The sequence below is a fragment of the Nonlabens marinus S1-08 genome (assembly GCF_000831385.1).
Taxonomy (GTDB): domain Bacteria; phylum Bacteroidota; class Bacteroidia; order Flavobacteriales; family Flavobacteriaceae; genus Nonlabens; species Nonlabens marinus.
On record NZ_AP014548.1, the window covers coordinates 1,209,891 to 1,267,561 of the forward strand.

Here is a 57,671-nt window from a genome sequence, read left to right on the forward strand (position 1 = left end):
GGGTATGCTATCACTGTTTTGGATATCTCAGACCCAGATAACATGCGATATGCAGAGATGAATGAGAATAGTGGATTCCAACCAGGAAGTGTAGGAAAGCTAGCCGTAGCTACAGCATTTTTTACTCAATTAGGAGAACTTTGTCCAGATGATTTTGATGTTCGCATCAGGCTCATGAAAAATAAAGTTGTGAAATCAGGAGTTTGGGGTGTTGGCGATCATCATACGGTACCTATTTACACCCCAGAAACCGACAAGTATGTCAAGCGCCAAGTGATCGCAAGCGATGAGTTCAGTCTTTACGAGTGGGTGGATCATATGTTAAGCGTTAGTAATAATGGCGCAGCAAGTATTGTATGGAGAGAAGCTCTATTGATGAAAATATTTGGTGATGAATATTTTGATTTGACTCAAGAACAAGCAGATGAGTATTGGAAAACCGCAGATAAAAAAGAATTATCAGAGCTAGCTACTGAGGTAGTGAATCAACCATTGAGGGATCTAGGCATTACTCATGATGAGTGGAGACTTGGTAGTTTTTTTACCAATGGACCAGATAGAATTGCCCGAGCTACTGGTGGTAGTATTGGAACTCCCAAAGGCTTAATGAAATGGTTCATCAAGTTAGAGCAGGGGAAAATCGTCGACGAGAAGTCAAGTCTGGAATTGAAACGCTTAATGTATCTAACAGATCGACGTATACGTTACGCTTACAGCTCAAGACTAAATGATGCTGCGGTGTACTTCAAATCAGGGAGTTATTACAGTGGTGGTGGAGTGAAATATGCGGGAACAAATTTCAATTACATGAATAGTGTGATCCTCGTGGAACACCCAGATGGAACAAATTATATCGTTTGTTTGATGTCGAATATTCTAGGGAAAAACAGTGCTGGAGATCACATGTATCTAGCAAGTGCTATTGATAAAGCGATACGCAAAGAAGGTTAAGGCTTAAGCCGTCTTAGAAATATTGCGAACTTTCATATAGGCCTCAGAAGCTGCCGCGGCAACTTTGGGGTCTTTTTTTGTAGTAGCTCGAACCAGTAATGGGATTAAATCTGGATTAATAGAATCTGCAATGACTTCAATGACTAGCTTATTGATTTTGCGATCATCAATTTGAAGCAATTCATAGTAACATTGCTTTTCATTTGGCAATTGTATGCGGTCATGCATTTCAGAAAGTTCAGCGTCTTGACTGCTTATACCAGATTCAATGATAGGAAAAAGCTGGGACTTATAATTGCGAGTAATCAAGCCTTCTAAAAACTCCATAGTAGCAGCTCTAGTTTCTCGTTTTTCACTTTGAAGACCTCTATAGGCGATAAATACATCACGTGAGTTAAAATGCAGCGCTAGTATATTGAATATACGTTTCAAATTATCCTCCATAGCCGCGTTGAGAGCTTTAATTAGCTCTTGACGCTTTCCAGTTTCTTGAATGCTAATAACTCGTTCAGGGTGCAACTTAGAGCGTTCTACTATGCGCTGACTGTAATAACAGCCTTGCAATTGTTTGTAATTGTCGCACTCTTCTCTGATAAGCTTAAAATATATTTTTTGAGAAATCTCAAGATCGCCGTGTTCCTTCTTAAACTTCAACAGTTCATCCGTCATGCGAGTACGGTACTTTAAGGGTCCGCCTTGACTGATAACGAGCAAAGCTTTAATTGCTTTATTAGTCCCCAGCTCTAGTAAAATGTCAGGTAGATATTTTTTCAAACTTTTAGGCGCCATAGGATCGCTGTAACGTTTGCTCAAATAAGCAATAATGCTATTACCATAATCTGCAATGGCTTTAATTGCGCTTTCGCGGAAGCGTGGTTCATTCAGCTCATCTAACAATAAAGGAAGAAAACGTTCATGCGAGGTGTTTCCTGCAGCCACTAAGGCGGCTGTTTTCAATTCTGGATCAGGATCATTGAAGTACCGCAAAATAAAGCGATGGCGGTTTTCTCCTTTGGCAAATCCGATTGCCTTTACGAGCTCGATGATTTCTTGCTTCCTGAAATTACCTTCATTGCGATCTAGCTCATCAAGAAATAAGTTAATGCGTAGATCTAAGTTGTATTTAGAGGCTAATTTTGGATTGTCCTCTGTCTCTTGGGCAAGACATAAGAGGGCTGCGCTGGAAATATAGTCGCTTTCATGATCAAGATAATTCTCAAAGAATTGCTTTGGAAACTTAGTGTCTTGAGCCATCAAATACTGCATTGCTGCAAGTACAACATCATCGTCATGGGTGTGTATAAGATCTTGAACCTCGCCTATGGGTTGTCCTCGATCCACGTGTTTAAGCTGTCTTATGGCTTCCGCCTTGACTTTAGGATCCTTATGATTCAATAGTTTAATTATGGGGGCTTTCAGGGATCTATGAGCTAATTCAGGAACTCGATCTAGCATATACAAAATATCTTTTGTGCCTCCAGATTCAAAAATCACTCGCATATTGTTACGTATGAGTGAATTAGAACGCTTCTCAATTTTGATATGTTCTTTGCTGATGATTTGCTCCTTAAACGTACCGAAATATGCATCTCGTACTTGGTGAATCATCGCTACCCAAGCCACCACCAATAATAAAATCAGGATGGTGATGAAAATAGGGGAAAGGTCAAATGCTCTAACAATGAAAATCAGGATAAGCCCTGCGAGTCCAGTAGCGATACTGTCAACCACAACATCAATAAATGTTTTGGTTTTGTTCTTTACATCACTGGGGATAGGTAAAGCCAGAAGCTCCACGGCACTTTTATGAAGCGATTGCTTCAAACTACCGTCCAGACCTTTAAGTACAATAACGATCCATAGTTCTGGTATAAAAAGGAGTGCAATGCAACAAAAAACGATACCTACAGGAAGTGCTGCTAATCCGGTACTCACTCCTCGTTTTGCCAATATATGCCGAGTGATAAACAGCTGTATAATTAATGATACGATATTGAATGTCGAGAACCAAAACCCAAAAAATGAGGCTAATTCCTGTGAATCTGGAATATTCTTAGAACTGATATAGCTGAACTGGTAGTCGACCAACTTTGCTACTAAAACGCCGATTCCAATTACAGCAGCGAGCGAAGTAAGATGCCTTGATTTAAAAATTAGCTTGACGCTATTCTCACTAGATACCGTTGCGCGTTCCTTTCTTTTGAACGAGCTGAGTTTGTCCACACGACTGCGCCATATAGAATTCATCACAAAGATGCACCCCATAATCATGACACCAGCCAGGATCAACAAAAAACCATTGCCAGTATGTTCTGCTAATAAGGAAGTTAAGTATCCTCCAAAAATCCCTCCAGCAATTCCTCCTGCTCCTATAAAGCCAAATAAGCGCTTTGCTTCCCTAACATTAAAAACAACATTTGCCATGACCCAGAATTGGCTTGTCGCTAATAGAGCAAAAAGTGCGACAATGGTGTAAAAGGTATAAGCAAGAAACCAATTGAAATAACCCAATGATACGAGCACACCCATCATCACAAAAATGACGGTGAAAACGATTAATGTGTAACGAATTAGGAATTTGAGCTTAAAACGCTCCAGCGATTTGTTGTACAGCAAAGAACCTGCTATCGCAGCAATTGCGATAATAACAAAAGCCTCAGCCAGCGCGTCTGCGCCTAGCTCAGATAAAAAAAGTGCGTTAACCGTAGGTTTTACTACGAGCAACGCACTTATAATTAAAAATATGTATAATTGCATCAGTAGCGAGATGGATAACTCGCCACTTCTTATATCAAATATCTTACGTATCCTGTCGGACAACCACTTCATTCTCGTCTTCTAAATCTACAGGCAAGATAACTGATTTGCGTAAGGCTAGTTCCGCTGGTTGTACTAAATTTCTGATAATTTGTTCACCACTAGGATCCTCAATTAGAGCAACAAGGATATATTTACGGCCATCTTCTCCCCATACCAAAATAGAGTCTGAATGCCAGTTTTTCCAAGATCCACTTTTTCTAAACAACCTTGCATTAGGTGCAATACGATCTAGCGTATTCACAAACTTGTGGTGCAAAGATGGATTCTCCATGATATCTAACATTTCTTTACTACGTTGCTTATTGATCAATTGACCAGTAGCAAGTTGGTAGTAAAATTTAGCTACGGCATCAGTAGTAGCAGCATGACTCAATCCTTTGATAGGTTCTGGGTTTCTTTTTCCTTGTGCGGCATAACGTTTTCCTACCCACAAACCACCTACACCATCTTTATCATAAAATGGATTAGAGGGATCACACATTACATCTTCTATTTTTTGAAATCCTACACGGTCAATCATTCTAGTAGAGGCTGCGTTATTTGACTTTGAAATCATCAACCACATATCATCTCTTACTTTAGGAGTATCTTTCAATTCCCCTTTTTCAATAGCATCCATAGCAGCATAAAGTACGGCAATCTTAGGAAGACTTGCAGCGTACATCATATTGTTACCATTGATACTTGCGTATTTGATAGATTCTGCATCGTTTAAATCAACAAGACTAACGGACATGCGTTTTTGTTGAATTAGGTTTCTCCAGGTGGGATTTGCCATTAATTGCGCCCTAAGGTTCAATTGTAGGGTAGTGTTCTGGAAAGTTTTTACTTCTTTACTGTTGATGGCGAGGTTTACTAAAGCGTCATCGTCAGCTGCCGTTGCACTTAGGGTAGCGCTGGCAAAGAAGAACATCAATAAAATACGGTTTAACATAAAGTGAATTTAGTTATTTCTGATTCGTACTATAAATTGCACAGACCGTGCCGAAGCTATTTAATGATAAGGGATTAACGTCTTAAAAACCAACATTTAACACTTTTCCATTATAATAACATTAACGATCCAGTCTTTTAACGATTCAACCTTACTTTTGTTGCACATGAGTGGCATTTATATTCATATTCCTTTTTGCAAACAGGCCTGTCACTATTGTGATTTTCACTTTGTCACCTCTATGAAACACAAAAACAGGCTAGTAGCTGCGCTACAGCAAGAGTTGGTGTTGCGAAAAAAAGAATCTGAACAAAATAAAATAGAGACGATTTATTTTGGTGGGGGAACTCCCAGCGTCCTAGAAAGCACTGCTATCGATGCTATCCTCGACACGATCTACACCCATTATGAGGTAATTGATCTACCAGAAATCACATTAGAGGCAAATCCAGATGATTTGACACCTGAAAAGATTGAAGCTCTAGCTACAACTAAAATCAACAGACTCAGTATAGGTGTTCAATCGTTCTTTGAGGAAGATCTCAAATTGATGAACAGGGCTCACAATGCTGCAGAGGCGATGAAATGTATTTCGCTTTCGCGAAAGCGATTCCCAAACATTTCTATTGATCTGATCTATGGAATTCCTGGGCTAACTGACGATCGCTGGAGGGAAAACCTGCGCATCGCATTAGAATTGGAAGTGCCACACATTTCGAGCTACGCACTCACGGTGGAAGATGATACCGCGTTAAAGTCATTTATTGAGAAAGGAATCATTGATGAGGTAGATGATGAGCAAGCACAACGACAATTCAACATTTTACTGGATGTGATGCAGTTACACGCTTATGAAAATTATGAGTTTTCAAATTTTGGGAAAGCTGGATATTTTTCTAAAAACAATACCGCATACTGGACTGGTAAGTCATATATAGGCATCGGTCCCAGCGCCCATAGTTTTGACGGCGAGCGACGCGCTTGGAATATCAACAATAATATCCATTACATGAAAGCGATTGAAGCAAACACGCTACCGCAAGAAGTAGAGGAGTTGTCACTAGTAGATCGGTATAATGAGTACATTATGACTGGGTTACGTACCATTTATGGGGTGTCTTTAAATTTTGTGGAATCTAAGTTTGGTGAAAATTTTAAAGTCTATTTGCTCAAGCAATCCCAGTCTTACCTCAAGGATCATTTACTATATTTAGACGGCGATACCTTACTTGTAACGCGCAAAGGGAAATTCCTAAGTGACGGGATCGCCAGTGAACTATTCATGCTCAATTTAACTACATGAGAAAACACCTGAGTATTCTGGGGTTAGCGATTGCATTAATCGGTTGCCAGAATTCAACTGAAAAAGAAATAACACCCATGGTTTCAAATTCCACAATCGCTTTAAATGATGAATCCTATACAGTGGATCTATCGCAACCTATCGACATCAGTTTGGTGGTACAAAACAATGCAGGCGTGGGTGCATGGTACATTGACCAGCCTAAAATTACCCATGTTGAGGTGGATGGTTATGTAGGGAATGTGAAGTTAGGTGGCAGTACTAATTTCAACGATATTTTTTTCAACCCACACAGTCACGGGACTCATACCGAATGCATCGGTCATATTACTGAGGAGTTTCATAGCGTCAACGACGCCTTGAAAAAGAGTTTTTTTACCGCTCAATTAATTACGGTAGATCCTCAAGAACGCGACGGTGATCGCGTGATCACAGCCGCTATGTTTGATAATTTAAAAGACGTCGAGGCGCTTATTATCCGGACGTTGCCTAATACGGACGAGAAAAAATCCAAAAACTACAGCAACACCAACCCGCCGTATTTGCTGGAAGAAGCTATGGTTCGCTTTCGCGAAAGCGGAATAAAACACGTTCTCATCGACCTACCAAGTGTCGATAAAGAAAGAGATAATGGTGCACTGCTAGCACACAAAGCTTTTTGGGATTTTAACGGTAGACAACGGTTGAACGCTACCATTACAGAATTGATTTACGTTCCAACAGGAGTAGTAGATGGTACCTATATCCTTGACCTACAAGTTGCACCTATTGAAAACGACGCTGCGCCGTCACGCCCCATTCTTTATGGGATAAAATCCTAACTTTGTGACATGGAGTATTTATTCATAGGACTTGCGATAGGAGCAGTTGTTGCTTTTTTTCTATTTAGAGCTTTTGGAGGCAATTCAAAAGACAATCGCCAAGAACAAAGTGTCGTGTTGATGGAAAAAATACGCACTGTTTGCAAATTCATTACCGTTGAGGGCGACTTTGCTGAAATCTACCATTATCAAAATGTCAAGGATAAAATTGCCAACTTCCTTTTAGGGAAGAAAAAAGCCATTATTCTTATCAATGCTAAAGCGCACATAGGATTCGATTTGACGAAAATCCGCATGGAGAGTGATACTGCAAACAAGATCATCCGCTTGACAGAATTTCCCCAACCTCAATTGATGAGCATTGAGACAGATTTTAATTATTACGATAAAAGTGAGGGCTGGGCGAATTACTTTACTAGCGATGATTTAACTGAAGTCACTCGCAATGCTAAACAACACATTGTAGATAAAGTGCCAGAAAGTGGGCTTATGGAGCAAGCTCGCAAGGAAGCCTTAAACACCATTCAGCTCATGGAAGGCCTAGCGGAAACCATAGGATGGAAACTTGATTATACCGCACTGATTCTAGACAAGGCAATGGATACCAAAAAATTGCCCAGCGATGCAAGTTGATCAACTGCAAGCCTATTGCCTTTCTAAAAAAGGAACTACTGAAGAAATGCCGTTTGACAATGAAACCCTAGTCTTCAAAGTCATGGGCAAAATGTTTATGCTATTAGGGTTGGAACGCTGGGAACGAGGTGAGCCTAGCATTAATGTCAAATGCGACCCTCAAAAAGCAATAGAATTACGAGAAGAATACGACGGTACCGTTACTGGCGCCTGGCATATGAGTAAAACCCATTGGAATACCATCCATTTGCATCAGCAAATGTCTGATGCTGTTGTTTTAGAATGGATCGACCACAGCTATGATCTTGTGGTTTCTGGTTTGACTAAAAAAGTTCAAGCCCAATTAAAAGACCTACCCAATTGAAAGAAGTATTATCCATATATGAAGCGCGAATAGAGATGTTTTCGCTTTCGCGAAAGCGATACAACCACCAGTTACGCATCTCTGGAATTATTAGATTACTAGCATTTCTAGCAACTATCGCAGGAATTTATTTTTTCTGGAATTCTTGGCAAGCCGCGGTGGCAATTGCCATTGCGGGAATAGCCACATTTCTTATTCTAGTGGCCCGGCATGAGAATTTGAAACAAAAGCGCAACTATTATGAGGAGCTGCTGCGCATCAATGAACAAGAGATTGCCGTGGGCAATGGAGATTATGAAGACATGCCAGCAGGCAATGAGTTTGAGGAAGATGATCATGATTACAGTCGAGATATTGACCTTTTTGGGATCGGGTCTTTTTTTCAGTACTTAAATCGCACAGCACTCAAAGAAGGTAGACAGCAGTTGGCCAGCCATCTTACCGCTAATAAAATTATTGGAATTACAGCACGTCAAGAAGCCATAGCTGAACTAGGCAAGATGCTGGATTTTAGGCAAGAGTATGAAGCGACTGCCAGACTGCTAGAGAATAACACAAGACCTACAGTCATTGTAGATTGGATCAAATCGTATAAGCCGTTTGTTCCATATATCTATTCATGGCTGTGTTATTTGCAGTTTGCTTTTTCTTTAATTACTGCTGTGTTGTATGGTATGGATGTGATTGGTGGTTATTGGCTCGCAGGCGTCTTTTTCATTGGGTTACTGATTTCTGGGAGGTACGTTAAGCAATTGCTGATACTTCACAATTACATATCAGAATTAGAAGGGTTTTTTATCCAGTACGGTAAGCTTTTAGAGTTAATAGAAAAAACAGATTTTAAAGGAGTCGTTCTTCAAGGCTTGAAAGATCAAGTGATTACTACAGGAAGAACGGCCTCTGGCCGTTTGCAGGATCTGGGAAAAGCTATAGTAAGACTGGATCAAGGTAGCAACATGCTGATGGGAATATTCGTAAACGCATTCGGTTTGTGGAATTTGAAACAAACACATTCCATCGAAGTCTGGCTGAAAGAAAATAAGGAGTTCATCGCCCCATGGCTGGAAGCGGTTGCGCAAATTGATGCCATGAATTCGCTAGGTAATTTTGCTTATAATCACCCCAATTACAGTTACCCTGAAATTAAAGAGGGCGATTTTCAATTAAAGGCGGCTCAAGTCATACATCCACTATTAGATCCTGGAAAAGCCGTAGGGAATACTATAGATATTCATACAGGAGAATTTTTCATCATTACAGGAGCAAACATGGCGGGTAAGAGCACCTTCTTACGAACTATTTCTATGTCTATAGTGATGGCAAATGTAGGTTTGCCCATCTGGGCGGAATCTATGGACTATGCGCCCATCAAATTAATCACGAGTATGCGCACCAGTGATAGTTTAAAAGATGATGAATCCTATTTTTTCAGTGAACTCAAGCGACTTAAGTTTATCGTGGATAAAATGGAACGAGAAAAATACTTTATCGTGCTTGATGAAATTCTCAAAGGAACGAACAGCGTCGATAAAGCCAGCGGCTCTAGAAAGCTTATTGAAAAACTAACCCGGAAAAATGCTACCGGAATCATCGCCACTCACGACTTAAGCCTTACAGAGGTGGCTAATGAACATGAGCATATCTCTAACTACTATTTTGACGCACAAATCATCAATGATGAGTTGTTCTTTGACTACACTTTTAAGACAGGTGTGGCTACTAACATGAATGCGAGCTTCTTATTGAAGAAAATGGGGATTGTTTAAATCAATTTACCCAGTTTTTCAAAGTCTAACCCACCGTAATTACCGCTACTCATTAAAAGCAAAACAGAGTGTGCAAGTTTTTGCTTGTACAACCAGGTTTTAAATTCTGTAGGATCTGTCATCACGATAAGGTCATCATTTTTAAAAGCATCTTTGATTTGATCTTTAGACACTGGATCAAGGCCTTTTAATTCTACGGCGTCTGGGCTGTAAAATACCACGGCAACATCAGCTGCATCTAGGGTATTTGAATATTCCTTTAAAAATTCTGGATTAAGGCTGGAATAGGTGTGAAGCTCAAGGCAAGCGATGATTTTACGTTCGCTGTATTGATTACTAACGGCATTAGTGGTGGCTTCCACCTTGCTGGGAGAATGAGCAAAATCTTTATAGATTACGCTTTTGTGATTTTCAGCAATTTTTTCTAAGCGCTTAGAAGCTCCTTTAAAGGTGCCAATGGCCTCATAAAAATCGTCCTCATCAATACCCATGTGTTGGCAAATCCATTTGGCTCCAGCCATATTACTCAAATTATGCTTCCCGAATATCTCAATAGGCATATCGCCTTCAGGTGTTTCTAGGTAGGTTTTCCCATTATCTATAGTGTGCTCTGGAACGCTGTAGCCGTGTTTACGCGTTGGTTTTGTGCTCGCCTCTGCAATGCGTTTGACTTCTGGATCTTCTTCATTGTAAACGAGGATACTGCCGTTTTTCATAAGTTCCACAAACTCTTCAAATTGCTCTACGTAATTTTGATAGTCTGGAAAAACGTTGATGTGATCCCATGCAATTCCTGATATAAGCGCGATGTTAGGCTGGTATAAGTGAAATTTAGGACGTCGATCTATAGGGCTTGACAAATATTCATCACCTTCTAAAACGATAAATTCATTCTCATCTGTCAAATGCACCATGGTATCAAAACCAGCAAGTTGAGCGCCTACCATATAATCTACCTTGCGGTTGTGGTAGTGCATCACATGCAAAATCATTGAGGTAATTGTGGTTTTACCATGAGAACCACCTATAACAACTCTAGTTTTATTTTTAGATTGCTCAAAAAGGTATTCAGGATAACTGTAAATCTTTAAGCCTAATTCTTGGGCTTTAAGCAATTCTGGATTGTCTTCTTTGGCGTGCATTCCTAGGATAACAGCATCAAGATCTTCCGTGATTTTTTCAGGAAACCATCCCATTTTTTTAGGGAGTAATTTCTTCTTCTCTAGACGGGTTTTGCTAGGTTCAAAAATGGCATCATCGCTACCAAAAACCTGATAACCTTTGTATTGTAAAGCAAGAGCAAGATTGTGCATGGCGCTGCCGCCTATCGCGATAAAGTGTACGCGCATAAAATGGAATTTGCCGTTAAAAATAAGATATTCACGGCTCAACTTACTTTTTAAAGGAAAGAGAAATACCTCTAGGAATCTAGCTTTTTCAGCTCTGCTAGCAATTTTGGATCCTTATTGACCTTATAAGCATCTTTTAGGATACGCACTGCATCTGCCTCACGATCCATTTTAGTAGCATAAAGGTTTGCCAGTTTCAAATAAGTGGTAGTGGAACCACCCACCTTTATCGCCTTTTTATAGGCAGACTCGGCATCTTGATATTCCTTGTCGTATTCTTCAATGTATCCAGTAGCGAGGTATCCATCTACAGGAGAAATTCTTTGCAACTGCCCAGCATAATCCCGTGCAGTAGAAAGTGAACCGCCTATAATTCCTGGCAATTCAGTGTACAATTGAACTAATGCATGGCGTACTTCAATATGTTTTGAGTCTAACTCGGCTGCTTTTTTAAGGTGGAATTTGACATCATCCAGCAAGCCTAGAGCTTTAAACTTAGAGGTGTTTTTTGCCCACATTCCCATAGCGCCGCCATAGAAAAAATGATAATCTGCATTTTGCTCATCAGTCTTCAAGAGTCTTTTGTATACTGCAGTAGCTTCTTCAAAGGCCTCTAACTTCCCATAGGTCTGTCCTGTAGCGCGCAATAATTTTGGGTTATTAGCATCGGCTTGCAACAACTCTTTGTAAATGGGTATGGCTGCTTTGTAATTGCCTTGTTGGTAGAGTTGTTCCGCTTTCGCGAAAGCGGACTGCGCATTCACTCCACTACAAATAATAAGAGCAAGAATCAGTATTAATTTTTTCATGGGACAAAAATATCAAAAAGTAGACCATGGATTCTCGGTATAACAATTGAAGTGGTTTTAAATTGAAACTATATCCTAGAAATTTGGGTACATTTAAATCATAGCACCCCATTATGAAGCAGCTTTTATTCCTCACCTTTTTTGTAGCCCTAAGTTTTCAAACCAGTATCGCTCAAGAATATACCGATCAGTGGAGAGAATTGGAACAGTTGGAAGCTGCTAATAAACTAGAAGAAGCTCAGCAAATTCTATATAGAATTGCGGCCATCGCCACCCGAAAAAATGACGAAGCACAATTAATTAAAGTCTTTTTATTCCAGTCAAAATTCTGGATGATCAAGGAAGAAGCTGCTCAAAAAAAGGTGATCGCGGCACTGGACAAGCGAATTGCCAACTCCAAATTCCCTGAAAGAAACATCTATTACTCCATCAAAGCTCAACTTTTAGAGCAGTATTTAAGCGAGAATAGATACCGCATCAACAATAGAACTGCAACAGAAGTGTCTGGCGATGATTTCACGGCATGGGATCTCAAGACTTTTTATGCTGAAATTTCCAGCATCTATCAAAAATCTCTTGCGGACAGCGATCAACTCTCAAAAATCAACGTGGCCAACTTTGATCCTATTTTACAAATCAAACCATTAGGACGTGAGTTGCGCCCTAGTTTGCTGGATGTGCTGGCGCATCATGCCTTGGACTTCTACAAGACGAGCGCTTATGGTATTACCATGCCAAAGGATAATTTCACGGTTACTAAAGAAAACGGTTTCTTGCCGACTGACGAATTAATCAAACTTAAAAGACCTGCAAATGATACAGTCTATTCTAGTTATGATGTGATTCAATTGTACGGCACGTTAGAGCAACTGCATAAGAATCGCAATGAAACGACCGCTTATTTATCGGTTATTGATGAGCGATTAGAATACACGAGAGACGAATTATACCCGAACCAAGAGTTTCCTGAGCTGCTAAGAATTTTCAAAGACTTAATTAACCAGTATTCAAATGATGGTGCGGTAACTATGATCCAGCACAGTCTTGCGCAATATTATTATCGTAGGTCCAATGATGAGGAGAATAAGGACAAAGTAGAAGATCGTCAAGAAGCCATACGCATTGCTAAAGCTGCAATAGAAAAACATCCAGAAACCTACGGTAGTCTGCAATGCACTTTCTTGCTATCTCAAATTTTCCGACCTGCATTAAGTTCCCAATTGCAGTCTAACATCATTCCAAATCAACCCAGTCGTGGTGTGATTTCTTATCGCAATGCTACAGATGCAACAGTGTATTATATCAAAGTTGATCAGAATTACGATCAAAAGAACGGTTTTCGAGATTCTATACAAAATGCCACTTTTCAAAGGGCGTTTAAGAACAACTCTTTTGCTCACGTGGAGAAAGTAACCTTGCCAGAGGGTGACGATACGTTTTCGCATAATTATGAATATGCCATTCCTGGATTGGAAAAAGGGAAGTATCTCGTTCTGATTAAGGAAAAGGATCAAGAAAAGGTGAGTTCAGGGACTTTTATGACTGTTTCAAATCTAGCCTTGGGCAATCATAACGCTGCCGGACAAACGGTATTTACCGCTACCGACCGAGATACGGGCAAGCCAATGGAAAATGTGTTCGTATCTGTTTTTAATGATGAAACTAAATCTGCAAAGTACAAAGGCAGAACAAATAAGGATGGTCAGGTCTCCTTTTTACTATCTGACGAGTATCGTAATCGTACCGTAGAGGTCTCCAAAAATGGAGATACTCTTTCAGCACGATTTTATAACAGTTACTATAGAGAAAATTCCTCAGAAACAGAGAAGCAGGTACAAGCATTTATTTATTTGGATCGCGCCATTTATAGACCTGGACAGAAGGTTTATTTCAAGTCCATTATCGTAGAGAACAAAGACAATAAATCAAGAGTGCTTCCTGATGAATCTTTTAAAATTATCGTCGAGGATATGAATGGAGAAGAGGTGTACACTCAAGACCTAACTACGAACGCATATGGAAGCGTTAATGGTTCGTTTACTTTACCATCTGAGGTTCTTACGGGAAGATTCTCCATACACCTTATAGGAAAAGAAGAAGGTGACATAATGGGAACTGTTGCTGGTTATGATAATGGTGAAGCTTACTTCCAAGTAGAAGAATACAAACGCCCTAGATTCAAAACCGAGTTCAAAGAAGTTACCGAAACCTATATCATAGGCGATAGCGTAAAAGTCACAGGTTTTGCAAAAGCATTATTAGGTAGCAACATTACAGATGCTCTCGTAGCCTACACCGTGACACGAACCGCAAATATTCCTTATTGGAAATACGGTTATCAACAAGTGGATTCCCAAGTCGTGGTAAACGATACTACCATTACAAAAGCTGATGGAACGTTTACCATTCCGTTTAAAGCATTGCCAGACTCGACGCTGGTGGCTAAGGATATTGAATCCAACTATAACTACCGCATCGAAGCAAGCGTTACAGATATCAACGGAGAAACCCGCACCGCCGAAACCACAGTTCGTGTAGGCTACAAATCAATTGAGATCCAGATGTCCCGCAATGGAATGCTCACTGTCGAGAATAATGAGGTCAAAGTGATCGCCCGCAATCTGAATGGCAAACCAATAGAGGCCACCATCGAATTGCAAATAAGAAGCAATATCAATAGCGATCATGTCATTGTAGAAAGTGGCCTGGAAGAGGCAGAGTTCCACGAGCTGAATTTACAAGAGTACCGCAAACAATTCCCAGTGGCAGAATTGCGCAAAGAAGAAAAAATAGAAGACTGGAAAAACACGCCTATCATCTTTAAAACAATCATTACTACAGATTCCTTGACCACGATTAAAATTCCAGTTACTAAGCAATGGGATAACGGGAATTACATCATTTATGCAAAAGCGGTGGAAGCAGGCAAGAACTTAAGTCTGGACAACGAGAAGGAATTTGTGGAAGAAAAACAGGAAGGGCAGATTTGGGCCAATAAAGAGCTGCCAGCAACACCTAACATCATCAGTCATGATGTGAGCGTGGATAGTGATCAGGCAGTCGTAAACTTTTATACCAGTACAGATGCAGTTTATATCTACCTCACAACTTATGACAGCAAGCGGATTCTAGAATCTAAGTGGGTCTATTTGCCAAACGGTAAAACCACTATGAAATTTGGGATTGGTAAAGCACAAGGGGAAGCCTTGAAGTTTCAATACCATACTTATAAATACAATGACTTTAGATCTGGAAGTTTTGAAGCCAAAAAATCAGTGAAACCCAAGCAGCAGTTTGCGATCACCACACAGACCTTTCGCAATAAGTTATATCCTGGCGAGAATGAAGAGTGGTCGTTTACCATAAAGGATCAAGACAGCACTGGTATGCAAGCAGAGGTTCTTGCCAGCATGTACGACAAGAGTCTAGACGAGTTCGCGAGCAGTTCGTGGAGTGGATTTAATTTCTACAGCCGCAACTATGACTTCTATCCATTCACGGTAAACAACTTGGCTGGAGCGACTACTGTCAATATTTCTGCTGAATTGCCTTATGAATCTACGCCTTCTTTCTCGTTAGATAAAGAGCAGTTGAACCTATATGGCTTAACATTCCAGAATTTTCAAAACCGTTATCGATATTATAAGAATACGCTTTCGCGAAAGCTGTCTCCCGTCAAACCTATTGCAGGAAAAATTACTGGTAAGGTTACTGATCAATCTGGCGAACCTATACTGGGAGCTACGGTGATTATTCAAGGCACAGATATTTCAGCTACAACTGGTTTTGACGGAGTATATATAATAACGGCTTCGGCAGGAGATAAATTAGTGTTCAGCTGGTACTCAGGAAACGAACCGGCAGTGCGAAAGGTAGATGAAGAGGTAATTAATGTAAGTTTAAGCACCAACTTGGAAGCTGTGTTGGTGACCAGGTATCCTGGTTCTACAAAGAGGAATATTTCTGCCTCTGTCACAACTGATGAAATAATTCAAAACAGACCTACTGCTGCTTTCCTTCAAACCCTAGAAGGTCAAGTTGCAGGATTAAATGTTATTAGTGGTCAACCCGGTCCTGATCCTATGGTGGAAATAAGAGGTATGGCTTCTGATTCTAAAGATGGAGAGATATTGATAATTGTTGACGGAATTCCAATGACTGAGGCAGAATTTCGTGCACTTGACCCAAATAATATTCAAGAAGTTGCCGTCCTTAAAGATGCAAATGCCACCTCTATTTATGGTGACCGTGGCGCTAACGGTGTGATCATTGTCAGTACTAAAAAAGGAGTCAGCGCAGCAGATATTGTCAAAGAAGCTATGGCTTTACAAAACGTTCCAGTCCGCAAAAACCTCAACGAGACTGCGTTCTTCCTCCCAGAACTCTACACCGACGAGCTAGGAAACCTAAAATTCAGCTTTACCTCGCCAGAAGCCTTGACCCAATGGAAATTTAGATTGTTTGCGCATAACAAACAGGCACAAACCGCACAATATGAAGGTTTGGTACAAACCCAAAAGGAGCTGAGTCTGGTTCCTAATCCGCCACGATTCTTGCGGGAAACAGATACGATTCGGTTTTCTACCAAAGTGGCAAACCTTTCCGGTAAACCCTTGACGGGAAAGGCAACATTGCAATTGTTCGACGCGCTAACGATGCAACCCATTGATCAGAAGTTGGGCAATGATAAAAATATCCAAGCCTTTGAAGTAGCCACTGGCGGGAATGCTTCTGTGAATTGGACGTTTACTGTTCCTGTCGGTACACAAGCGGTGACCTATCGCGTGCTGGCAACATCGGGAAACTTCTCTGATGGCGAGGAAAACACGTTACCGGTGTTGACCAATAGGATGTTGGTGACTGAAAGTCGTGCACTTTGGGTGCGTGCGGGAGAAACTTCTAGCGTGACGATGGATAAGTTGGCGAACACCACATCAGATTCTAGAACCAACCACCAGCTGACTTTTGAGTACACTTCAAATCCATCGTGGTATGCGATCCAATCACTTCCTTATTTAATGGAGTTTGAACATGAGTGCAGCGAGCAAACTTTTTCCAGATATTATGCAAACTCAGTTGCCGCACATATCTTAAATAGTAATCCGCGAGTCAAGGAAGTTTTTGAAAGTTGGGCAGCAAATGATGTTCCAGCCAGCAATTTAGAAAAAAACGAAGAGCTAAAATCCATAATTATTTCGCACACACCATGGCTGCGCGACGCTAAATCAGAAGCCGAAAAGCAAAAGCGTCTAGCCACCTTATTTGATCTTGCAAGAACTGCGAGAGAAAAGAAGAAAACACTGGCAAAACTGGAAGCCCAGCAACTGCCTAGCGGTGGTTTCCCATGGTTTGCCGGTGGCCGCATGAGCGATTATATCACGAGACACATCGCAACAGGAATGGGTCATTTGAACAGGCTGGACGTCAACGATGGCGACCGTCCACAAACCGATCGGATTTATGAAAATGCTATAAGTGCCTTGGATAAAAACTGGGAAAAAAACTTCAATGAGCATTTAAAGAGAAACAAAACACTCGAGAACTACAACTATGGCGTGAGCTATTGGCATTACCAGTATGCTAGAAGTTTCAAGAAGGACAAAAACCTAAATGGAGTATTGAAGTCTGGTCGTGAGTTCGCTTTCGCGAAAGCGAAAACCAATTTCTCTTCCCAGCAGATCTACCAACAATTATTGATGTCATTGGGCTTGCAGCGTGCCGGTGAGGTTGCAACTGCACAGAAAATCGTGGAAGGATTACGCCAAAGTGCGGTCAACAGCCGTGAAAACGGAATGTACTGGAAGGAAAACGTGACCGATTACAACTGGTATAGCAGCGATATCGAGACTCAGGCGCTGGCGATAGAAACTTTTAGCGAAGTAGGAAATAACGAAAAAAACGTAGAAGAATTGAAAGTCTGGCTACTGCAAAACAAGCGCACCAATCGCTGGAAATCTACAAAAGCCACAGCAGATGCGACCTATGCACTGCTATTGCAGGGTAACGAATGGCTGGATGTTCAGGAAAGCAATGTGATCAAATGGGGAAATAGACCCATTCCAGAATCCTTAATGGAAAACGTCGAAAAAGAAGCTGGTACTGGTTATTTCAAAGTATCGCTTCACGAGGATGAGATCCAACCAAAACATGCTACAGTTGAAGTCAAAAACAAAAGCGAAGTCACTGGATACGGCGGTTTGTACTGGCAATATTTTGAGGATTTGGATAAAATAACGGTGGATGATGACCTGCCTATGTCGATTAAAAAGAGATTGTTTAAAAAGGTGAATACGAACTCTGGCGAAAGATTAGTGGAAATTACTGCTAGTGATGCTTTGGAAATAGGCGATCTGGTAACAGTACGCATGGAAATCAGATCGAATAAAGATCTGGATTTTGTCCACCTAAAAGACATGCGCGCCAGCGGTTTTGAACCTGTAGATGTGATCTCACGCTATAAATATCAGGACGGATTAGGATATTATCAAAGCACCAAGGATGTGGCCACACACTTTTTCTTTGACCAATTAAAGCCCGGAACCTATGTTTTTGAATACGACGTGCGAGCAAACAATGCCGGTCAGTTCTCCAACGGGATTACACAACTGGAATGTATGTATGCGCCAGAATTCTCCAGCCATAGTGAAGGCGTGAGAGTAACGATTTCTGATTAAGAATTTTAGATTTAAACTACTGCTTGTTGGTTTTGTAGTAAGCTGCCATGTTTTTGAATCATGCTGGATGCGGCCTGAAGTCCCATGGCAACCTCTCCATCAACGGTAAGATCCGCGTGATATACTAGTTGGTTTTGAGGAGTTTGAATTACTCCTTTTCTAGTTGTAGTTCTGGGTTGACCCCTTGAATGTGTTCTTTGTAATACCTAGTCAGACGTTCATTACTGATTTGATCCATTCCCATAATCTCTTGGGATCGTAGAAAGGAAATAAAATCAATTTGAGTGAGATAATCCCTTAGATAGACTTTAGAAACAGGAGCATAGCTATAATGCCATGGCTCATACTCAAAACCTGCTCGATTCTCATTCATGGTGTATACAAGCTCAAAACCAAACTTGCTGGAGTTTTCATCCATCCAGTCCTTCAATTTACAAAACGGCCCGTCGCCATGAAATTTATCTGTCACAAGCACTGATCCAGAATAATCGGCATTTCCATCAATCAGATCCATGTCAGTTCCCCAGTGGTGTCTAGATGTTCCAGGTACAGTAGAATATTCAACGATTTTATCAAAAATGGCATCGGGTTGTAGTCCCTGCGCCTCATATTTTTTATATTTCCCATTCCAGATTTGCCGCTGGCGATCAAAACTGCGATAGCCAGAAGCGACCTCGATTTTGATTCCGTCCTTCAATGCGGCTGTTTGCATTTTTTTCAATGCAGTTTGAGTGTCCGATTCCAGCGAGTTGTTAGCGTTTGCCGATTTTCCAGTCAATACATCAGCAGTGGGTTGTGCGGTCACTATAGTTCCAAAAAGCAAAAAAGCTAGTAGTAGGTATCTCATAAAACCCGGTACATTTTGTAATGCGTTCCTACATGTTCTACCTCAAATGTGGATCCAATAGTACTGAAGCCTAATCTTTCATAAAAAGGGACAGCTGCAATCCTGGCATTAAACCACAAGGCATCAACTTTGTTTTTCTTCAGCATATCAATTCCTCGTTCTACTAATTGTTTGCCGATTCCTTTTCCTTGATGATCTGGTATGACTCCCATACCTCTCAATTGATAAAAAGAAAGATTTGAAGTTGGATCTATCGGTGACTCTGCCGCACTAGATTTTAAAAAAGTAGCCACACCCACATGGAGATGATCATCATATGCTCCCAAGTGAAAGGTGGTTTCCAGCTCGTCGCCTTCCATGGCACAGTCTTCCAGCGGTCGACCCGCACGCAATACTGGATGGCGTACACCATAAGTTTCTAAAGCGCTAATTTCTTTGATGGTAATAGGCATCTCTTGTCAATTTATAATAACGTCCAGGTAATAGGCCATCCCATAGAAATCGATGGTCTAAATGGAACCCTAATTTTTCCGCAACTCGCTGAGATCCATAATTATGTTCATGGACATGAGCAATGATTTGTTCCTTTTGATGGTGTTCAAAACCAAATTCTAATACTTTCTCACTGGCTTCCGTGGCATATCCTTTTCCCCAGTGTTCTCGCATAAAACGATATCCTATGTCTGTGATCTGCGATGTTTCATGCGTTTTTATCCCGCAAAAACCTAGAAATTCTCCCGTGTCTTTATCAAGCACCGCAAGCCTTCCCATGTTGTATTTCAATAGCTGTCCTAATGGATTTAAGAGATAATCCTTTATATACTTTTCCGCATCGGCAATGCTCGCATAGCCTACGTCGCCCGTATACTTCATGACTTCGGTATCGTTGTTAAGCTGATACAATGCTGCAGCATTTTGAATGGAATATGGGCGCAACAGCAGCCGCTCTGTTTCTAGCAGCATGCTTAAATGCGTACGTCGCTCCAGTTGTCATTGCGGTCAAATACGACCTCAGCAAATGGACATAATGGATTGATTTTGTAATTGTTCGCTTTCGCGAAAGCGTAACTCTCCTCTACCATTTTTGCACCTATACCTTGTCCTTCATGTTCCGAATTCGTTTCTGTATGATCAATCGTCATCACCTTGCCATTCAGTGAATAGGTAAGTTCAGCAATGGTTTGATCTCCTTCTTTAAGGTAGAAAATTCCTCGCCTATCATTTTGCTTGTGGTGTATGGAGTCGGTGTTCATAATTTTTATTTTAAAGTTAGCGGAATTTTAAAGTGTGGCAAAGTTAAATCCAGGATCAACTTCTTGATTTTCAGTATTTGATCTAAATATGCGAGCTTGATGTGGACCTTGCAAAATTTCTTCGCTTCCATTGACATCTATATAACTACCTTCTCTAAGTCCCACGACCGTGATGGAATTGTAAACATGAAACTCTTTGATGCGCTCCTCTCTGGTTTCTCCCATGTGCGTATCGTTTTCAATAGGATCTTGATAATGTGCGTTGATGTTATAGCCTATAGCTCCTGTAGTTTTAAAGCTTTGAGGTTCCACCACAGGCATATCATTAGTGGTTTTCATATTTAAACCACAAATGTTGCTTCCAGCACTCGTGCCTAAATAAAAGCAGCCGTTGTAAATAGCTTTACGCAAGGGCATCATCAACTCTAGATCGTGAAGCATTTTAACTAATTGGAACGTATTACCACCACCGGTAAAAATAGCAGTAGCTTTTTCTATAGCTTCTCCCGGGTTTTGAAATGTGTGAATTCCTTGAACGCTAACGTCTAGTTTTTCAAATGCCTTAGCGGCTTTGGATGTATATTCATCGTGGGTAATCCCACCTGGACGCGCAAAAGGAATGAATAGGACCTCGCTAATTCCTGCCGCATTTAATCTTTTAGATAAAACTGGTGTCAGATATTCTAGATAACCACTACCGTAAATGGTAGAAGTACTAGCGATAATCATATTTCTCATAGTGATACTATACTTTTGATTTCAAAGGTATTTAACAAATCTCAGGCATAAAGCTTTGTCTACTCTTTATAACTTTATATTAGTATTTAAGTTCTCATCATGAAAAAATTAATTCTTCTTCTACTTCTTGTTTCAAGTTGCGCTTACGCGCAGGAACGTAAACAGCTAAAAGGTACTATAAATGGTGTCTTGAATCAACCTCTAGAGGGAATTACCGTTTTTAATGGCACTACCTTAGAAGGAACTGTTACTAATGAAAACGGAGTCTTTTATATTGACGTGAGAGCAGGAGATCAACTTTCATTCAATGCGGTACAATACGATCCTTTTAGTTTGACAATTACGCAGGCTACAGTTGATAAAGGAACGACACAGCTCACTTTTAGTGAAGGAGTCAATTTGCTGGAAGAAGTGGTAGTGACTGATCAGTCCATACGCGTCGCTGTCAAGCGTACAGAAATGCCAGATACGGGAATTGAAGATGTCACACAACGTAATATAAGAGTAGCAGCCGTAGATCGGATAGAAAACACTTTTTCTGATCGTGTGCGACAGCCAGAAGAAATTCCAGTTCAAAATACGGCTTTCAATCAAAGCCAGCTGCGCTACAATTCTTTCAATATGGTAGGCCTGCTCGCTGGATTGATAGCTCAAGGCGCCTTGCGCAATGTAGATCTTACCGTTGGAGCCCCTAGCAAGCAAAAAGAGCAATTCAAGGAAGTCTTATTACAAAATAAATACAGCACAGAATACTTAGTCGATTATTTAAAAATTCCTGAAGAAAATCTGTTTGAATTCATGGTATTTGCTCAAGAACAAGGTTTAAATAAAAGCATGCTTCAAAAGGATAATGAATTTCAATTGCTACAGTTTCTGGACGAACAAGCGACGATCTATAAAGCACGAAGCGCAAATAGCAAGGATGCAACTCCAACCAAACAATAATTGTAAAAGGCATTGTTTTTGCATCTTTGAAAACTATTGAATTCAATCGTCTTAAAATCCTACATGAAGAAAATACTATACCCTATCGTTTTATTGATGGGAATAAGCACATTAGCTCATACAGTTCCTAAAGAATCTGTTTCTATAGAGCCATTTCGCTTTCACGAAAGCGAAATAAACCAATTTCATAAATACTATTTATCAGTCTCTAATGTAAGCTACAGCTCTAAAGCTAAGGCGTTACAAATGGTTTCTAGATATTTTATTGACGACCTAGAAGATGTGTTGAACGAGCGACTTGATAAAAAATTGACGTTGGGAAATGCTGATGAGTTAGAAGAGTTAAAGCCTGTTTTAGATCGGTATTTTTCTAAAAGAATGGTCGTTTCCATAGATGGTAAAGCAACAACGCCTAAAATTCTAGGCGCAGAATATGACGCAGACCAAATCAAAATTTATATTGAAATTCCAGCAGCAACATCTCCAAAAACGGTTGAATTAAGCAATAAGGCACTGTTCGAATTATTCCCAGAGCAGAAAAATCTGACGCATTTTAAAATTAAAGAGGAACGCAAATCCATTTTAAATAGCGCTGATACACCTGTAGACCGAGCAAAGTTTTAAGGATTTGCTTTACAAAGACTTCTTTATTCTTAAATTAGCAGCAACAAGAAAAAACCAATAATTAATGAAATCAATTAAATTTTTGTTCATCAGTATGATGCTTGTTTCTTTTGGATCCTTCGCACAAGAGGCGCCTAAAGAAGAAAAAGCAACAGAACACTACAACGAGAACAAATTCCGCCAAATGTATCAGGAGTTTTCCACTCCTAATGAATACCGTAGCGCCAGTGGTGCTCCAGGTCCAGCATACTATCAGCAACGTGCTGATTACAAAATGGACATCAGACTAGATGATGCAAATCATCATTTGTACGGTTATGAAACGATCACCTATTTGAACCAGTCTCCAGATGTATTAGAATATTTATGGGTGCAATTGGATCAAAATATGCGAGCTAAACATTCAAAAAGCCCGCTTATTGAAACAAGTCGCATCAATCCTTACGCTACTGCTGAAGGTTTTGCAGGTGAATTTTTAAAGGAACCATTTGATGGTGGTTTCAACATCAAAAAAGTTTTAGACAGTAAAGGAAATCCATTGAAATATACCATCAATCAAACGATGATGCGTGTGGAGATGCCTGAGGCATTGGAGCCAGGGAAGGATTTTGAATTCGATATCGAGTGGGATTATAATATTAACGATCACGTGGATGGTCGTGGTAGAAGTGGGTACGAGCAAACTCCAGACGGTAACCGCTCATATGTTATCGCTCAATTCTATCCTCGTATGGCAGTTTATAATGATGTTGAAGGATGGCAAAACAGCCAGTTCTGGGGTCGTGATGAATTTTCATTGCCTTTCGGTTCTTTTGAAGTGAACATTACCGTTCCTTCAGACCACTGGTTGGATGGAACAGGGAAATTGACCAACCGTAAAGATGTATACACTAAGGAGGAAATGAACCGCTACGAGCGTGCCATGAAATCCTATGATAAGCCAGTAATCATTCGCACACAGGCTGAAGCTGAGAAATTAGCTCAAGGAAGTGCTGAAACTACAACAACCACAAAAACATGGAAGCTGGAAGCAGATTTCGTACGTGACTTCGGTTGGACTTCTTCTAGAAGATATATTGCAGATGCAATGGCGGTGAAAGTAGGTAAGAGTGATGTTATGGCCGTTTCTATCTATCCTCCAGAAGGAAATCCATTATGGGAGCAATGGTCTACCTATGCTGTAGCACAAACATTGAAGTCCTATTCTAGAATGACATTTGATTACCCTTACCACAAGGCAATTTCTGTACATGCAAAAAATCAAGGGATGGAATATCCTATGATTTGTTGGAACTATGGTCGTCCAGAGCCGGACGGTTCTTATTCTGACCGTGTGAAGTACGGTATGATTTCCGTAATTATTCATGAGGTAGGGCACAACTATTTCCCAATGATCGTGAACTCTGACGAGCGTCAGTGGACATGGATGGATGAAGGATTGAACACCTTTGTACAGTATGTAGCGGAGCAGGATTTTGGCGAAAGCTATCCGGCAGCTTTAAAAGGCGACACAAATCTTGATGCCTACCCATCTAGACGTGGACCAGCGGCTGCGATTGTTCCTTACATGGGTGGTGATCAACGTTATATTGCGCCTATTATGAGTAAAGGCTTGAACACCTACCAGTTTGGTTCTAACGCTTACGCGAAACCTGCTACAGGATTGAATATTTTGCGTGAAACAATTATGGGTAGAGATTTATTTGACTACGCATTCCGCACCTATTCTGAAAGATGGATGTTTAAGCACCCAACACCAGAAGATTTCTTCCGTACTATGGAAGATGCTAGTGCCGTTGATCTGGACTGGTTCTGGAGAGGATGGTTCTATAGCACTCAGTATACTGATATGGCTATAGGAGATGTAGAGCGTTACTATGTTTCTAACGAGATCAACAAAGAAATGAAAGAGCTTGCGGAAGCACGCAACATTCCATTAGATCGCCTTCAAGGATTGGTTTATATGGTCAAGGAAGGGTCTGAGGATTATAAGCCTGAAATGAAAGGAAAAGACCCTAAAGAAGATGCAGTAGCATTAAAAGAATACTTGATGGATAACTTCACTCCAGAAGAAAGAGCGATGATGAAAAATCCAAAGTATTTCTATCAGATCACCGTTGAAAAGCCAGGAGGTTTAGTCATGCCTATCATCCTTGAGTACACTTATGCTGATGGAACTACTGAAATGGTTACTCACCCAGCTGAAATCTGGAGATTAAACGACAAGCAAGTGACTTTAAGCAAAGGAACCTCTAAGGAAATAGTAAAAGTGGTAATCGATCCAAACCTGGAAACAGCAGACATCGATGTGACTAACAATACATGGCCTAAAGAAGCAACTGTAGATAAGTTTGAAGAAATGAAGAACTAAGTTCTTCTACTTAAAATAAATAGAAAGCCAGATTCACAATGAATCTGGCTTTTTTATGTTTGTAGTGTATGAGACACCTCTTGTTATTTATTCTGACCATGGTCATATGTGCCATTTCAACCTCTTGTGACGATGATATTAGAGATGTCGAGGAAGTTGTTGGCGTTGAGGAACCAATCGATCTGGAGGTGCGTCTGGAGCGAATCGATCTGTCTGAAACTATCGACGGCACGCCCACCTCGAGCATCGCTATCAATTATGATGCAAACCAGCGTATTGATGCCGTTGTGATAGAAGGAGGTTCTTCTTTTCAAATGACGTATGCGGCAAACAATCGATTAGTAGCGATAGAAGAAACAGGCGGTGGTATAACAAAGTCCACAGCATTAATTTATGATAACAATACCATCACAGCTAGATCAACAGCAAGCGATGGGTCTCAACAAGAAAAAATACTGCGAATCGATTTGCAGAATAGAATTGATCGAGCAATAACTTACGATTTGAACAGCGCAGGGAATAGAACTGAAGTTCGCCGTCTACAGTATTTGTACACAGAGAATTTTAATGTTTCAAGAATCAATGATTTATCTGCTAACGGGAACACGGTGTTAGGTTATACAGAGTTTACTTATGTGTTTAATAACAATCCATTCCGGGATATGAATGATGTGATCCGGTTTTTAATTTTTGATGAATTTGTTCCTTATACCAGGTATTTACCGGCCACGCAACGGGATTATGAACGTGTGGGAGGGAGTTTTATAGAAAGTCGATCTACTGTTTACACGTACCAATTGCAGGAGGATCAATTCCCAAGTTCCAGAGCAGTAGAAACAACTACCGCAGCAGGAACACAAACAAATTTTGAGTTCTTTATTTACCAACCTTAATTAACGCTTTTGGCGCATTGAGATCTGGTCAGGATCGTATATTTGCACCATGTTATCTATACCTCTTTTTATAAGCACACCAGAGATGATGATCGTAGGATTGGTCATCATATTGGTATTTGGTTCTGATAAACTTCCAGAAATCGTTCGTGGAATTGCCAAGGCAATGAATACGGTACGTAATGCTACAGACGACATCAAGAATGAAATCTCAAAATCTGCTGATGAGCACGGTTTTTCTAAAGATGTCAAACAAATTACCCAACAAATTGAACAGGTCAAGGATCAGATAGAAGATTCTGGATCGATCAAACGTAAGTTCTAATGTGGGATCAGTTGGTCCAGTGGGACCGGGATATCTTTAGTTTTATTAATAGCTTATGGATAGGTAAGTTTACTGAGTTTTGGCTATTTGTGACTCAAATTGAGCACTGGATACCCCTCTATTTATTTTTCTTTTATTTACTCTATCGAGCGATGTCATGGCGCAAAGCTTTGGCGAGTATAGGTATGGTGTTGACCACTGCAGTTTTTACCCTGTGGCTAACTAATTTTGTGAAGAACAGTGTTGCACGTCTAAGGCCTAATAACGAACCTGTATTGATGGACGGCATCAATATCTTACAAATGCCAGAAAACTTTAGCTTCTGGTCAGGACACAGTGCAGTGAGTTTTGCAGCTACTACAATTGTGGTGCTTTTGTTGCAACACTATAAACCTAGCAAATGGTATTTTTTATTTTACCTCTGGCCCATCACCTTTGCCTTTTCTAGAATATTCGTGGGGGTACATTTCCCTGCAGATGTTACTGTGGGTATGATCATAGGTTTGATCGCAGGCTGTGTCTTTTATAAAATGACGCTGTTCCTATTTGATATTTTAAAGAACACGAGAGAGCGTTAACCCATCACGAACGGATAGTAACACTGTTTGTAGTCTAGAATCCTCCTTGAGTAGTCTGTTGTATTCCAGCAGCACCGGTGTTGAACTATCTTTTGGCTTGACATCTTCTACCACCTTTCCATGCCACAAGACGTTGTCAGAAATAATTAAGGATCCAGATGTTACCTTTTCCATAATCTGGTGGAAATATGTGACGTAATTAGGCTTATCGGCATCAATGAAAACCAGGTCAAATGTTCCTTCCAGCTGCGGAATAATTTCTGTCGCATCACCATTTTTTTGATGTACAGTAATTTGATTTTTTCCGCTTTCGCGAAAGCGAGTTAAATAAGCAGCTGCAAAATCTTCTAGTTCTTCATTGATATCAATGGTTACTAATTCACTGCCGTCAGGCATACCTTCCATCAAACAAATGGCAGAATACCCAGTAAACGTGCCTATTTCCAACACGCGCTTAGGAGCACGCAAGTGCGAGATCATACTCAACACCCGACCTTGATACGCGCCTGAAAGCATGATGGGTTGCAACACCTTCAAGTGTGTTTCCCGGGTCAGGTCTTTGAGAATCTGCGGTTCGTCCTGAGAATGGTTGACGATGTAATCGTCTAGATCTTTGGGTAAAAAAAACATGGCTGCAAGATACATCTTGCAGCCATTTTTCTAAAAGAGTTAGAACAGGACTATCCCAAAATTCCTTTTTGCTTTTCGTAAAACGCATCAGCTTGTTTTTGCATAAGCTGGCGTGCGGTTTTCTTTTTGTAGTTGTACAGCTCTTCCTCATCTGCAATATCAGCATAAACGCGGTTGTTCAGGTCGCGGTCTGTTTGTACCATGACGGTTTGCTGCTGTTTTTGCTGGGTTACCCATGACTTCACCAGGTCTTCACGCTCGGCTAGTTTAAAATCGTACTCACCTTTTGGAGCCAGTAGTTTTGCGATGATAGGGGAGGTTTCTATCGCTAGAAAAAGTAGAAAGATGAAAAACGAGATCAAGAACGGCAATTTGTTCAAAGCGCTAATGCGTGCCATGAGACCGTCAAAGTTGTCAATGATGGGTTGAGTTGCTAGTAACTGTGCTGCTTCACGTTCTTGAACTTCGGCAAGTTGGGTTTCTAATGCCAACATTTTCTCTGCGTTAGCAGGTTTTAGTGTAGTTAATTCGGCCAGTGCGGCGTCGTGTTTGTCGCGCTTCTCTTTGTAGACGGGCCCTTTGCCTAGACGGTTGGTTCCAGCGGTTCCTTCGGCTTCTGCGATGTAGGTGGCATAAAGGGCTTCAACTTCGGCCTCTTTGTTGGTAACCTCGTCTTTTAAGTCTTGTATCGCTTTCGCGAAAGCGGACTCCTCAGCAGCAAAAAGTAATCCTACTTGCTCTTGGTTCTCAAGAGTCATCTCGTTCTTCTCTGCAAGAAGGACTCTATCAATTTCTTTCTCAAACATTTTAAGTTCGAGTGGTTTTGAAATCACAACGGCAATGATGATCGCTAGCAAAATACGCGGCGTCGCCTGCCAGATTTCGTTGATTTTCTTGTCACTTTTCTTAAGTGTAGAAACGATATAACGGTCCAGATTGAAAATCAACATTCCCCAAACAAGCCCAAAAGCAGCGGCTACCAGATAGCTGTCAAAAACAGTGTACAGCGCATAGGCCGATGCGAAAAAGGCCATAAGCGCGGTGAAGAAAACGGTGGCGCCTATACCTGCGTATTTGTTGCGCTCTCCAGCGCTACACTCGTCCAGCAGATCTGCATCTGCACCGCTACAAAAAATGAAAAATGATTGCATTTAAATATAAGTTAGGCTCATATAACGTTCTAGGATGTAAATTGTTACGTTATTAAAGAAAAATTAAAAACAAATTCAAAAAATATACGATGTCATTTCGAGCGCGGTCGAGAACAGTTGTTTAGCAGGGTTTTATTGCGCCTTGCTTACTATGGAAGTTAAAACCTGAAAATAATTATATCATAGTCATTTCTAAATATCATCTCTTTTAAAGAAATCAATAAAGCTTGGGTTAGTTTTCTTGTAACTATACGGTGCGAGCTGTATTTTCAATTTCCCGTGTTCAATATATTTTTGGATATAAGTATCTCCAAAATCGTAGTTCAACATCTCTTCATAATCTGTGGTGTATCCTTTTGGGTAGAAAATGACCGCGTTGTCGTCCTCAAAATATTTCTTTACGATGGGATCTTTTTTGATGATCGCTTCTTCGGTTTTGCTGTCCCAAATAGGTGTTACTACCAACTTTAATTTTGTTGCCTCTTCATCTGTCAATTTTATTCCATTAGGATGAAAAAGGTCGATGCTCAAATCATTGGGCATTTTGTAACTGTATTCAATTCCTTCATGTATAAATGTTCCATAACCGCGATCTCCATTTATAGTGTAAATAGAGTAACCTGTGTTTCGGACGTAAGCTACTTTTTGGTTTTTGTCTGAATCAATTGTTTTAAAAAGTTGAGAGTACAAATTGCCAAGAAGTTCTTCAGACATTTTAATTTCAGTGCCTGTATAGAATGCCAACTCTATTTTATTCCCATTTACGGTGACTAGATCAAAAGGAACATCATTCACTTTTTTTATCAATTCTTCGATCTCGCTTTTATCTACTTCTTTATTATCGATTTTATATGTTACCGGATTGATTTGTTTGTCTGCGAGCCTCAAAAATGCCATGCGGTAGTCATATTCTCTTTTATTTTGGTTGGTTTGATCAATTGATGTTTTGAGGACCTGTTTCAAGGCGCCTCTGTTTGTGGAATCGATTATCTTGCCTAAGTTTTCATACATCTGCTCCCTAATTTTTACCTGCCCTTTACTATAGTCTGGTAAAATCATGAACTTTAGAACACCATCTTCGGTAAATTTGACCATAGTTCTTTTTGAAAAGTCTTTTGATTTTAAATCCTCAATTTTTAATTCGGTTGATTTTCCTTTAAGACCTATGGATTTGTAAACGGTATCTCTTACAGTGTAAGTGGTTGAAGCATCAAGTATTTTAAACTTACTACTGCTAAGCTTATTTTTCAAATCAGCCTCGTTTTCAAGTAACTCATTAACCTCTTTTTCAGCCTCGTAATATGCTGTAACGTCAAATCGATTACTTTTCAAATCGATTATCTGGCCATCCATAGTCATAAGTTCAACACTAAAATCAGGTTGAATTTCATATTTGAAAAATTGTCCATTATACTCCACAGTTCCTTCTGGTTCATATCCATCAACGCTTACCCCAAATGTCGTGTTAGGGTTATTATTAGTAGTGCTATGATTAATCTTAGGCTCCATTTGAGTCACTTCCTTACCACAACTAATAACAAGCAATGCAAGAACTGGAAGGATAGCAAGACTTCTTAAAAGTCCAGCAGTTTGTGAAGTTTGTGTTTTCATAATGGTAAATCTTTTTTTGATGATGGGAAAATTAAAGGTGTTTGCCAATGTGCGGTTTTGACTTTTTGCGGCATATTGAAGTAGTGTTTCTTGGTAGGTTTTTACATCCACCTCTTGAGCTATAACGGCTTGATCTGCTAGAAATTCGTGATTTAGCTTTATCGAATACTTTATTACATATATCAACGGATTAAACCAGGCTAATACCAGTAGTAATTCAATCAGAAAAATATCAATGCTGTGCTTTTGATCTAAATGGGCTTTTTCATGCTGCAAGACCTCTAGTGGAATTTTCCCAGCATGATAATCTTTTCTATTGACATAAATGGTATTCCAAAAAGAATGAGGAACGACAACTTTTGGTCTCAAAATCAGTCTGTAATTTTGGAAGCTATCTAGTTGATCGGTTGACTTTAAACGAAGTCCGTTTAGGTTTTTGACAAACCGGAAAAGCATGATCAGTAAACCAATGACATAAACAGCAACTATCACTGAAGTCCAGTCGATGGTAAATATATTATCTACCGCAACTGTTTCCATCGGTACTTGGGATACTTGTTCAAAGGTTGGCAATGGTCTGTTAGATTCTATAGTTGGTAATGGCAGCACCACTGTCTTAACAACCATAAATGGAATCACTACAGAAACCACTATAGCTGCAAGCAAATACATTCTCTTGAATTGATGCCAGCTGGTATTTTCCAATAATAGTTTATACACTAGCCATAGGACAAGCAGGCAAATCGAGCTGTTTATAAGTAAGTGTTGCATGGTGTGGATTTTTACTTTTTGAAACGAGAACTAGTATTTATTTGATACCCACCTTATTTCTAAACGTTCGTTCAAAACCATTCTTTGTGAATAGGCTTACTTGAAACGGCTGTGGAAATCTGGAAGATCTGGCATTTTTGTAGACTTTACTTTTAGTAAAATGTATAAAATCATTGTAGGTATATTGCTCCAGAACGTTGTTGTCAATTACCTTACCATCGATCCAAACTGCATATTCGGACTTATTTTTGAGTCCTTCAAATTGTTTCAGGCTGGGTTGATTGGGTTGCACCTCGTTCAGATCAAAAGAAAGCATTGCTGGCAGTTTTTCAACACTGCTTTTTTGCGACGGTGACATTTGCGCATAGATTTTTGTCATTTTTTCCAAATCAGAATTTTTCCAAATCCGATCACTGCCTTTATAAGAATTCCGAATCAGCTCTTTGTATTCAGCCATCATTTGTTTTGTTGGATGAGTAGAATCCTGTCTTTGAATCGTATTCACAGCATATAACTTACCTGCAACCTCATTTGTTACTGACTTTACAGAGGATTGTAGAGCTTGCTCCAGCGATTTGTTTTTTTGCGCTGGTGGCGGTGACGGTATTTGAAGAAAGGGCTTGATCTCAACATTTTTACCATTTATTTTTTCAAAATCTACAATTTCGTTTAATTCATTAATGAAAACCTTTTCATATAAATTTGAAGCAAAGTAATATGACTTGTTCTCGAATACTGCCTCACCAGAAACAACCAAAATATCATCCTTGAGCTCATTTTTTAGTTTTTGAAGTTCATCCGCTGTATAAAAGTTAGCGTCACCATCATATATTATTTTACCTGAATCTGACTTATAAAATAATTTAGTTGTTGAAGGTATTTTATTGCCTCGAATAATTTCAGGCTCTTCTTCCACTATTTCAACTTCTTCAATTTCAATAATTTCAATCTTGTGTCCTTGAGCCTCTAAATCCTTTTCGTTACCGTCAGAATCGTAAAATTTAATTTTATCTTCTGTTCTTTTGAAGGTATATTTTTGATCGTCAATTGTGATAGTTCCTTCTTTTCTTTGTGTGTCAATATAAATAGGCTTGCGTTTTTCTTCAGGTGTTTCCTCCACAATCTCAATAACCTCAGGTTCAACAACAAATTCTTCTTGTCCACAACTAATAAGGAGTAACGCAAGAACTGGTATTATAGCAAGACTTCTTAAGAGTCCGCTGGCGGTGGTTGTATTTGTTTTCATAATGGTAAATCTTTTTTTGATTAATGGAAAATTAAATGTGTTTGCCAATGTGCGGTTTTGACTTTTTGCGGCATATTGAAGTAGTGTTTCTTGGTAGGTTTTTACATCCACCTCTTGAGCTATAACGGCTTGATCTGCTAGAAATTCGTGATTTAGCTTTATCGAATACTTTATCACATATATCAACGGATTAAACCAGGCTAATACCAGTAGTAATTCAATCAGAAAAATATCAATGCTGTGCTTTTGATCTAAATGGGCTTTTTCATGCTGCAAGACCTCTAGTGGAATTTTCCCAGCTTGATAATCTTTTCTATTGACATAAATGGTATTCCAAAAAGAATGAGGAACGACAACTTTTGGTCTCAAAATCAGTTTGTAATTTTGGAAGCTATCTAGTTGATCGGTTGACTTTAAACGAAGTCCGTTTAGGTTTTTGACAAACCGGTAAAGCATGATCAGTAAACCAATGACATAAACAGCAACTATCATTGAAGTCCAGTCGATGGTAAATGTATTCTCTACGGCAATTGTTTCCATCGGTACTTGGGATACTTGTTCAATGGTTGGCAACGGTCTGTTAGATTCTAAACTGGGTAATGGCAGCACCACTGTCTTAACAACCATAAATGGAATCACTACAGAAATCACTATAGCTGCAAGCAAATACATTCTCTTGAATTGATGCAAGCTGGTATTTTCCAATAGTAGTTTGTAAACTAACCAGAGAACGAATAAGCAAATGGAGCTATTGATGAGGTGGTCGAGCATAGTTGGGCTTTATTTAATTTAGCTGACCAGAGTATTCGATAACTGTTATTCCATTTTCCTTTTTTACTCGGAAGTCATTGATATTCCAATTATCGGGCAAGCTCTTTGCTTGGGCCGTCGAGGCCAACTTCCCGTTAATTAAAAGCTTAATAGATCCGTTTTGCATTCCTTTTAAAAGAGTTGGTGTATGTGTAAACCAAGGCTGCGGTGGAGGCGGAAGTAACTTTCTTTTTGCATCAGTCATTATGATTTTGACTGACATGTTTCCATTTGCGTCTGGTAAAATTTGGATGTCTTGCTGTCCTGTGAGTTTAATGGCGCTAACTGCTCCCTTATATGAAACCTTTCGATCATCTATATAATAGGTCAAATCTTCTTTGTTTGCCTCAATGAATTCTAAAGGGCTCAATGGCGGTGGCGGTGGCGGTAAAATGAATTTACTCACATTTATCTTTCCACTGGAAACACCCCTTAAATCAACCACCTCAAAATATTTGTTTAGAAAAAGTTTTCCAGAACGATCTTGAGCATAATAATATTTATGCCCATTGACCTCAGCAATTTCACTAATCACAATAACGTCGTCACCATAACTTTTCTTCAAATCAGTAATACTAGATTCAATAGCTTTATTACTTTTCAGGTCATAAGTGAAATCTTCGTTTATTGGAGACACGATTCTTTTGCTGTCTGAGATTTTCTTTCCTCTAAACAGCTCGTTATCTTCTACTTCTCTAATTTCAACCTCTTCAATTTCAATGATCTCATAACCTTGACTTTCTAAATCTTGTTCTTTTCCTTCCTTATCGTAAAATTTGAATTTGTTGTCGATTCTTTTAAAAGAATATTTTTTTCCATCTACAGTCACAGTTCCTTCCTTTCTTTGAATATCCAGCATAATACTTTTGCTTTCATCAATTGGCACCTCAACAATCTCAATAACCTCAGGTTCAACTACGACTTCTTCCTGTCCGCAGCTAATAACTAGCAGGGCAAGAACTGGAATGATGGCGAGACTTCTTACAAGTCCGCTGGCGGTGGTGGTGTGTGTTTTCATAATGGTAAATCTTTTTTTGATGATGGGAAAATTAAAGGTGTTGACTAGCGCACGGTTTTGACTGTTGGATGAATAAGCGAGTAGTGTTTCTTGGTACTCTTTAGTGCCAACGCCATTTGTAAGTACTGCCTGATCTGCTAAAAACTCATGATTGAGCTTCATAGAATATTTAAAGAGGTACAACAGCGGATTGAACCACATCACAACGATGAGTAGTTCTATAAATAAAATATCAATGCTGTGTTTTTGATCCAAGTGTGCCTTCTCATGTTGCAACACTGTGTCTGGGATGGCTCCAGACTTATAGTCGGTTATTGATGCGTATATATTGTTCAAGAACGAGTGCGGGACCTGGACGAGTTCTCTTAGAATCAATTTATACTGGGAATATGTGCTCACCTCGTCAGTAGACTTGATTCTCAAGTCATACAGATTTTTGATGAATCGGATTCCCATTAGGAGAACTCCAATACTATAAAACCCAAGCAAAACAAGACTCCAATCCCATGTCAAACCTGTTTCCACAACTTCGCTAGGCATCAACTCCATCGCAGTTAAATCAATGGTATTGCCAGAAGTAAAAGGAACTACAACGGTGCGCACGACAAGAAACGGAATCACGGCAGAGATGACGACAGCAGCTATAAAATAGTATCTCTTAAAATGATGCCAACTGGTATTTTCTAGTAACAGCTTGTAAACCAACCATAAGCTGAATAAACAAACTGAGCTATTGATAAAAAAATGCTCCATGGTTATTGCTCTTTTATTTGGTCATCGATGATTTTCTTGAGTTCCTTCAACTCCTTTTGGGAGAGATTTGTTTCTTTAGTAAAGAAAGAAGCAAACTGGGCAGAGCTATCATTGAAGAAATTCTTGATCAGTCCATTGACATGCTTAGAGAAGTAGGCACTTTTTTCAACCAAAGCGAAGTATTGACGGCTGTTGCCTAATAAGTTGTAACCCACAAAACCTTTATCGGTCATGCGCTTGAGCATCGTGGCGATGGTGGTATTTGCTGGTTTGGGCTCTGGATAAGTGTCCAGTAAATCTTTCATGAATGCTTTTTCCTGCTTCCACAAGATATTCATCAATTCCTCTTCTGATTTTGATAATTTCATCTCTACATATTTAGAAGTAACTCTACAAATGTAGAATAATAATTCAATTCTACAAGTGTAGAGGTATGAAAAATTCAAATTCCAAACTCCGAAAATCAGACTGTGGTTGTGGAGGTTCATTTGCGCTTATGCCTGCCGGCAGGCAGGAAAGTGCAGTACAAAAAATCCCGATTATGCAATCGGGATTTTAGCTGATTAAAAATGAGGTCTTGCGATAAGGATTGAGACGGCATCCTTTTTTAAGACTCACTGGGCGCAGCCGAAGTGGGTTTTAAAAAAGATAGAGTCGAAAGCCTGGTGCCGACCCTAGGAGGCAATCGCCTGTACAAAATCAAAATCAAAATCAAAATCAAAAATAAATAATAAAAACCAACTAAGATTGTAGCGGCCTGATCTACATTTGTCTAGATGTCTCACTTAAGTTGTTATTTACTTTTAAGTCTGGCGAAATGCTTGTAAAAATGCGGGATCGTCTCGATGCCTTTTAAATAGTTCCAGATTCCAAAATGCTCGTTAGGCGAGTGGATCGCATCGCTATCTAAACCGAATCCCATCAAAATAGACTTAGAATTCAGCTCTTTTTCAAATAAAGCAACAATAGGAATGGAGCCACCGCTGCGTTGTGGAATAGGTGTCTTGCCAAAAGTATCTTCATAAGCTGCACTCGCCGCTTGGTATCCTATATAGTCAATGGGCGTGACGTAAGCGGTTCCCCCATGGTGAGGTTTCACTTCAACTTTGACGCTTTCCGGTGCGATGCTCTCAAAGTGTTTCTTGAAAAGCTCTGTAATTTCTTTCCAGTCTTGATCTGGAACCAGTCGCATGGATATTTTTGCGTACGCTTTACTTGCAATAACCGTTTTGGCACCTTCACCCGTATAACCACCCCAAATACCGTTGACGTCAAGGGTTGGGCGTATGCTGTTGCGCTCGTTGGTGGTATAGCCTTTCTCGCCGTGTTCCTGATTGATGTCTAGGGCTTTATTGTAATCGGTTTGAGAGAAGGGCGCTTTGGCCATTTCGGCGCGTTCTTCCTGACTCAGTTCCTCGACCTTGTCATAGAATCCTGGAATGGTTATATGGTTGTTCTCGTCGTGCAACGATGCAATCATATCGCATAATACGTTGATGGGATTAGCCACGGCGCCACCATATAATCCAGAATGAAGGTCTCGATTAGGGCCTGTAACTTCTACTTCAACATAGCTCAATCCACGCAATCCAGTTGTAATGCTAGGTGTTTCTTTAGAAATCATTCCAGTATCTGAGATCAGGATCACGTCGTTTGCCAGTTTTTCACGATTGCGCTCCAGGAACCAGCCCAGTGACTCACTGCCTACTTCTTCCTCACCTTCAATCATGAATTTGACATTGCAAGGCAATTCGTCGTTGGCCGTCATGTATTCCATTGCCTTAACGTGCATATACATCTGACCTTTGTCGTCACAGGCGCCGCGAGCGAAAATCGCACCGTCAGGATGTAAGTCGGTTTTCTTGATTACTGGTTCAAATGGAGGGCTGTCCCATAGGTTGATGGGATCTGGTGGTTGCACGTCGTAATGCCCGTAGACCAATACTGTTGGTAGATTTTTGTCAATGATTTTCTCTCCATACACGATAGGATAACCTGGGGTTTCGCAGATTTCCACATGATCACAGCCTGCTTTTTCCAGTTCCGATTTTACGACTTCGCTGGTCTTGATGACATCGTCTTTATAAGCTTTGTCTGCGCTAATGGACGGAATTTTGAGAAGTTCTATCAGTTCATTTATAAAACGGTCCTTGTGTTGATCAACGTATGCTTTGGTATTCATTCAATAAGTGTTTGACGTAAAGATAAGAAGTGAAAAATTTTCTTTTTACAAAGAATTTGTAATATCGGGAAAGTATGTATATTTGCCGTCCCAAATAGGGAATACCAGTATGCGGATGTGATGGAACTGGTAGACATGCTAGACTTAGGATTTAACCTAATAAAAGTTCTTAAAATATTGAAAAAGCGGATGTGGTGGAACTGGTAGACACGTCAGACTTAGGATCTGATGCCGCGAGGTGTGCAGGTTCGATTCCTGTCATCCGCACTTTTTCAACTGCAAGATTGCAGTCATAAAACCTCTCAATTTTGAGAGGTTTTTTTGTTTGGGTACAACATAGGTACAACATTTCACAGTTTTCCAGTCTCTAATTCATAATGCTACTATACGGTACCAAATGAATATAAAGAACATTTTTTAATTCTAATTTTCATAGAATTTATAGCTTCTAATAAAGAAAAATAGCTTTTTTGGAACCACTATTAGCATAACAAATAAATGTTAATCTTAATAATAATTGTTAAATTTTTGTAATTTTGCATTTAAATGAAGCAATTTATTCACAAATCAATGGCAATTTTTATGGCAGCCGTAGTTCTTATGACTACGATGTCATTTACTATTGATGTGCATTATTGTGGGGATAAGTTAGTAGATTTTTCATTCATCCAAGATGTTAAGACTTGCGGAATGGAAAAAGCTGAACCTGCTAAGAGCTGTTCTAACTCAATGGTTTCAAAAAACTCTTGTTGCTCAGATGAACAATTGATTATTGAAGGTCAGGACGATTTAAAACAAGATTTTTCACAACTTACTTTTGAGCAACAAGTATTTGTTGCCTCTTTTGCTTCCTCATATATCAGTCTTTTTGAAGGAACTGAGTCTAAAGAGATTACATTCTCAGATCACTCGCCCCCATTTATTAGGCGGGACTTGCAGGTATTGCACCAGACATTCTTAATTTGATTTATTAAACAGTACCAGTAGCACTCTAATTGCAACTGGAAAAGCCCAGCGATACATTCGTTTTGGGCACGCTTTGTTGTTTCTCATTTGTACTGTAAGCAAACCAAAGCATATTTCTATAACTGTTTAATAATCATACCGTATGCTAAATAAAAGCATAAAATTTCTCATAGAAAACAAACTTGTTGCCGTTATACTGCTCGCCCTATTCGTAGGTTGGGGAGTGGTCAACGCACCCTTTAATTGGGAAACAGGTATTTTACCAACTGATCCTGTAGCTGTTGATGCCATTCCAGACATCGGCGAAAACCAGCAAATTGTTTTCACAAAATGGCAAGGGCGTTCACCGCAGGATATCGAAGACCAGATTACCTATCCACTCACAACTTCGTTGTTGGGAATCCCTGGTGTTAAGACCATCCGAAGCTCTTCTATGTTCGGTTTTTCAAGTATCTATATCATTTTTGAAGAAGATGTAGAATTCTATTGGTCGCGTAGCCGTATTCTTGAAAAACTCAATTCACTTCCTGCAAATCTATTGCCCGATGGTGTAAACCCTGCTTTGGGTCCGGATGCTACGGGATTAGGTCAAATTTTTTGGTACACACTGGAAGGTCGTGATAAAGATGGCAACGTAACCGGCGGTTGGGATTTACAGGAATTGCGTAGCATACAGGATTATTATGTAAAATATGGTTTGTCTTCGGCAAGCGGTGTCTCTGAAGTGGCCTCAATTGGTGGTTACGTTCAAGAATACCAAGTGGATGTTGACCCTGAAAAAATGCGGCAGTACAACATCGGTTTGACCGATATCGTAAAAGCCGTAAAAGAAAGCAATCAAGATATCGGTGCGCAGACCTTGGAAATCAATCAAGCCGAATACCTTGTTCGTGGTTTAGGGTATGTGAAATCTGTTTCAGATATTGAAAATGCGGTGGTCGCTTCGGAAAATTTTACTTCTATCCGAATTAAAGACATCGCAAATGTTCATCTGGGACCACAAACGCGACGTGGTATTTTAGACAAAGAAGGTGCTGAAGTGGTTGGCGGTGTTGTAGTTGCCCGATATGGCGCTAATCCCTTGGAAGTCATCAATAATGTAAAAGACCAAATAGCCGAATTATCATCTGGACTACCCACAAAAACCTTGGCAGATGGTCGTACTTCACAAGTGACCATCGTTCCCTTTTACGACCGCACGCAACTCATTCAGGAAACACTTCACACGCTCAATGAAGCCCTTACACTTGAAATCCTGATAACCATTTTGGTCATCATCGTAATGGTGTTCAACCTACGTGCATCCATTCTAATCTCTGGTCTGTTGCCTGTTGCCGTTTTAATGGTTTTCATAACAATGAAGCTCTTTAATGTAGATGCCAACATTGTTGCCTTGTCAGGAATTGCCATTGCTATCGGTACAATGGTGGACGTGGGCGTCATACTTGCCGAAAATATGATTCGGCATCTGGAAGATGAAAAATTACGCTTTCGCGAAAGCGGGATAGAATACACGACAAACGAAATTATTTACAACGCCACTGCGGAAGTTTCTGGTGCAATTTTGACCGCAGTGCTCACAACGATTATCAGTTTCCTACCTGTGTTCACAATGATAGGTGCTGAGGGAAAACTATTCAGACCACTCGCATTTACAAAAACAATGGCACTTTCTGCATCGCTTGTAATCGCGCTATTTTTAATACCGCCATTTGCCGCGTTCCTTTTCAGAAAAACAAACATTCGCCAGCGATCTAAACTGTTTTTGAATGGTCTTTTAATCGCACTCGGTATCACTGCACTTGTATTTGGTTACTGGCTTGGGTTGATTTTGATAGCTTTTGGATGTAGTGGTTTATTCTTTTCGCTTAAAGCGAAAAAGGAATACAACCATACCATTGCTGGCTACAGGCTCAACATCAATCAAAATGTAGTAAATATCATCATTTCCTGTATTGCTATCGTCGTGCTGTTAGCCGAATACTGGCGACCACTTGGTTTTGACCGCAGCATTCTAATGAATTTGATTTTTGTAGCGATTATCTGCTTTGGACTGCTTGGTGTGTTTACAGTTTTCCGAAGATACTATGACAGCATTTTGCGTTGGGCACTTCAAAATCGATACCTGTTTTTAATTATTCCAACCACGGTGTTGATTTTAGGCGTGGTCATAATGCGTAACACAGGGAAGGAATTTATGCCTGCACTTAATGAAGGTTCATTTCTTTTGATGCCCACATCCTTACCGCACGCCGGTGTAGAAGAAAACAAACGTGTACTGCAACAGCTTGATATGGCTGTGGCGAGCATACCAGAGATTGAAACCGTGGTGGGGAAAGCGGGTAGAACAGAATCTGCCCTCGACCCTGCACCACTCTCGATGTATGAAAATGTCATTCAGTACAAGTCTGAATATATGCGAAATGAAAATGGCGAGAGACAACGCTACCGTGTAAACGATGATGGCCTATTTGTTCTGAAAGGTGACAAGTTCATTATCAACCCAAATAATGAAATCGATGATGATGCAAACTATGAAGCGTCACAACTCAAAACAAGTGCAACACGCAATGATTTGATTGAAGATAGCGATGGGGAATACTACCGAAACTGGCGACCGGAAATAAGCAGTCCTGATGACATTTGGAATGAAATTGTAAAAGTTACCAAATTCCCAGGCGTGACTTCTGCGCCCAAGCTGCAACCCATCGAGACGCGACTCGTTATGCTGCAAACAGGTATGCGAGCACCTATGGGTATCAAGGTAAAAGGCCCAGATTTAAAAACCATAGAAAATTTTGGACTGCAATTGGAAGACATCCTAAAACAAGCAAAAGGCGTCAAAGAACAAGCCGTTTTTGCAGACCGCATCGTGGGCAAACCCTATTTGCTAATTGACATTAAACGAGACCAGTTGGCACGCTATGGGATTTCAATAATGGATGTTCAGGAAGTGCTTCAAGTAGCTGTGGGCGGTATGCCGCTTACCCAAACGGTAGAAGGCCGTGAGCGGTATGGTGTAAGAGTACGCTATCCACGGGAATTGCGTGCAAATCCAGAAGATTTGAAAAGTATCTATGTTCCTGTATCAACTGGAAGTCCGGTTCCTTTGGGCGAACTGGTGGATATACGATATGAGCAAGGTCCACAGGTCATTAAAAGTGAAGACACTTTCTTAATTGGCTACGTGCTGTTTGACAAGCTCGATGGCTTTGCCGAAGTCGATGTGGTGGAAAATGCCCAAGCGCTCATTCAACAGAAAATCGATAATGGCGATTTGGTCGTGCCACAAGGAATCAGTTACCGATTTACGGGAACGTACGAAAATCAATTGCGAGCAGAAAAAACGTTATCGGTAGTTGTGCCACTTTGTTTACTGGTCATTTTCTTGATTTTGTATTTCCAATTCAGGTCGGTTTCTACGTCGCTTATGGTTTTTACAGCCATCGCCGTAGCCTTTGCAGGTGGTTTTATAATGATATGGTTATACGGTCAGGATTGGTTTTTCAATTTCAGCTTTTTTGGCGAGAACCTACGGGACTTGTTCAATATGAAAACCATCAATTTAAGTGTGGCCGTTTGGGTCGGTTTTATTGCCCTTTTCGGTATTGCGACTGATGATGGTGTTGTAATGGCAACCTATTTAGACCAATCATTTAAAAGCAACGAGCCAGACAGTAAAAAAGGCATACGTCTCGCCACATTAGAAGCCGCAGGAAAAAGAATACGTCCTTGCTTGATGACCACCGTGACCACAGTTTTGGCATTGTTGCCAGTACTCACATCTACAGGAAAGGGAAGCGATATTATGATACCAATGGCCATCCCCATTTTTGGCGGAATGATAATCGACGTCACATCCTATTTTCTCTTACCAGTTTTATATAGCTGGAAAAAAGAATACCAACTTAAAAGAGCAAACAAATGAAAAATATTAAAATCATAATCTGTCTTTTGTTTGTTTCCGCTGAAGTTTATGCTGAGCGAAGACGAAGTGCGAAAGCTCGCCTGAACGCACTACTAATAATGAGCATTGTACTGATTTCCATCGGCGGGCAGGCGCAACAACTACAAAGATACATTGAAGAAGCTGAAGCTAATAACCCAGAAATTCAGGCTTTTGAACTACGCTACAATATTGCCGAAGAAAAAGTCAATGAAGCAAACTGGTTACCCAATACTGAAGTAAACTTAGGATATTTTGTAAGTGAGCCAGAAACAAGAGTGGGCGCACAACGAGCACGGATAGGCGTAAAACAGATGTTGCCTTGGTTTGGAACCGTTACCGCACGTGAAAATTATGCGACTTCAATGGCCGAAGCTGAATATGTGGAAATCACAATCGCCAAACGAAAATTGGCGCTTTCAGTAGCGCAATCCTATTATAGATTGTATGAAACAAGAGCAAAGCAAGAGGTACTTGACGAGAACATCCAATTATTAAAAACCTATGAGCGACTTGCCCTTACCTCGGTAGAAGTGGGCAAGGCATCTGCGGTAGATGTATTGCGGTTGCAGATTCGTCAAAATGAATTGCAGCAGCAAAAAGAGGTATTGGAAGAAGAATTTAGCGCAGAACAAACAACCTTCAATAATCTCTTAAATCGGGATGAAAATAGTACGGTTGATTTAGTTGCAGAAATGAAAATACCAGAGAATGACCCTATATACGGAACAGACGCACTATCGCTCAATCCTGAACTGCTCAAGTACGATAAATTGTACGAATCCGTAGCACAATCAGAATTGCTCAATCAACGCGAGAGCCTACCTATGGTTGGCTTTGGTGTGGATTATCTACCGGTAAGCGAGCGTACCGATATGAACCCTATAGACAATGGAAAAGATGTATTGATGCCTATGGTTTCGGTTTCCATTCCCATTTTTAACAATAGGTACAAGTCCATTTCAAGGCAAAATGAGTTACGCCAACAGGAAATTGAAACCCAAAAAGAGCAACGATTAAATGTGTTGGAATCCGCTTTCGCGAAAGGTATATCCCAACGCAACCAAGCCCGAATTAAATTCAATACTCAGAGTAAGAATTTAAAGCAGGCCAAAGATGCCGAGCAAATTCTAATCAAGAATTATGAAACGGGAACGATAGATTTCAACGATGTGCTCGATATACAGGAATTGCAATTAAAATTTCAGATTAATCAGATAGAATCGGTTCAGATGTATTACGTGCAACAATCCATAATCAATTATTTAATTCAATAGCAATGGTAAAAGATTTTTACATAAAAAATATGGTTTGCGACCGTTGCATCAAGGTCTTAAAAGATGAAATACGTAAGCTAAAGATTGGTCTGTTGGATATTGAGTTGGGAAGACTTCGATTGGATATCGATGAAAAAGAACAATTGAACACACTAATCGAAATTTTAGACAGAAATGGATTTGCCCTCATCACTTCTACCGAGGATAAATTAACCGAGAAAGTAAAAATTGAATTGATAAAGTTATTGAATGTAATGCCGCTTGAAATTGATGGGAAGTTATCAGATTTTCTTGCGGATAAATTACAAAAGGACTATTCAAAAATCAGCAAAGTGTTTTCCATTACCGAGGGAATCACTATTGAAAAATATTTTATCAAACTAAAGATAGAAAAGGTCAAGGAACTTATCCAAACACCCGATTATAATTTCACAGAAATAAGCCAATTGCTCGATTACAGCCATATCAACCATTTAAGTGGACAGTTTAAAAGCGAGACGGGAATGAGCCTTTCGACCTATAAATCCCAACAAAAGAATTTTAGGAATTCGTTGGACAAAATTATGTAGATAAGAACCAATATTATGACACAAGCTGTTGATTTACAGCAGTAATTTCCCTTGGAAATTTAATGTTTAATTAAAAATAAAAAATGATGAGAAATTCAGAATTAATTAGCGCCCTTGGCAATTGTATCAACCATTGTAATTATTGTGCAGATGCCTGTTTAGAAGAAGAAAATCTAAAGATGATGGTCAATTGTATTCGCACAGACCGTGTCTGTGCAGAGGTCTGTAGCACTTTGGCTCAGGTGTTGGCAACCAAATTTGAAGATGTAGATGATTTGGTACGCTACTGTCAAAAAGTTTGTAACGCTTGTGCAGATGAATGTTCACAGCACGACCACAAACACTGTCAAGATTGTGCAGAAGCCTGTAGAAAATGTGCTGAGGCTTGTGAAAGCTATTTAGCATAAAACAAAACCGATTTTACAGACCATACATTTAATTTAAAATAGCACTTATGAATTCAAAAATCTTAATTCTTTTGATGATTCTTGTATCATCAACTGCCATAGCACAGACCGAGCCTTCCGTAGAAGGCAATGTAGATAACCTGCCCGTAAGGGAATATACCCTTACTCTACGGGAGGAGCTCGTAAACAAAGCAGACAAGGAAGTTATGGGGATGACCATAAATGGCCAAATCCCCGGGCCAACACTCAATTTTAATGAGGGCGAATATGCCGTAATTTATGTCAAGAACGAGATGAGCGTGGAATCATCGATACATTGGCACGGCCTTCTGTTGCCAAATTTCTACGATGGCGTTCCCTATCTATCCACCCCACCTATCGAACCTGGCAAGACTTTAAAATACGAATTTGCTATTAAGCAAAATGGAACCTACTGGTATCATTCCCATACAATGCTACAGGAACAAAGTGGTATCTATGGTCCTTTTGTAATACAGCCCAAGGAAAAAACAGATTTAGAATATGATAAAGAGCTCGTGCTACTACTTTCAGATTGGACTAACGAAAAGCCAAGGGATGTACAACGATTTTTAAAGCGTGGCACAGAATGGTACAATATCAGAAAAGGGACGGCCACGCCACTTAACCAAGTAATTGCGAGAGGTGCTTTGGGTGCGCAGGTCGATTTTTGGAGGCAACGAATGGAAGGAGCCGATATTGCCGATATCTATTACCCAGCATTTCTTATCAATGGAGAAGAGAAAATTGAATATCCCGAATTTAAACCAGGAGAGAAAGTACGTCTGCGCATTATCGATGGTTCTGCATCAACCTCTTTTTGGATGACCTTTGGAGGGGAAGACCCATTGATGGTGGCAGCTGATGGAAAGGATGTAGTTCCCGTAAGAAAGAACAAGACTTTTATTGGTGTTGCAGAGACCTATGATTTTATCGTCACGATACCTGACAACGGAAAACTCGAATACAAGATTATGGCACAGGATGGTTCTGGCACAGCTACTGCCTATTTGGGCCAGGGAGAGGTGATAGCTGCACCAGATATACCAAGACCAGATAAAATTGCGATGATGCAGCAAATGGCGAAGATGAAAATGAAAATGGGAGCACCAGCATTAAAATTTAGACCAAGAAAGGATGAGCGCTACGAAATGAAGGAAAAGTGGGGAATGCAAAAGAGCGATATGACAATGGGAGAAATGGAAATGGAACAATCGGCTATGAAGGGAGGAGACAAGATGAAGAATATGTCTATGGAAAAGCCAAAGGATTCAATGCAGATGGACCATTCCAAAATGGGAAAAATGGATAAAAAAATGGATGATATGAAAATGGACGAACCGGATGGAATGCAGGGAATGAATATGTTTTCAGAATACAACTACGATTATCTTAAATCACCCGAGAAAACCAACTATGACCCCGACGTGCCTGTAACCGAAATTTTGTTGAACCTTACTGGAAATATGCAACGGTATATCTGGAGCTTGAACGGTGTACCTCTTTCTGAAGCGGACAAGATAAAGATAAAGGGAGATGAAGTAACCCGAATCACGTTCAATAACTTAACGATGATGCACCACCCGATGCACTTGCACGGACATTTTTTTAGGGTCATCAACGAGAATGGGGAATACTCACCCCTAAAACACACAGTAAATGTACCGCCTATGCAGGAAATAACCATCGAGTTTTATGGTAATGAATATGGCGACTGGTTTTTTCACTGTCACATACTTTATCATATGATGGGAGGTATGGCTCGTATTGTGAGTTATGATACACCTCGCGACCCACGATTAGAAGAGTTTCCAGTATCTAAACTTATACACGAAACAGACCAATTTTATTCTTGGGGTATGGTAGATGCTGCATCACATATGACCACCTTGAACTTAGTAAGCTCAAACATCCGTAACCAGTTTTCACTGAGGGGCGAATATGGATGGAACAAGAATATGGAAGTAGAGGTAGCATATGACAGGTATCTATATGATTATTTGACCGTTTTTGGTGGTATAAATATTGAAAATGGAATGGAGGATAGCCTTGAAGAGATAAATACAACCGCCATTGCGGGGATACGCTACCTCACCCCTTACCTCTTTACACTTGATGTCCGTACGGACAGTAAGTTGCGCCCACAGATAAGTTTGAGTCGTGCCATCTCAATTTTTCCAAGAACCATCATATTTGGAATGTATGAATACCAAATGGATTTTGGTTGGGTAGATGACCTGCCACAAGGGGTTAATTTTAAAGAAGAGGTTACTTGGAGCGCAGGAGTAGAATATTTACTATCAAAGAATTTTTCACTAATGGGAAGCTACGACAACCGTTTTGGTGCAGGTGGTGGGCTTTCTCTAAGATTTTAAAAGTTCCTTGATTAACACCTTAACAATAAGTATTAAGATTAACGAACAATAATAAAATGATAGGAAGGGGTACTCATATGATGGGAAAATTGACAAAGGAGCGAAAACAACATATAGAGGGTAATCTTTCTTAAAACGATAATAATAATTATAAAAATTAAAGGTATGATGATATTTTGGTGGATAATAGGACTTGCCCTTTTGGGATGGTTAATATTTTTTATAGCCGGTAAAAGAAAAAAGTAATAACTCAATAATAGGGATACAGGAAGGTTCTGAAGTTTAACAGTATCGGATTTTAAAAACAATGTATCGACCTAAAACAATAACGCTTTTCGATATTGTTTTTATAAAAAATAATTAAACAGTTGATTGTTGAATGTCTATTATAATCTGATGATATTTAGATGGAACCTACAGGTCATTTGTAAAAGTTTAAAGAGTAACAATTTAAAATAAGAATAATGAAAACACTAATGAAAACAACAATCGCAGCTTTTGCACTTATAGCATTTATTAGCTGCAAGGAAAAACAAACTGTAGAGATTAACACACCTGAAGAGGTAAAGACCGCAAAAGAAAACACTGCAGATGTGGCAGACCAAGGCTTTATAGACGGGATGACCGGGAAGGTATGGCACAATTACCTTGAAATCAAGATGGCGCTGGCAAAAAGCGATGAGAGTCAAGCAAAATCCATTAGCAAGGATATGGCAGCATCATTTGGTGAAGAACGAATGGAGATGAAAAAGCTCGCACAACAAATGGCTGATGCTCAAGATATAGAAGAGGTCAGGGAACTTTTTGCACAGTTCACGGAAAAGGCGGGGCCTATGTTTGAAGATGCCTTATCTGAAGGAACCATATACAAAAAATACTGCCCAATGGCATTTAACAATGAAGGAGCCTATTGGTATGCAGATGTAAAAGAAATTACCAATCCCTATTTCGGAGAGAAAATGCTGAAGTGCGGGTCGGTCAAAAAAACCATTAATAAATAACCCTTAAATATATAATTATGAAAATGATGAAACAAAATGTAATGATTGCCGGACTGGCATTAGTTCTATTTAGTGCTACTGCCTGCAAAGACGGAAACAAAAACGAACCCGCAGCGCCTATGAGCAATGAGATGCATCAAAAATCGATGGATGATATGATGGATGATAAACCAATGAATGAAGATGATGAAATAGCAATGAACAATGGTCAAGACGCAAAAGCAGAAGCTATTTTGACCGACTATTTTAAACTTAAGGACGCTTTGGTTAACGATGATAATGCCAAAGCCAAAGAACTTGGGGCAAGCCTCGCAACAACCTTAGGAAAGCTCGATATTTCAGAATACACCGATACGCAGCAATCAGATTTAAAGGACATCGTTGAGGATGCGGTAGAACACGCAGAGCACATTTCAGAAAGCGATATAACACACCAGCGAGAGCACTTTAAAGTATTGAGCAAGGATGTAACAGATATGGTTGCTATTACAGGAACAGAAAACACCTTGTACCAACAGTTTTGCCCAATGTATGATGGCGGTAGCGCTTGGTTGAGCACGAGCAAGGACGTTAAGAATCCGTATTACGGTAGTAAAATGTTAACCTGCGGTAAAGTCCAGAAAGAAATCAACTAAATGAAGATTGTAAAAATCATAGCGGGAATTCTTTTGGTGGTGTTTGTTGTAATTCAGTTTATTCCTACAACACGTAATCAAAGCGATACCGTGCCCCAAACAGATTTTATGTTGGTGCATAAGGTTCCGGAGGCTATTCAGAAAAAGATACAGGTTTCCTGCTATGATTGTCACAGTAACAACACCCAATATCCTTGGTATAATCGAGTTCAACCAGTTGCTTGGTTTTTGGAAGACCACATTAAAGAAGGTAAGGCAGAGCTCAATTTCAACGAATGGGATTCATTGTCAAGTCGCAGAAAGACAAGTAAATTAAGGTCTATCATCAAGCAAATTGAAAGTGGTGAGATGCCCTTGGATTCATACACCTTAATTCATAGAGACGCCAAGTTCTCGAAAGAAGAAACGGAAGAAATCATCAATTGGGTAACACAATTAAAAGACAGTTTATAAATAACCTAAAAATTAGAATTATGAAAAAGATAAAAACGAGTATAGCAGCAATGCTATTGTTAACGGTTTCTTTTGCTTATGCACAGGAAAAAGATAAAATGGACCACAGCAATATGAAAATGGACCATAGTAAAATGATGGATACCAAGACTGATGCAAAGGCAGAAGTGATTTTAAATGACTATTTCAACCTAAAAGATGCCTTGGTGGCTGATGATACCAAAAAAGCGGCACAATTAGGCACTACATTAGTGGCTTCCTTAAAAGCATTTGACAGCAGTAACTATACAAAAGAACAACAAAGCGAGCTGGCAGATATTATAGAAGATGCCACCGAACACGCCGAGCATATTGCCGAAAGCGCCATAGACCACCAACGCGAACATTTTAAAACGTTAAGCAAGGATATCACGGATATGGTGGCCATTACTGGAACAAAAAATACACTGTACCAACAATTTTGCCCAATGTACGATAAAGGTAGCGCGTGGTTGAGCCAAAAGGATGAAGTGAGGAATCCGTATTACGGGAGCAAGATGCTTACGTGTGGCAAAGTACAAAAGACTATTCAATAGATTATCTCTATCCAAGAAGCCCTTTTCTTGTTCTGGTTTATTAGTTAACAGATAGTAATAGAGTTTTTGGAGAATCTAGAATAGTTTATAAATCCTGTCGTGGGAAGGAAAATAATTGATGGTTAGTGTTAGTTCCTTCCCAAGTCAGGCAAAAATTTAAGTCCTAATAAGAGAGAGGGCACGTATTTCTGGTTGGTTTTTAAGGCCCTTTCTCTTAATTAGGCACAATAAATTTATTGAAAAAGAAAGGTTGATTTGGTTAATAGTAGCCCGAATATGGAAGAGACGATGCATCAATTAGTGATGATGAAGCTCTTCCCTTTTGGGGCAAAATAGAGGATTATTGAAAAAGAGAAGTTTAGTGAAGATTACTTGATTTTGGGAGGTGAGCATTTCAGATTGGTTTATTGGTTAATACCAGTTCGCCTCTCATCTTCAAGTATAATCTAATAATTTCAGTTTCATAATCTCAAGCTGAAAAATATATAAAGTTGATGAAGGATTGCTGCAATACAAATAATGGCAAAGCGCAAAATAAAAGTCCATTAAAGAAGTGGACTGACTATATAGTGTATACAATCCTAACATTAATAATTGGTGGTGCATTGGCGTTGCAGTTTTTTGGTTAGAAGAATAAGCAAACTCGAAACAAAAGACGTATGATGAGATTTTTACAGATAATAAATAAGAATGGATAAAGAAAAAGACATAGAAACCACAAGGGCGTTTTATGGGCAACTTTTCAATAGCTCAAAGTATGTTCTATTGGTGCTGCTAATTGCTTCAGTAATCGAACTGTATGCGCTACCTACTATGGAAGGGCTTTTGGCTATAGGTATACTTCTTGCCTTAACATTACTAAAAATAGGATTTATTATAGCCTTGTCCTTTAACCAACTAATGAAGATAATTGGTCAGAGCCATCTATTGAGCCACGTACTGGTCTTGTTCGGATATCTGATTGTGTTGATAGTTTTATCGTTTGCAATAGATTACACGGCGTTACAGTTTGTGGATGCTATTCATTTTAAAATGAACAACAGTATTGGCAATGATGGACTGTCGGTAGTTTTTGATTTATCCTATTTTAGTTTGATAACATTCTCATCAGTAGGATATGGTGATATAGTCCCAATTTCCTTACCCGCGAAAATCCTGGTGGCGCTTGAAGTGGCACTGCGGTTTTTCGTCCTGGTCTTTGGTATCGCAAATGTGAATAGAATTCGAGTAAATAAATAACCTTTAAAAACTAAAAGTATGAAAACACTAAAATTAACTACGGTGGTAATGTTGCTCATAATAGCGACAAGCCCACTATTTGGACAAGATGCAAAAACAGAAAAAGAAGCAGTGCTTACAGTAATGAAAAGCTATAAGGATGCCTTACAAAACCTAACGACCGATGGTACTTTCGAATTATTTACCGAGGATTCCGAGGTTTTTGAATCGGGAGGCGTCGAGGGTACGTACAGCCACTATATAGAACATCATTTAGGGCCGGAATTGGGTCACTTTGAAAAATTTGAATTTTCAGATTATGAAATCGATGTAAAGGTAGATGTACCCTATGCCTTTACTACCGAAACATACATATATACCATTGTCCTCAATCCGGACGACAAGGGAAATAGCCGGGCCATAAAGAAAAAAGGGGTAGCAACCTCAATCCTTAAAAAAATAGATGGAAAATGGAAAATAATAAAAACCCATTCATCTTCAAGAAATACTAAGTAACAACCGATGAGTAGATATATTTCAATTAGTATAGTGTTCGGTCTTCTTCTTATTACCAGTTGTAAAGAGAAGAAAACCGAGCCATTGCCGGAACAGTCGAAAGAAACAACCATAGAACAACCGCCAAAAAAAGTGTTAAGCCCCCACACCTCTGCAATGGCGACCATTGGTAATGCGCACATCCATATTGATTATTCATCGCCAGGGGTTAGGGACAGGATGATTTTTGGTGGTTTGCTGGCGTATGACCAAGTCTGGCAAGCAGGGGCACATATGGCTACGTGGATAGAGACGGATACGGATTTAGAAATAGATGGTAAGGAACTGAAAGCAGGTAAATATGGATTTTTTACCATTCCTTCAAAAGAAGAATGGACCATCATTTTAAATTCCAATTGGAACCAGCACGGAAAGGATGAATATGACGAAAAAGATGATGTAATACGATTTAAGATAACACCGATTATTGCAGATAGTCTAAAAGAACACTTAGAATATAATATCAAGAAAATTAGTGATACGGAAGGTGAGATAACATTAGCTTGGGAAAAAGTTAAAGTAGTAATTCCATTCAAAGTAAAATAGCAAGATATGGTCAACCAAAGCTCAATGATAAAGAAATTAAAAACAGGTGTATCATCAAAGAATGAAAAACTAATACAGTTTAAACCGTGAACGAATTTTTAAAACAATGGGGCGAAGCCGCCTATACGACCACCGGATTTTTCTGGATGGCGCTTTGGGCATTCATTTTGGGATATATCATCAGTAGTATGATACAGATTTTCGTGACCGAAAAGCGGATGCAAAAAACAATGGGCGAAAACGAAGGCAAAAGTGTGCTTTTGGGCACTTTTTTCGGCTTTATTAGTAGCTCGTGCAGTTTTTCGGCTTTGGCAGGTACAAAATCCATTTTTAAGAAAGGGGCAAGTTTTGTGTCTTCCATTGCCTTTCTGTTGGCATCGACCAATCTCGTCATAGAATTGGGGATTATCATTTCCATATTCTTAGGATGGCAGTTCGTGGTTGGCGAATATGTAGGTGGTATTCTCTTGATTGGTATTTCGTGGATTCTGATACGACTCATCAATCCTAAAAAACTCATCGAAAAAGCCCGTAAGAATCTCGAAAATGAAGATGATGATGAGATGGACGGTTCCAAAGATTGGAAGAAACAAATAACGAACGAAGACAGTTGGGCGCGCGTTGCCAAAAAATACAAGATGGAATGGCAAATGGTCTGGAAGGATGTAACCGTAGGTTTTACCGTTGCGGGTATTACAGCGGCTTTTGTGCCAGATTCGTTCTTTCAGACCTTATTTATCAATAGCGGTCAAGGCAATACAGATTTCACATTTCTCGAAATTCTGGAACATATTGTGGTCGGTCCGGTTGCCGCATTTTTGACGTTTATCGGTTCAATGGGCAACATTCCGTTAGCAGCGTTACTATTCGGAAAAGGCGTGAGTTTTGCGGGCGTAATGGCCTTTATTTTTAGCGATTTGGTGGTTTTTCCAGTATTGCGCATCAATGCAAAATACTACGGCTGGAAGATGTCACTCTTCATCTTGTTCTTACTTTTTACAGCATTAATCGGTACGGCATTGACACTTCATTATGGATTTGATTTATTGAATATGCTACCAGATTCATCACAGGTGAAGATTCAAGATAGCGAATTTTTTAAGATTGATTATACCTTTTTCTTGAACGTTGCTTTTCTCATCATTTCGGCCTATCTCGTTTATCTGGGTTTTTTTAAGCGAAAAGATGTAGAGGATTCAATGAGCGAGATGGCACCCAAAAGCCCTTTACTCGAAAAGATTTTAAAATATGCAGCCTTCATCTGTTATATATGGCTCGCTGGAGGACTGATTGTAAAATTTTTAGTGAACTAAAATTAGTGGCTATGAAAACATTCGATACCCTTTCCCAAACAATGACCCACTTGCAAGAGCAAGGTTATACTTATGATTTTAATTTATGTTCGGGACACATTGAATGTAATGCGCTAAAGCTAAAATTACATCCAGAGGATTTCGATGTAGATGAGATGCATCGTTATGAAGGAATGAGCAGTACCGATGACAACAGCGTTCTCTACGCTATTTCATCAAAAAATGGAATTAAAGGATTATTGGTCGATGCCTATGGCGTCTATGCAGAGAATATTTCTGAAGCAATGCGAAAAAAATTAAGATAAAATGAAACATACCTATCACATACACGGAATGACCTGCAACGGTTGCCAGAATCACGTCGAAAAAATACTTTCCAATGTAGCGGGAGTAACCAGTGCATCGGTCAATTTGGAAAAAGCAGAAGCCACCATCGAAATGGAATCTCACATTCCTATCGAGACTTTTCAAAAGGTATTAAATGATGACGGCGGTACGTATTCTATCCACAAACCGGGCGAGCATCATCATAAAGATGATTCCGCTTCCGCGAAAGCGAAAAAACCACAACCCAAAGGCAAAGGAACAGGAACCTTCTACTGTCCAATGCATTGCGAAGGAGATAAAACCTACGACAAGCCAGGCGACTGTCCTGTCTGCGGAATGGATTTAGTCGAGGAACAAAATTTAACCGCCACCACTTCCGAGCAATGGACCTGCCCTATGCACCCTGAAGTTGTTAAAGACGGACCTGGAGACTGTCCTATTTGTGGGATGGACCTGGTGCCGATGAAACCCGATATTTCCGCAGAAGAAAAGACCTATAAAAAATTGCTCAAAAAGTTCTGGATAGCAGTCGCTTTTACATTGCCTATATTTTTCATAGCAATGTCAGAAATGCTGTCAAACAATCCCTTGGAAAGTATTCTCGAAATAAAATACTGGAACTGGGCTCAGTTTGTGCTTTCCCTTCCCGTGGTTTTCTATGCTACGTGGATGTTCTTTGAACGTGCGTATCGCAGTATTGTCACCTGGAACCTAAATATGTTTACGCTCATTGGCATAGGTACTGGAGTGGCTTGGGTTTTTAGTGTTTTCGGGATGCTGTTTCCGCAGCTTTTCCCCCAAGACTTTTTAACCGAATCAGGAACTGTATTTGTTTATTTTGAGGCGACCACAGTTATTTTAACGCTGGTGCTACTCGGACAGGTACTTGAGGCCCGTGCGCACAGTAAGACCAATTCTGCGGTCAAGGAACTCTTAAAACTTGCGCCCAATAAAGCTATTAAGGTAGTCGATGGAAATGAAGAAGAAGTTTCCATCGACCAGATAGAGAAAGGAGATATACTACGAGTAAAACCAGGAGATAAAATTCCTGTTGATGGCAAAATTACCGAAGGAGAAACTACTGTAGATGAATCGATGATTTCGGGAGAGCCCATTCCAGTTAATAAATCTGTAGATGACAAAGTAAGTAGCGGTACCATAAACGGCAACCAGTCGTTCTTGATGGAGGCCGAAAAAGTAGGTAGCGACACATTACTTTCCCAAATCATCAAAATGGTAAATGATGCCAGTCGCAGTCGTGCCCCTATCCAGAAATTGGCCGATACGGTTTCAGGCTATTTTGTGCCAATAGTCATATTTATTGCGGTCATAACCTTTATCGTTTGGGCAATCTGGGGTCCGGAACCCGCTTATGTCTATGGGTTTGTGAATGCCATTGCCGTATTGATTATCGCCTGTCCGTGTGCATTAGGATTGGCAACACCGATGTCCGTTATGGTGGGTGTTGGTAAAGGCGCTCAGAATGGCGTACTTATCAAGAATGCCGAAGCCCTTGAAAAAATGGACAAGGTAGATACCCTTATTGTTGATAAGACCGGAACAATTACCGAGGGAAAACCCACGGTGGAGAAGGTAGGTTCTTTTGATGATAAACAATTTAGCGAAAGCGAAATTCTACATTTTATTGCATCTCTAAACAGTTCCAGCGAGCATCCATTGGCCGAAGCTACTGTGAAATACGGAAAGCAGCAGAATGTTGAACTATCAAAAACCGAAAATTTCAGCGCAATAACGGGAAAAGGCGTAGAAGGTACTGTTGATGGCAAGAAGCTCGATTTAGGAAACGATAGGATGATGGAATATGCCAAGGCTACTATTTCATCTGCTATGAAAGATGAAGCACAATCCTTTCAAAAACAAGGGAAAACCGTTTCGTATTTAGCTATTGATGGTAAGGTTTCAGGCTATGTCGTGATAGGCGACAAAATCAAGAAAACAAGCGCCAAGGCCATCAAGGAATTACAGGACAAGGGGATTGCCGTGATAATGCTCACGGGCGATAACCACGATACAGCACAGGCCGTAGCATCAGAGCTAAACCTTGCTGACTTTAAAGCCAGTATGTTACCTGAAAATAAGTTGCAGGAAGTTGAAAAATTGCAGAATGAAGGGAAGGTGGTCGCAATGGCAGGTGATGGCATCAATGATGCACCAGCACTGGCAAAAAGTAATGTGGGAATCGCTATGGGGACAGGTACAGATGTAGCCATAGAAAGTGCGATGATAACCTTGGTAAAAGGTGATTTGCACGGTATCGTAAAAGCTAAAAATTTAAGCCATATGGTTATGCGAAATATCAAGCAGAATCTCTTTTTCGCTTTCATCTATAATACCTTAGGTGTGCCCATTGCGGCTGGAGTCCTATTTCCGTTTTTCGGTTTGTTATTATCACCTATGATTGCAGCTTTGGCAATGAGTTTTAGTTCCGTATCGGTTATTGCAAATGCCTTACGATTACGTACCAAAAAAATCGATAGCTAATGGTCAATAGAAAAACAGCAAAATGGATTCGAAAAGCCCACCGCTACTTGGGTATCTTCCTGGGTATTCAGTTCCTGATGTGGACGATTAGCGGGATGTATTTTAGCTGGACGGATATTGACGAGATACACGGCGACCATTTCAAAAAAGAGATTCCTGAACAAACTGCATTTTCAGGTTTGGTGGGAAGTTCTCAACTAAATATTCAGGAACCGATTAAGTCATTAGAATTACTTGAAATAGCGGATGCGCCCTATTATTGGATTAATGAGACTGTGCTTTATAATGCACTTACAGGAACAAAGAAAGACGAGCTCACAGAACAAGAAGCAATCAAAGTGTCAGAACGCTATATGTTGGCAGATTTAGAATTTGACCAAATACGAAGAATTGAATCTGTTGGCGACCACCACGAGTACCGCGGACGACCATTACCTGCTTATGAGATTTCATATAAAACCGATGAAAATTTAAAAGCCTACGTGGCGATTGAGAATGGTGCTTTTCAAACAGTACGTCATCGCGATTGGCGCTGGTTCGATTTTTTATGGATGACCCACACAATGGATTATCAGGGAAGGGATAACTTCAACACTATTGTTTTAAGAGCTTTTTCACTGTTAGGCTTGATAACAGTATTGAGTGGCTTTATCCTTTGGTATATTTCATCACCAACTCTTAGAAAATTAATTAAAAACAATCGTAAATAAGTAACATTAAAATCAACTATTATGGAAAATTCAATGGAAAACAAAAAGAAAAATCAATACACAAAATTTGTAGGAATGCTCGCTGCATCCTTCGTGGCTATGTACATCACAATGTACCTAAACACTTATGAGTGGGACCACGTATGGTTTAGCCTAACCCGCTTTTATATGGTCTGTTTAGGGATTGCAGCGATGGCCATTATTATGTTTGTTGCAATGCGCGGGATGTACAAAAACAAGAAAAAGAATATCGCAATTGTTTTAGGAAGTATAGTATTGTTTGTAAGTGCTTTGACCTTGGTGCGTGAACAAAAATCAACTGTGGGCGATGTGCTCTGGATGAAAGCAATGATACCGCACCATTCAATAGCAATTTTAACAAGTAAAAGAGCAGATATCAAAGACCCTGAAGCTAAAAAATTGGCAGAAGAAATTATTGAGGCACAATTACGGGAAATCGCACAGATGAAAAAAATAATTTACAGATTAGAAAACGAAAAAGAGGAATAGTACGAGTACTAATTTCTATAAAATTATTATTATGAAAAAGAACATTATTTATATAAGTATTGCAGTTATCGCAGGCTTATTGGCAGGATATCTCATATTCGGAAATTCAGGAACAGAACAAAATGCTGTTAAGGATTTATCCGATATGTCAGATACCCACGACCATTCCGGCGAGTCGGAAAACCAAATGTGGACCTGCTCAATGCACCCACAGATTATGCAACCCGAACCAGGTGACTGCCCTATATGTGGAATGGACTTGATACCTGCCGAATCTGGTGCCGATGGCCTTGCAATGAATGAGATTAAAATGACAGAGAACGCAATGGCGCTGGCCAACATTCAAACTACTATTGTGGGTAATGGCACTATGTCAGAAGACGATGGAATGATTACGCTTTCCGGCAAAATCGCGACCAACGAAGAAAACAATGCCGTACAAGCAAGCTATTTCGATGGGCGTATTGAGCGTTTGAATGTCAATTATGAAGGCCAAAAAGTAAATCGTGGTCAATTGCTGGCTACAATTTATGCGCCAAATTTGGTCGCTGCACAGCAAGAATTGCTCACAACCGCTTCATTAAAAGAATCGCAGCCT

The 57,671-nt window shown here is 39.9% G+C and carries 48 protein-coding genes and 1 tRNA gene (2 of these 49 cut by a window edge); 33 read left to right on the plus strand and 16 right to left on the minus strand.

Annotated features, from left to right (window positions below; all coding sequences use genetic code 11):
• Window positions 1–951 carry the 3' portion of a serine hydrolase gene (locus NMS_RS05585; protein ID WP_041495823.1) on the plus strand. 282 nt of this gene lie to the left of the window's left edge, so only the last 951 of its 1,233 coding nucleotides appear in the window; its start codon lies off the left edge, out of view; it ends in the stop codon at window positions 949–951.
• Window positions 952–954: 3 nt separating this feature from the next.
• Here NMS_RS05585 and NMS_RS05590 read toward each other — a convergent pair whose 3' ends face one another.
• The gene (locus NMS_RS05590) at window positions 955–3,780 is read right to left on the minus strand and encodes an Npt1/Npt2 family nucleotide transporter (RefSeq protein WP_041495824.1); all 2,826 of its coding nucleotides are present in this window, start codon (window positions 3,778–3,780) and stop codon (window positions 955–957) included.
• Window positions 3,752–4,705, minus strand: a complete 954-nt coding sequence (locus NMS_RS05595) for a serine hydrolase (protein ID WP_041495825.1) — start codon at window positions 4,703–4,705, stop codon at window positions 3,752–3,754. The genes NMS_RS05590 and NMS_RS05595 overlap by 29 nt, the downstream gene beginning before the upstream one ends.
• Before the next feature lie 166 nt (window positions 4,706–4,871).
• Here NMS_RS05595 and hemW point away from each other — a divergent pair, with 166 nt between their 5' ends.
• The 5 genes from hemW to NMS_RS05620 are packed head-to-tail and all read left to right on the plus strand — an operon-like array spanning window position 4,872 to window position 9,592.
• Window positions 4,872–6,008 (plus strand): radical SAM family heme chaperone HemW, encoded by a 1,137-nt coding sequence (hemW, locus tag NMS_RS05600; RefSeq protein WP_041495826.1) that lies wholly within the window; start codon window positions 4,872–4,874, stop codon window positions 6,006–6,008.
• Entirely contained in the window at window positions 6,005–6,829 is an 825-nt protein-coding gene (locus tag NMS_RS05605; protein WP_084217620.1) for a cyclase family protein, read from the plus strand. The genes hemW and NMS_RS05605 overlap by 4 nt, the downstream gene beginning before the upstream one ends.
• 9 nt (window positions 6,830–6,838) lie before the next feature.
• Window positions 6,839–7,462, plus strand: coding sequence for a DUF4230 domain-containing protein (locus NMS_RS05610; RefSeq protein ID WP_041495827.1), 624 nt, complete (start codon window positions 6,839–6,841; stop codon window positions 7,460–7,462).
• Window positions 7,452–7,826 carry an MmcQ/YjbR family DNA-binding protein gene (locus NMS_RS05615; protein WP_041495828.1) on the plus strand — a complete coding sequence of 125 codons (375 nt, stop codon included), beginning with the start codon at window positions 7,452–7,454 and terminating at the stop codon, window positions 7,824–7,826. The genes NMS_RS05610 and NMS_RS05615 overlap by 11 nt, the downstream gene beginning before the upstream one ends.
• Complete coding sequence (locus tag NMS_RS05620; RefSeq protein WP_041495829.1) at window positions 7,823–9,592, plus strand: MutS-related protein; 1,770 nt, start codon at window positions 7,823–7,825, stop codon at window positions 9,590–9,592. The genes NMS_RS05615 and NMS_RS05620 overlap by 4 nt, the downstream gene beginning before the upstream one ends.
• On the opposite strand, the gene NMS_RS05625 is transcribed toward NMS_RS05620, so the two are convergent.
• Both NMS_RS05625 and NMS_RS05630 read right to left on the minus strand, forming a co-directional pair.
• A complete protein-coding gene (locus tag NMS_RS05625; protein ID WP_041495830.1) occupies window positions 9,589–10,941 on the minus strand; it encodes a UDP-N-acetylmuramate--L-alanine ligase in 1,353 nt (450 codons plus the stop codon). The genes NMS_RS05620 and NMS_RS05625 overlap by 4 nt on opposite strands.
• A 71-nt stretch (window positions 10,942–11,012) precedes the next feature.
• Complete coding sequence (locus tag NMS_RS05630; RefSeq protein WP_041495831.1) at window positions 11,013–11,750, minus strand: tetratricopeptide repeat protein; 738 nt, start codon at window positions 11,748–11,750, stop codon at window positions 11,013–11,015.
• Between the two features lie 113 nt (window positions 11,751–11,863).
• On the opposite strand from NMS_RS05630, the gene NMS_RS05635 reads away from it, so the two are divergent.
• Complete coding sequence (locus NMS_RS05635; protein ID WP_041495832.1) at window positions 11,864–18,424, plus strand: alpha-2-macroglobulin family protein; 6,561 nt, start codon at window positions 11,864–11,866, stop codon at window positions 18,422–18,424.
• Window positions 18,425–18,572: 148 nt separating this feature from the next.
• Here NMS_RS05635 and NMS_RS05640 read toward each other — a convergent pair whose 3' ends face one another.
• Genes NMS_RS05640 through pepE form a run of 5 tightly spaced genes read right to left on the minus strand, consistent with a single transcriptional unit; the run spans window position 18,573 to window position 21,262 of the window.
• Entirely contained in the window at window positions 18,573–19,271 is a 699-nt protein-coding gene (locus NMS_RS05640) for a M15 family metallopeptidase (protein WP_041495833.1), read from the minus strand.
• Window positions 19,268–19,723, minus strand: coding sequence for a GNAT family N-acetyltransferase (locus NMS_RS05645; protein WP_041495834.1), 456 nt, complete (start codon window positions 19,721–19,723; stop codon window positions 19,268–19,270). The genes NMS_RS05640 and NMS_RS05645 overlap by 4 nt, the downstream gene beginning before the upstream one ends.
• Window positions 19,698–20,234, minus strand: coding sequence for a GNAT family N-acetyltransferase (locus NMS_RS05650; protein ID WP_041495835.1), 537 nt, complete (start codon window positions 20,232–20,234; stop codon window positions 19,698–19,700). Before NMS_RS05650 ends, NMS_RS05645 begins: the two co-directional genes overlap by 26 nt.
• Window positions 20,235–20,236: 2 nt before the next feature.
• Window positions 20,237–20,524: a GNAT family N-acetyltransferase gene (locus NMS_RS05655; protein ID WP_041495837.1), complete on the minus strand. Its 288-nt coding sequence runs from the start codon at window positions 20,522–20,524 to the stop codon at window positions 20,237–20,239.
• 27 nt (window positions 20,525–20,551) lie between these two features.
• Window positions 20,552–21,262, minus strand: a complete 711-nt coding sequence (pepE, locus tag NMS_RS05660; protein ID WP_041495838.1) for a dipeptidase PepE — start codon at window positions 21,260–21,262, stop codon at window positions 20,552–20,554.
• Window positions 21,263–21,361: 99 nt separating this feature from the next.
• Here pepE and NMS_RS05665 point away from each other — a divergent pair, with 99 nt between their 5' ends.
• The 6 genes from NMS_RS05665 to NMS_RS05690 all read left to right on the plus strand — a co-directional run bounded on the left by NMS_RS05665 (window position 21,362) and on the right by NMS_RS05690 (window position 26,998).
• A complete protein-coding gene (locus tag NMS_RS05665) occupies window positions 21,362–22,207 on the plus strand; it encodes a carboxypeptidase-like regulatory domain-containing protein (RefSeq protein ID WP_041495839.1) in 846 nt (281 codons plus the stop codon).
• A 63-nt stretch (window positions 22,208–22,270) separates the two neighbouring features.
• A complete protein-coding gene (locus NMS_RS13435; RefSeq protein ID WP_052476755.1) occupies window positions 22,271–22,831 on the plus strand; it encodes a DUF6702 family protein in 561 nt (186 codons plus the stop codon).
• A 64-nt stretch (window positions 22,832–22,895) separates the two neighbouring features.
• Complete coding sequence (locus tag NMS_RS05675) at window positions 22,896–25,202, plus strand: M1 family metallopeptidase (RefSeq protein ID WP_041495840.1); 2,307 nt, start codon at window positions 22,896–22,898, stop codon at window positions 25,200–25,202.
• Window positions 25,203–25,270: 68 nt separating this feature from the next.
• Entirely contained in the window at window positions 25,271–26,095 is an 825-nt protein-coding gene (locus NMS_RS05680; protein ID WP_148311339.1) for a hypothetical protein, read from the plus strand.
• A 49-nt stretch (window positions 26,096–26,144) separates the two neighbouring features.
• Window positions 26,145–26,420 (plus strand): Sec-independent protein translocase subunit TatA/TatB, encoded by a 276-nt coding sequence (locus tag NMS_RS05685; RefSeq protein ID WP_041495842.1) that lies wholly within the window; start codon window positions 26,145–26,147, stop codon window positions 26,418–26,420.
• The gene (locus tag NMS_RS05690) at window positions 26,420–26,998 is read left to right on the plus strand and encodes a phosphatase PAP2 family protein (RefSeq protein ID WP_041495843.1); all 579 of its coding nucleotides are present in this window, start codon (window positions 26,420–26,422) and stop codon (window positions 26,996–26,998) included. Before NMS_RS05685 ends, NMS_RS05690 begins: the two co-directional genes overlap by 1 nt.
• Here NMS_RS05690 and NMS_RS05695 read toward each other — a convergent pair.
• The 7 genes from NMS_RS05695 to NMS_RS05725 form a co-directional block, all read right to left on the minus strand.
• Window positions 26,975–27,628 (minus strand): O-methyltransferase, encoded by a 654-nt coding sequence (locus NMS_RS05695; RefSeq protein ID WP_041497507.1) that lies wholly within the window; start codon window positions 27,626–27,628, stop codon window positions 26,975–26,977. The two genes, NMS_RS05690 and NMS_RS05695, sit on opposite strands and share 24 nt — an antisense overlap.
• Before the next feature lie 50 nt (window positions 27,629–27,678).
• A complete protein-coding gene (locus tag NMS_RS05700; RefSeq protein ID WP_041495844.1) occupies window positions 27,679–28,779 on the minus strand; it encodes a DUF4407 domain-containing protein in 1,101 nt (366 codons plus the stop codon).
• A 192-nt stretch (window positions 28,780–28,971) separates the two neighbouring features.
• Window positions 28,972–31,161, minus strand: coding sequence for a M56 family metallopeptidase (locus tag NMS_RS13440; protein ID WP_084217622.1), 2,190 nt, complete (start codon window positions 31,159–31,161; stop codon window positions 28,972–28,974).
• A 37-nt stretch (window positions 31,162–31,198) separates the two neighbouring features.
• Window positions 31,199–33,178 carry a M56 family metallopeptidase gene (locus NMS_RS05710; protein WP_084217624.1) on the minus strand — a complete coding sequence of 660 codons (1,980 nt, stop codon included), beginning with the start codon at window positions 33,176–33,178 and terminating at the stop codon, window positions 31,199–31,201.
• Window positions 33,179–33,191: 13 nt separating this feature from the next.
• A complete protein-coding gene (locus NMS_RS05715) occupies window positions 33,192–34,988 on the minus strand; it encodes a M56 family metallopeptidase (RefSeq protein ID WP_041495846.1) in 1,797 nt (598 codons plus the stop codon).
• A gap of 2 nt (window positions 34,989–34,990) precedes the next feature.
• Entirely contained in the window at window positions 34,991–35,356 is a 366-nt protein-coding gene (locus NMS_RS05720; protein WP_041495847.1) for a BlaI/MecI/CopY family transcriptional regulator, read from the minus strand.
• A 425-nt stretch (window positions 35,357–35,781) separates the two neighbouring features.
• Window positions 35,782–37,170 (minus strand): dipeptidase, encoded by a 1,389-nt coding sequence (locus tag NMS_RS05725; protein ID WP_041495848.1) that lies wholly within the window; start codon window positions 37,168–37,170, stop codon window positions 35,782–35,784.
• 185 nt (window positions 37,171–37,355) lie between these two features.
• On the opposite strand from NMS_RS05725, the gene NMS_RS05730 reads away from it, so the two are divergent.
• From NMS_RS05730 to NMS_RS05825, 20 genes are all read left to right on the plus strand, one after another.
• Window positions 37,356–37,437 (plus strand) — tRNA-Leu (locus NMS_RS05730).
• A gap of 279 nt (window positions 37,438–37,716) precedes the next feature.
• Window positions 37,717–38,136 (plus strand): HYC_CC_PP family protein, encoded by a 420-nt coding sequence (locus NMS_RS05735; protein ID WP_041495849.1) that lies wholly within the window; start codon window positions 37,717–37,719, stop codon window positions 38,134–38,136.
• Window positions 38,137–38,278: 142 nt separating this feature from the next.
• Window positions 38,279–42,064 carry an efflux RND transporter permease subunit gene (locus NMS_RS05740; protein ID WP_041495850.1) on the plus strand — a complete coding sequence of 1,262 codons (3,786 nt, stop codon included), beginning with the start codon at window positions 38,279–38,281 and terminating at the stop codon, window positions 42,062–42,064.
• Window positions 42,065–42,162: 98 nt separating this feature from the next.
• Window positions 42,163–43,359, plus strand: coding sequence for a TolC family protein (locus NMS_RS05745; protein WP_041497510.1), 1,197 nt, complete (start codon window positions 42,163–42,165; stop codon window positions 43,357–43,359).
• 2 nt (window positions 43,360–43,361) lie between these two features.
• A complete protein-coding gene (locus NMS_RS05750) occupies window positions 43,362–43,928 on the plus strand; it encodes a helix-turn-helix domain-containing protein (RefSeq protein WP_041495851.1) in 567 nt (188 codons plus the stop codon).
• An 86-nt stretch (window positions 43,929–44,014) separates the two neighbouring features.
• Window positions 44,015–44,335 (plus strand): four-helix bundle copper-binding protein, encoded by a 321-nt coding sequence (locus NMS_RS05755; protein WP_041497511.1) that lies wholly within the window; start codon window positions 44,015–44,017, stop codon window positions 44,333–44,335.
• A 47-nt stretch (window positions 44,336–44,382) separates the two neighbouring features.
• Window positions 44,383–46,728 carry a multicopper oxidase domain-containing protein gene (locus tag NMS_RS05760; protein ID WP_041495852.1) on the plus strand — a complete coding sequence of 782 codons (2,346 nt, stop codon included), beginning with the start codon at window positions 44,383–44,385 and terminating at the stop codon, window positions 46,726–46,728.
• 464 nt (window positions 46,729–47,192) lie between these two features.
• A complete protein-coding gene (locus tag NMS_RS05765; protein ID WP_052476759.1) occupies window positions 47,193–47,729 on the plus strand; it encodes a DUF3347 domain-containing protein in 537 nt (178 codons plus the stop codon).
• 17 nt (window positions 47,730–47,746) lie between these two features.
• Window positions 47,747–48,364, plus strand: coding sequence for a DUF3347 domain-containing protein (locus tag NMS_RS05770; protein ID WP_041495853.1), 618 nt, complete (start codon window positions 47,747–47,749; stop codon window positions 48,362–48,364).
• Complete coding sequence (locus NMS_RS05775) at window positions 48,365–48,817, plus strand: heme-binding domain-containing protein (protein ID WP_041495854.1); 453 nt, start codon at window positions 48,365–48,367, stop codon at window positions 48,815–48,817.
• Between the two features lie 20 nt (window positions 48,818–48,837).
• A complete protein-coding gene (locus NMS_RS05780; protein WP_041495855.1) occupies window positions 48,838–49,392 on the plus strand; it encodes a DUF3347 domain-containing protein in 555 nt (184 codons plus the stop codon).
• 690 nt (window positions 49,393–50,082) lie between these two features.
• A complete protein-coding gene (locus NMS_RS05785) occupies window positions 50,083–50,631 on the plus strand; it encodes an ion channel (protein WP_041495856.1) in 549 nt (182 codons plus the stop codon).
• Window positions 50,632–50,649: 18 nt separating this feature from the next.
• The gene (locus tag NMS_RS05790; RefSeq protein WP_041495858.1) at window positions 50,650–51,126 is read left to right on the plus strand and encodes a YybH family protein; all 477 of its coding nucleotides are present in this window, start codon (window positions 50,650–50,652) and stop codon (window positions 51,124–51,126) included.
• Window positions 51,127–51,132: 6 nt separating this feature from the next.
• On the plus strand, window positions 51,133–51,711 hold the full coding sequence (locus NMS_RS05795; protein WP_041495859.1) for a DUF2911 domain-containing protein: 579 nt from the start codon (window positions 51,133–51,135) through the stop codon (window positions 51,709–51,711).
• Window positions 51,712–51,797: 86 nt separating this feature from the next.
• Complete coding sequence (locus NMS_RS05800; protein ID WP_041495860.1) at window positions 51,798–53,024, plus strand: permease; 1,227 nt, start codon at window positions 51,798–51,800, stop codon at window positions 53,022–53,024.
• 11 nt (window positions 53,025–53,035) lie between these two features.
• Window positions 53,036–53,329 (plus strand): hypothetical protein, encoded by a 294-nt coding sequence (locus NMS_RS05805; RefSeq protein ID WP_041495861.1) that lies wholly within the window; start codon window positions 53,036–53,038, stop codon window positions 53,327–53,329.
• A gap of 1 nt (window position 53,330) precedes the next feature.
• Window positions 53,331–55,853, plus strand: a complete 2,523-nt coding sequence (locus NMS_RS05810; protein WP_041495862.1) for a heavy metal translocating P-type ATPase — start codon at window positions 53,331–53,333, stop codon at window positions 55,851–55,853.
• Window positions 55,853–56,563, plus strand: a complete 711-nt coding sequence (locus NMS_RS05815) for a PepSY domain-containing protein (protein ID WP_034260690.1) — start codon at window positions 55,853–55,855, stop codon at window positions 56,561–56,563. Before NMS_RS05810 ends, NMS_RS05815 begins: the two co-directional genes overlap by 1 nt.
• A 21-nt stretch (window positions 56,564–56,584) precedes the next feature.
• The gene (locus NMS_RS05820) at window positions 56,585–57,073 is read left to right on the plus strand and encodes a DUF305 domain-containing protein (protein ID WP_034260688.1); all 489 of its coding nucleotides are present in this window, start codon (window positions 56,585–56,587) and stop codon (window positions 57,071–57,073) included.
• A 31-nt stretch (window positions 57,074–57,104) separates the two neighbouring features.
• Window positions 57,105–57,671: the 5' portion of an efflux RND transporter periplasmic adaptor subunit gene (locus NMS_RS05825; RefSeq protein WP_041495863.1), read on the plus strand. It continues 1,176 nt past the right edge of the window; the window shows 567 of its 1,743 coding nt (coding positions 1–567); the start codon lies at window positions 57,105–57,107; its stop codon lies off the right edge, out of view.

Coding starts and splice junctions, on each gene's coding strand:
- NMS_RS05680 (WP_148311339.1), top strand. CDS start 25,271: ATGAGACACCTCTTGTTATTTATTCTGACCATGGTCATATGTGCCATT.
- NMS_RS05725 (WP_041495848.1), bottom strand. CDS start 37,170: ATGAATACCAAAGCATACGTTGATCAACACAAGGACCGTTTTATAAAT.
- pepE (WP_041495838.1), bottom strand. CDS start 21,262: ATGAGAAATATGATTATCGCTAGTACTTCTACCATTTACGGTAGTGGT.
- NMS_RS13435 (WP_052476755.1), top strand. CDS start 22,271: ATGAAGAAAATACTATACCCTATCGTTTTATTGATGGGAATAAGCACA.
- NMS_RS05650 (WP_041495835.1), bottom strand. CDS start 20,234: ATGCTGCTAGAAACAGAGCGGCTGCTGTTGCGCCCATATTCCATTCAA.
- NMS_RS05740 (WP_041495850.1), top strand. CDS start 38,279: ATGCTAAATAAAAGCATAAAATTTCTCATAGAAAACAAACTTGTTGCC.
- NMS_RS05710 (WP_084217624.1), bottom strand. CDS start 33,178: ATGCTCGACCACCTCATCAATAGCTCCATTTGCTTATTCGTTCTCTGG.
- NMS_RS05815 (WP_034260690.1), top strand. CDS start 55,853: ATGGTCAATAGAAAAACAGCAAAATGGATTCGAAAAGCCCACCGCTAC.
- NMS_RS13440 (WP_084217622.1), bottom strand. CDS start 31,161: ATGCAACACTTACTTATAAACAGCTCGATTTGCCTGCTTGTCCTATGG.
- NMS_RS05735 (WP_041495849.1), top strand. CDS start 37,717: ATGAAGCAATTTATTCACAAATCAATGGCAATTTTTATGGCAGCCGTA.
- NMS_RS05595 (WP_041495825.1), bottom strand. CDS start 4,705: ATGTTAAACCGTATTTTATTGATGTTCTTCTTTGCCAGCGCTACCCTA.
- NMS_RS05695 (WP_041497507.1), bottom strand. CDS start 27,628: ATGTTTTTTTTACCCAAAGATCTAGACGATTACATCGTCAACCATTCT.
- NMS_RS05785 (WP_041495856.1), top strand. CDS start 50,083: ATGGATAAAGAAAAAGACATAGAAACCACAAGGGCGTTTTATGGGCAA.
- NMS_RS05630 (WP_041495831.1), bottom strand. CDS start 11,750: ATGAAAAAATTAATACTGATTCTTGCTCTTATTATTTGTAGTGGAGTG.
- NMS_RS05655 (WP_041495837.1), bottom strand. CDS start 20,524: ATGAACACCGACTCCATACACCACAAGCAAAATGATAGGCGAGGAATT.
- NMS_RS05690 (WP_041495843.1), top strand. CDS start 26,420: ATGTGGGATCAGTTGGTCCAGTGGGACCGGGATATCTTTAGTTTTATT.
- NMS_RS05750 (WP_041495851.1), top strand. CDS start 43,362: ATGGTAAAAGATTTTTACATAAAAAATATGGTTTGCGACCGTTGCATC.
- NMS_RS05770 (WP_041495853.1), top strand. CDS start 47,747: ATGAAAATGATGAAACAAAATGTAATGATTGCCGGACTGGCATTAGTT.
- NMS_RS05720 (WP_041495847.1), bottom strand. CDS start 35,356: ATGAAATTATCAAAATCAGAAGAGGAATTGATGAATATCTTGTGGAAG.
- NMS_RS05760 (WP_041495852.1), top strand. CDS start 44,383: ATGAATTCAAAAATCTTAATTCTTTTGATGATTCTTGTATCATCAACT.
- NMS_RS05745 (WP_041497510.1), top strand. CDS start 42,163: ATGAGCATTGTACTGATTTCCATCGGCGGGCAGGCGCAACAACTACAA.
- NMS_RS05790 (WP_041495858.1), top strand. CDS start 50,650: ATGAAAACACTAAAATTAACTACGGTGGTAATGTTGCTCATAATAGCG.
- NMS_RS05765 (WP_052476759.1), top strand. CDS start 47,193: ATGAAAACACTAATGAAAACAACAATCGCAGCTTTTGCACTTATAGCA.
- NMS_RS05780 (WP_041495855.1), top strand. CDS start 48,838: ATGAAAAAGATAAAAACGAGTATAGCAGCAATGCTATTGTTAACGGTT.
- NMS_RS05640 (WP_041495833.1), bottom strand. CDS start 19,271: ATGAGATACCTACTACTAGCTTTTTTGCTTTTTGGAACTATAGTGACC.
- NMS_RS05775 (WP_041495854.1), top strand. CDS start 48,365: ATGAAGATTGTAAAAATCATAGCGGGAATTCTTTTGGTGGTGTTTGTT.
- hemW (WP_041495826.1), top strand. CDS start 4,872: ATGAGTGGCATTTATATTCATATTCCTTTTTGCAAACAGGCCTGTCAC.
- NMS_RS05685 (WP_041495842.1), top strand. CDS start 26,145: ATGTTATCTATACCTCTTTTTATAAGCACACCAGAGATGATGATCGTA.
- NMS_RS05610 (WP_041495827.1), top strand. CDS start 6,839: ATGGAGTATTTATTCATAGGACTTGCGATAGGAGCAGTTGTTGCTTTT.
- NMS_RS05605 (WP_084217620.1), top strand. CDS start 6,005: ATGAGAAAACACCTGAGTATTCTGGGGTTAGCGATTGCATTAATCGGT.
- NMS_RS05645 (WP_041495834.1), bottom strand. CDS start 19,723: ATGCCTATTACCATCAAAGAAATTAGCGCTTTAGAAACTTATGGTGTA.
- NMS_RS05795 (WP_041495859.1), top strand. CDS start 51,133: ATGAGTAGATATATTTCAATTAGTATAGTGTTCGGTCTTCTTCTTATT.
- NMS_RS05820 (WP_034260688.1), top strand. CDS start 56,585: ATGGAAAATTCAATGGAAAACAAAAAGAAAAATCAATACACAAAATTT.
- NMS_RS05615 (WP_041495828.1), top strand. CDS start 7,452: ATGCAAGTTGATCAACTGCAAGCCTATTGCCTTTCTAAAAAAGGAACT.
- NMS_RS05700 (WP_041495844.1), bottom strand. CDS start 28,779: ATGCAATCATTTTTCATTTTTTGTAGCGGTGCAGATGCAGATCTGCTG.
- NMS_RS05755 (WP_041497511.1), top strand. CDS start 44,015: ATGAGAAATTCAGAATTAATTAGCGCCCTTGGCAATTGTATCAACCAT.
- NMS_RS05590 (WP_041495824.1), bottom strand. CDS start 3,780: ATGAAGTGGTTGTCCGACAGGATACGTAAGATATTTGATATAAGAAGT.
- NMS_RS05675 (WP_041495840.1), top strand. CDS start 22,896: ATGAAATCAATTAAATTTTTGTTCATCAGTATGATGCTTGTTTCTTTT.
- NMS_RS05665 (WP_041495839.1), top strand. CDS start 21,362: ATGAAAAAATTAATTCTTCTTCTACTTCTTGTTTCAAGTTGCGCTTAC.
- NMS_RS05635 (WP_041495832.1), top strand. CDS start 11,864: ATGAAGCAGCTTTTATTCCTCACCTTTTTTGTAGCCCTAAGTTTTCAA.
- NMS_RS05625 (WP_041495830.1), bottom strand. CDS start 10,941: ATGCGCGTACACTTTATCGCGATAGGCGGCAGCGCCATGCACAATCTT.
- NMS_RS05805 (WP_041495861.1), top strand. CDS start 53,036: ATGAAAACATTCGATACCCTTTCCCAAACAATGACCCACTTGCAAGAG.
- NMS_RS05715 (WP_041495846.1), bottom strand. CDS start 34,988: ATGGAGCATTTTTTTATCAATAGCTCAGTTTGTTTATTCAGCTTATGG.
- NMS_RS05810 (WP_041495862.1), top strand. CDS start 53,331: ATGAAACATACCTATCACATACACGGAATGACCTGCAACGGTTGCCAG.